Genomic DNA, 47,002 nt, shown 5'->3' with positions numbered 1-47,002 from the left:
ATGTCTTTATCTCCACATAAACTGCCTAATTATCAACAAGGCATAAGAGCTATGAGCCTTATTCTATCAGCGTTATAGGCGACTTGTCACCCCGACAGCGGATTGAGAAAGACTTTGCCTCGTCCAGAATCGTATTTTACTTCTGGCACATAGTTTTGAATAGCACCGCCTCCTACGGGTGTAATAGAGAAAGCTTCGCATTTTTGACTTGTTAGTGTCACAAGCAAAGGTGTTACAAATAAAAACAGGGAATATCTGGGTAATGACATTTTTTTATCCTCTATAAAGTAGATATCTAACATTTATCAACCTTTGTTGGAAGTATCTTATAATGGCAATCTTGCAGCAATTTATGTTCAAAGGTGGACTAAGCTGATATTCTTTGAGGGAGTAGTTCCCCGACCTACCCAGATTTTTTCTTCTGTCCTTGGTACTTGCGTTATTAGTTCGCAGAGTCGTACTATTGTGCTGCGGACATCATACTCTAAAGCAATCGAGTACACGCCAGGACTGAGAGGCTCATAAATCCAAGGGGCACCTTGAGCATTAGTACCTTCAAGCTGAAGCTGATTATTCTGCCACTGAAGTATCCAGTTCCAAACGAAAGTTTCACTTTTTCCAGGTTTGATTGACGGACAAAGGGGTTTGTTTAAGGTCGGTGGATCAGATGAAATTACCTTGTTGGCTATTTTTAATTCTTGACCATCCATTTTTATAATCTTTGGACCAAAGCTAAGCGCCAAGGGGACGCGAATAGACTCTGATGTTTTGTTGGTAATGCGGACACCAAATTGCACAGGGGTATTTGCACCGTGCAGATTGGCTGGAATTGGCCATATCGGGTTAAACACCACAGTTTCTAAATGGATACCATCTACTTCAACTACATTGCTATGTGTTGATTCAAAGGATGTCAATTCAGTTGCCCTCCCCAGTTGGGCATCAACACCCCCAGCTAACAATCTGGGTACATGGCCGAGCGCGATTACACCAGAAGTGTCAGGTTGTTTTTTGGGGAGGGTCAATACAGGCTCTGGCATTATGCTTTCAAAGCGGATGCCATCAATTTCAGCGGATTTCAACTCAGCCACCCTGGTTATTCCTATATCAGAGGGCGTTGTCCCTCCTGCGGACTTATGGCTCAGTTCGATTACACCCGAAAGGATTAAAGCCAATAAAAACAAGGCAAAATGCTTAATCACATGAATTAGCTCTGCTTTTTTAAAAGTGACTCATTACTATTTGACGATATATATTAGGACAAATCTATTAATCTTTTAAGCGTAAAAATACTGAACTTTTTTAGACCAATTTTCCCTACTACCAGCAGTAGAACGGCTCTCTCGAATGCTTAGTCCAAAAATTAGCGATCGATACAATTCACCGCAGTTTTTTACCATATTTCCCTAGAATCTGTAACGTTTTATTTAACTATTGGAAGCGCAACGAGGCTGCCGTTTTATTCGTAATCTGAAGAGCGAGTTTTACAAGAGTTGTAGCATAGGGCTTATTTGAGGGGATTGTCAAGACACGATCTGGCATGAAAATTTGAAAGTGAATGCCATCTACTTCAACTGTATTGCTGTTAATAGATACAGGTGTATAAATTTCCACGATCGACCAAATTGATTATTTAGGAGATACAGCAAACCATCTGTTTCTCTCTTCCTCCTCGTTTGACTCACTTTAAGGCGGAATCAGCCTAAACTCCACAAAAGGTGTATTCACCATTCCCATCCAGAGGTCTTCACATAAAAACTCTAATTTTTCTGTGAGGGATCTGTATGTTAAGTGAATCTGGTATGTACCGAAGGCGAGATCGTTAAACCTCGAACAGGATCTACCTCCACCTGAAACTATCAGGCTTAACAGATTATTTGCTTGCCTTGTAAGGCTAGCTTTGAGAAATAAAGTAATGCTTTCTCCTGGTTTCACAAGTTGTAAGTCGGATTCTTGAGGAATAACCCATCCCAGACTACCGCCACAGTCTAGGCGAGGTATCATACCATTTTATCCTATTAGTTGGGGAATCAATGTATCAAATAAGATAAAGCGAAAAGGAGTTGAGGTATTGTTGGTAATTTTCATCCCAATCTGTACGGGAATTTTCGCAGATGATGCGGTTAGTGGAACTCTTAAGCTTGGCTCAGGAACTAGCGTTTCAAAGCACATACTATCGACTTCTACTCGATTGTTGTGATGCGGCACAGGTTCAATAAATCGTAAATTAATCGCAGGACTTGCAAACAAACTTCTCTCACTTTCTTCTACTCTAATTATTTCCCCTGGTGAATTTTCTAATAAGAAATTATCGCCCGGAGTTAAGTAGATGAATCGAAGCTGGTAAGTTCCTAGTCGTAAAGGTTGAAACAAATAAATTTTCTCAGGCCCAATAATGGTTGTGGTAGTAGAAAAAAGACTCGTTTGGAGTTGCAGGCAGTTATTTTGCCAAAACAGCTTTGCCATAAAAGACCGCACTATAGCTCTATTTTGGGGAATTGCTATACCCTTGTAATAGTTAGTTGCTATTGGTCTATCGCTCGTTTTTTGAGGGCGTATTTCTTTACGGTCAACAGTAAAAAGTTCGGGCGTTAAAAATTTATCTATGAAAGGAAACAATCTTGGTATATTATTAGTAATTTCTATATGAATCTGTACAAATGTAGTTGCATTCGTACTGTTCTTCGGTACTGGCACGACTATAAATTCGGGTTCCCAGATTTCTATATCAATACCCTTTTGTTCCACTGTATTGTTGTCACTTCAATTAAAATCTGTCATATTTATTACCCTTTATATGCCCCAAGTTTTCATTAACAGTAACTATTTTCTGTACTTTATTTAATGCCAGGACTCTAAAAATGATGAAATTCAATATAAACTAGAAAAAATGCTTGCTCACATCAATTAGCATTGCTTGTTGAAAGTCACTTCTCAGCTATTTGAATATGTATTAGGAGGAATGCCTTCATATTGGAACCGTAAAAATACGGAATTTTTTCAACCAATTTTCTTTCCGAAGAGCAGTAAAAACACTAAATTGCACTCTCATGTTAATTTAACAACCGCAGATATATTGATAATGCGTTATGATTGATTAATTTAATAAATAGCACTTATTAAACTTGTTTATGCTTCCACCAAATATGTCGCATCATACCCAACTGCTGCAACATTACTTGTGTCCGCAGCAAAAAAAGATGGATAAACAGGCAATAAAAATATAGAGGTGCGATCGCCCGCGCCTCTATATTTTACTAAAAGTTAAAATTCCATACCAAAGTTTTGTCAAAACTTTGTCTACATTCGGAACTGTTCTACTTCAGGCGTATAGCCGATCGGCAAAATGTAATCGAGATTCTCGTGGGGACGAGCAATTATGTGATACGATAGCAACTTTCCGCCATCGACCTTTTTAACTGATTCAATTCCAGCAGCAACGGCTGCTTGCACTTCAGAGATATCTCCTCGAACTATAATTGTCCAGTAAGCACGGGTTATTTTTTCATAGCGAACTAAAGTAACTCGGGCTGCTTTCACCATTGAGTCTGCAACTTCTACGGCAGCGGGAAATCCTAAGACTTCAACCATTCCAACTGCAACACCCATTACAACATTCTCCTAAGTTTCACAAGATATCTGAGACTCATTGTATGTGAAAGTGTTGACAGAAATTGGTTCGGATGATTTTGGTCAGCTAGAAACCCGATCGCCCAAAATTAAAAAAACTCCAGAAGCTGTTGCGACATTTAAATCCCACAGCAGTCTTCGCGCCGGAAAGCCCGCCACATCAGAGTTTGAATAAAATAAACTGCAAAAATTAGCTGCGCGACAGCTTAGTTTCTCACCGCCAGCAAGTTGGCTGACAAATTTGCCTGACGATTTTTGGGACTTTCAACTTAAAAAATCCAGCCCCGCCCAGACACAAAACTTTACAAGCTGCGAAGGGGCGATCGACCGTTGTGGTTTCCCTTGCAGCGAGCAGAACGCTCGCACTCCGGTATCATTCGGATATGACTGATGACTGATGACTGATGACTATTGACTGATGACTAATGACTCAAAACTCGTCAAGCAACCACTCCGAGGCTCTTTCGCCCAAATCCAGGGGAATGCTGACAGCTTTGCCCAAGCGCGGACGATCGCGAGTAGTGACAATATATTCTCTCACCTGTTCGGTGCTGCCCCAGCCATTGAGGTAATTGGCCACCGCCTCCAAATGCTCGAAATAATCAGCCTCCGTCATCGGAAAAGACACCTGTTCCAAATATTTCCACATCACCTGCACAAAAATCTTGCCCCGCGTCCGCCGCAATCTGATATCGTAAGACTTTCCCCATTTTTGTAGGAGTAGCTGGTGTAAATCCTTGCCCGTCATGGTTGCTCCTGAGTGAATCTGTTAAACATTAAAAGACAAAGTTCAAAAAATGTAATAATACTCTAATAAAGGCTGGAAGGCGCATTCTTAAAAGGAATTTTCGCTGCCTCAAATTTGTGCGAGCAGATTAGCACCGATAGTCCGAGTTGTCTGCACGTACAAGTTGGCTCACAAACAAACGTAACTTAAAACCGTAAAGGCAGGTCATGGCTCAAACTTCTGCTGGAAATCCCGATGTTCCCGATATGGGGCGTCGCCAATTTATGAATTTGCTGACGTTCGGTACAGTCACAGGTGTGGCACTGGGCGCACTTTATCCCGTTGTCCAATATTTTGTTCCTCCGTCGAGTGGGGCTGTTGGCGGTGGCGTGACAGCTAAAGATGCCTTGGGTAACGACATCATCGTTAGCGAATATTTGACTTCGCACCCTGCGGGCGATCGCAGTTTGGCCCAAGGCCTCAAAGGCGACCCCACCTATCTCGTGGTGCAAAAAGACTTAACTCTCGCCGAATACGGCATCAACGCAGTCTGCACTCACTTAGGTTGCGTCGTGCCTTGGAATGCTAGCGAAAACAAGTTTATGTGTCCTTGTCATGGTTCTCAGTACAACAGTGAGGGCAAAGTGGTACGCGGCCCCGCACCTTTATCTCTCGCCTTGGCCCACGCCACTGTCGCAGATGACAAGGTGGCCTTTACCCCTTGGAAAGAAACAGATTTCCGCACCGGCGAAGCACCTACCTGGTCATAGTTATTAGTCATTAGTTAGCAGTTAGTAGTTAGTAGTTAGTCATTAGTCGTTAGTGGTTAGCAGTTAGTTTCAATAACCAATAACCAATAACCAATAACCAATAACCAATAACTAATAACTAATGACCAATGACCAATGACCAATGACTAATGACCAATGACTAATCACTAAATTGTCTGAACCTTTGAGATTGAATACTCTGATGCCACAAACTAACTTATCTGCGATATTTCGCCGCAGTGCCAGGACGATCGCCAAAACTGCCTTAATTGCGATCGCCGCCGCCGGATTTTTTCTCAGTAGCGACATCGCACTTCCCCAAGCAGCATTCGCTTACCCTTTCTGGGCCCAGCAAACAGCACCCGCTACTCCCCGCGAAGCAACTGGCAAAATTGTTTGCGCCAACTGTCACCTCGGTGCCAAACCGACTGAAGTAGAAGTCCCCCAATCTGTTTTACCTGACACAGTTTTTGAAGCAATTGTCAAAGTTCCCTACGATCAAAGCGTGCAGCAAGTTACCGGCGACGGTACTAAAGGCGGCTTGAACGTAGGCGCAGTTGTGATGTTACCCGAAGGTTTCAAGATTGCTCCCGCTGACAGAATTCCCGAAGAAATGAAGGAAAAAGTCGGCGATCTTTACTTCCAACCTTACAGCGAAACCCAAGAAAATATTGTGTTAGTGGGCCCGCTGCCTGGTGAACAATACAAAGAATTGGTATTCCCAGTTTTGTCGCCAAATCCCGCAACTGACAAGTCAGTTCACTACGGCAAATATCTAATTTATGTCGGTGGAAACCGCGGTCGCGGTCAGGTTTATCCTACTGGCGCCAAGAGCAACAATACTGTTTATAATGCCTCAGTAGCTGGCACTATTTCTAAAATTGCTCAACCCGAAGATGGTGGCTATGAAGTGACAATTCAACCAGCAGAAGGTGCAGCGGTTGTTGATACAATTCCCGCAGGCCCAGAACTGATTGTTACTGAAGGACAAACAGTTGCAGCCGCCGAACTTTTGACGAACAATCCTAATGTGGGTGGTTTCGGTCAAAAAGATGTAGAAATTGTGCTACAAAGTGCCAATCGAGTTACAGGATTGATGGCTTTCGTAGCTTTGACTATGTTGGCTCAAATTATGCTGGTTCTCAAGAAGAAACAGGTGGAAAAAGTTCAAGCTGCTGAAATGAATTTCTAAGCTGGACTTTCATGAGTTGGGTAAGGCGCTCAGTTATCATTGTCAACAAATACGTCTTGTGTAGTGCCAGACTGCTGCCTTACTATTAAGCCTAGATCCCCCCTAACCCCCCTTAAGAAGGGGGGAACAAGAGTATTCTTAAAGTCCCCCTTTTTAAGGGGGATTTAGGGGGATCGAGACTTAGATAGAAACCTGAGATACAAAAGGTTTTAGGCAATTGTTGAGACTAATGGTGCTTTGTGCGTACCCAACTATTAAGTAAGTAAGGCGGGGAATACCCGCCTTATTCTTTGATAAATAACAAGTAAAATAATGCCAATTGATGAGAAAACAATTCAAGTAGGGTCACTGGAATGGTTTTATCGGGAAGCAAATCCGGTAAACGAAAGTGATAAATCACCAGTGTTGCTGCTGCACGGTATACCGTCCCAAAGCTTTACCTGGACTGCGATTATGCCAGATTTGGCGACGAGTGGATTTCGATCGATCGCGCCGGATTGGGTGGGCTACGGGCGATCGACAAAACCAGACAAACGCGACTTTGCTTATACTCCCGATGCCTTTGTAGACGCCCTCACAGGCTTTATTCAAACCCTAGAAGTAGACCGAGTTTCCCTAGTCGTCCAAGGATTTTTAGCATCTGCCGGCATTCAATACGCTTTACGAAACCCCGATAAGATCGATCGTTTAGTCATTATAAATACACCAATTTCAGCAGATATCAAATTGCCTTGGAAAATGCAGCAGTTGGGGCTGCCTTTTATTGGCGATATGCTGACGCAAGACCCACTTTTGGTGGACAGAACCCTCGAAGGCGGAAGTCGCATCAGGGTATTAGACAAGGATTTAGATGTTTACCGACGCCCGTTTTTGAAGAGCTCGGATGCAGGGCGATCGCTAATGAACACCATCCGCAACATTCAACTGCCAAAGTCAATGGCAGAAATTGAATCCGGCTTACAAGGATGGACAAGCCCAACCTTATTTGTGTGGGGTTTAACCGACCCTTGGCTGAGTGTTGAACCAGCTAAAAAATTAGTCAATTCCATGAAAAATGCCGAGTTAGTCACCCTAGAAGAAGTCTCCCATTATCCTCAAGAACATTGGTCAGAAAAAGTTGGCGGTGCTCTGATAACTTTTCTGCGCCAAAAGGAGGTAAAATAATATTTTGTACCTAACTCTCGGTGCAAAGTAGGGGCGGTGTCCCGGTGCCGGCCCGCAACGAGAAATCTAAAATCTAAAGTCTAAAATCGCTATGACTCGTCCCCGTTCCTTTTTTGCCTTGATGATGGCATTTTTGATGGCATTTCTGGTTAGTTGCAGCAGTGTCGAAGCAAAAGTTCCCACGACTTACACAGCAGCCCAGATCCAACAGATTCAGCGCTATGTTCCTACTCTGACAGAGTTCCGATCGCGCATGAACAACCTAGGAACCCTAATTCAGAAAAAAAATTGGATTGATGCCAAAACTTACATTCACGGGCCTCTCGGCGAATTGCGCGGCACCATGAAAACCGTGTCGGGCAGTTTGTTGCCGAAATCTCAACAGCAAGCTATGGATTTGACCAAGAGTTTGTTTGCTGATTTGGTAGAGATTGATAACGCTGCTAAAATGGCTGACAATGCCAAAATCACCGCTAGTTATAGCAAAGCTGTGAAGGATTTCGATACTTTCTTGCAGCTACTTCCTAAAGCCTAATCGCTTTAGTTTGTCGCGCAGATCGGACGTAGGGTTGAAACCTGGTTTACACACAAAAACACGGCGGTTGAAACCGCGTCTACACAGACGAACACGGCGGTTGAAACCGCGTCTACACACACGAAGTCCGCCTCCGCGGACTGAAGAAAATAACGTAAAACGTAATTTTTACTGCCACGGCGGTTGAAACCGCGTCTACACACACGAAGTCCACCTCCGTGGACTGAAGAAAATAACGTAAAACGTAATTTTTACTGCCCGTTCTTCAACCCGCGGAGGCGGGTTTCGTTTATGTAGCCGCGGTTTCTAACCGCCCGGTATTCTTCTGTACAATCTAAAATCTAAAATCTAAAATCTAAAATTGAATGGTTCGCATTGCAATTATTGGTTGCGGTATTGTCGGGGCTTCGATCGCCTTTGAACTAAGTAAATTTCCCGAATTAAAAGTCACTGTATTCGACAAACAGCCCCCAGTACAAGGTTCTACAGGTGCAGCCCTCGGCGTTTTGATGGGAGTTATCAGCCACAAAACTAAGGGCAGAAATTGGCATTTAAGGGAAACCAGCCTTCAGCGCTACGAAACTTTGATTCCTGAATTGGAAGCAGCTACGGGGCGGAAAATTCCATTTAACAAACAGGGAATTTTGCTGCTGTGTTCGGAAGGAGAAGATTTAAGTAAGTGGGAAAAGCTAGCAGCAACTCGCAAGTCTCAAGGTTGGAAATTAGAACTTTGGGAGGTGGAACAAGTGCGCGAGTTTTGCCCTCATCTTGATTTAAATCATAACATAATTGCTGGGATTTATTCGCCTCAAGACCGGCAAGTCGATCCAACTACTTTAACTTTAGCTTTGGTTGATGCTGCTAAGCTCAATGGAGTTAATTTTCAGTTTGGGGTAGAAGTTCAAGGCATCAAGAGCGGGCAAGATGCCCACCCCACAACAAACTCCCTATCTTGTGGAACAGGCATCTTGCCTGTTACTGAAAATAGTACCAACCCCACAATAAACTTAATATCTTGTGGAACAGGCATCTTGCCTGTTACTGAAAAATTCGATCGACTAATTGTATCTGCTGGCTTAGGTACTGCTGCTGTCACTGCATCCTTAAATCAATTGGTGGACATTCGCCCGGTGTTGGGACAGGCGCTGCATTTGCGGTTGAAAAATCCCTTGGGAAACCCAGATTTTGCGCCAGTAATTACCTGCGATGACATTCACATTGTACCTTTGGCAAATCAAGAATGTTGGGTGGGGGCGACGGTAGAGTTTCCCGAAAACGGCGGGGAAGTGCAGGCGAATGCTGAGATGTTGGAGGAAGTGATGGCAAGGGCGATCGCACTTTGTCCAGCCTTAGCCGAAGCTGAAATCATCCGAAAATGGTCGGGATTGCGCCCGCGCCCCGAAGGACGCCCAGCCCCAATTATCGAAGCGCTTCCCAGTAACAGCAAGGTTTTCATCGCTAGCGGCCACTACCGCAATGGTGTTCTGCTGGCCCCTGCTACCGCGCGATCGATCCGAGAGATGATTTTGCAATAATTAACAAATGTTAATATAATCAATAAAGTGGTTGAAACCGCGTCAACACGAGACTTTACCCGAGGAGTGCGGGTTGAAGACTAGGTAATTGAAATTACGTTATCTTCTTGAGTCCGCGGAGGCGGACATTGTTTGTCTAGGCGCGGTTTCAACCGCCGTCTTATCTTACATCTAAAAATGTCCGACAAACCCTTAGGAAAGCCACGCATTTTGTGGCGAGTAATCTTGCTATCTGGAGTCAGCTTGCTGCTATATTACGGCTGGTACAAATGGATTATTCAAGAAGAATTGCGGAGTTATAACGGCAAGGGTTGGTCGGGGACACTTTGCTTATTGCCCTTTGTTTTAGGAGTAGCCATCCCCCAAGCTTTGCGGATATTCGACCCCGACGTTCCCGGATGGTTTGGTTGGTTTTCCTTCGTAGGAATTGCTTGGATTTACATCGTGCAGTTCAAACTTTATAACACAGTTAACGAATTGTACCGCCAAGAAGGAATTAAAGAACCGCTAACAGTTTGGTGGATGTTTGTACCAGGTTTAAATTTAATTGTTGGCTTGCGGCAAATTCATTTCTTAAGCCAGTTTTGGGCAAGAAAACAGGGCATTGAAGTCAAGGATAACTTGGCCGAAAGCCTTCCTTTTCTGTCAGCTAACGCTTGAGGTAAAACTTTTCACACCGATATCATAGGTTTGTAGTGAGGACTTCAGTCCTTTCCATTTACACCGGAATATTGATTTTCCGACTGTAGTGCGATAGACAAATTAGGTACGTAGTTGCGATGAAAGCGCTCTTTATAAGATTAGGAAAGAGCGCGCTAAAGCGCAACTACGTACCTTGGCCCAAATGCGAGCCGACCTTTCTCTATGTTTGAGTTAGTTAATTAGGACTAAAGTCCTCACTACGAACCTTTTAATCAGCAAAACCGATTCGGTAAATTAGCAAGAATAAGTTTAAGTTCCGGTTCATTAACCCGCTTAATTGCTTTCGGAATAGTTACCCACTGTCGCTTTCTACAGCTAGCTTCCGGCCATTTTTCCAGAACAGTTTGTACTTGCAGTAAAAATACTTCTACCTGACAAATATAGCCAGACTTTTGGTACTCATAAGTTCCCAGCAAATCAGGGAACACCTTACCCAACAAACCTGCTTCTTCCCAAGCTTCCTTAGCGGCGGAATCTTGAGGAGTCATATCAGGTTCAATTAACCCTTTAGGAATCACCCAACGCTTACCCGTTGAAGAAGTAATCACCATTACTTCAATTTGTCCGTTTTGAATGCGGTAGGGAATGACAGCCGATTGTTCTACCAATACAATAGTTCTTGTACTCATGATTTATGCAATCTTTAGGGTGCAAAGGCTGCTTCAACTTGATTGACAGTTGAAGATTCAAAACAAAAAAGTTGATACACCCCGATTATCTATTAGAACTTACCCACCGATACAGCAAAATCAGTTCCTTTTATGAAAAATAATTGCTGAAAGCTATTTTTTCATAAAAAAAGCCCGGTTTATTTATTGAGTGGGATTGCTTAAGTTCTATTTGCGCTCTCAGTCGAGACAATAACTAAGTCAGAAATAGAAATATGTAGGATTTTACCTGTGCTTAAAATACCAAACTTCAAGGCAATACAGCTAAAAAATAAGATTATTTTAATAACAGGGCGATCGCCAATCGCAAACTGCACCCAACACAACTAACGGCGTTTCGAGACTTTTGGCAAATTCATCCACAAAATAGATGGCTGCTGTTGAACTGGTAAAATGTCTTCCAGGATACCTAATGCTAGAATTATTGTAACTGTTAGCTGGTAGGGTGCGTCGCCCGAAACAATCCTCGATCGCAGAAAGAATTGGTTGAAAGCCCCAAGTCTTTGAGGGAGAAATTAAAATCAGACTATTCATTACTCCAATCCTCTTCCTTCTAGGTAGAGGTCGCTCTCAAACTGTCAACTGTCAAGCGGTCAACTGTCAACTGTTGAACTAATCTTTCTTCGCCTTAGCCTCCAGATTTTCCATCCGACTCTTCAAATCTTGATTGTCCTTTTTAACCTGATCTAACTCCTCGCGCAACTGCTTCACCGCCGCATCAGAACCAGCATTTTTCTGCACTCTTTGCACAGCTTCATCAGCCATCATGCGGACGCGGCCGTCTGGAGTTTGGTCAGCTAAAGAACGTAAAATTCTGATAGCTTTGCGAGTTTCCATCTGTCCTAAACCGACAACAACAGATACTTGAGTCAAGAAAAAAGTCTCTTTAGAAAGTTCTGCCAATCGATGCAAAATCCGTTCCAAATTGAGCTTAGTTTGACCTGTCGAAATTGTCCCCAAAGAGCGAATTGCAGCCAAGCGCAAAGCTTGCGGAGTACCGACGGCTGTGTATTTCAAAATCAGGTTGAGCGCATCTTCCGAAGTTTTCATTTGCGCCAAACCGGAAATAGCACCCGATCGCACAACCTCATTCCAGCCCTCGCGCTCTTTCAAAACCAATTTTAACTCTTTGAGTACCTGTTCGTCCGTGGGTTTTTCGTCGGGATTCGCCCCTGCGATCGAACCCATAGCACTCGCTGCGGCCGCTTCTACATAATAGCTGTCATCGCCTTTTTCAACGATCGACCTCAGCGCCTTATAAGTCTCGTGAGTCTTGATTTTACCCAGCGCATTCACCACCGCACGGCGAACCCGAGCATCTTTATCCTTCAAACCAGTTACTAAACCATCAAAAGCTTGGTCGAGTTTAATATCAACCAACTGACCGGCTACTTCCGCCCGCACAGCCCAAAACGGCTCTTTTTTGAGAACTTCTGACAGCGCTTTCACAGCTTCCAAGCCTCCCTTTTTCGCCAAAGCGTGGGCGGCGTAAATCCTAGAAACCGGGTCTGGATCGAACTGTAACTGAGCTTTAAGTTCGGCAACTCCATACTCTAGAGCAACTGTTTTTAGGTATTTATTGCCGACATCAAAACTGATATATGCGGGCTTATCTTCTAGGGAGAAATAGAAACTTTGCTCGCGTTCGTGAACTCGAACCGTGAAAGTTTTTATATTAGCAGCATTTCGCTCATCTGCATCTTTTTCTGGTTTGTAACCGAAGCCGAGCGGAATTTTTAGGTCAAAGACATCTTTACTATTACCGTTACCATTTTTGTTGTCTTTTACCTGAGTTTGGGTAATAGTAACCTTGGCTAATTTGCTGTCGCCGTCCCAGGAATAAGCAACTTTGTAATCTGGATGACCGCCACGATAAACGTACTGGTCAAACAAAAATGTCAGATTGCGACCGGTAGCTTTTTCGATCGCCCTTAGCAAATCGATCGTTTCCACAGTTTGGTGAGCGTTATCGCGCACAAAAGTGTGAATTGCTTTGTAAAATAGTTCGTCGCCCAACTCGGCGCGGATCATGTGGTAGACGCAAGCGCCTTTTTCGTACAAATGGCGATCGTACAATTCAATCGCTTCGCGGTAAACGTGAGTCACCATCGGGCGGCGGTAGCGAGAACTGTCTTCAGCTAAATAATTGCGGGCTTCACCTAACATATAATAAGCCGCATCTTCTTTGCCGTATTCTTGGTCAGTCCACAACACCTCACAATAGGAAGCCATGCCTTCTTTGATCCAAGCATGAGACCAATGTTTAATTACGACTAAATCGCCGAACCATTGGTGAGCTAATTCGTGGGCGACCAAGCTTTCTGTACCGCGATTGTCCAGGCTGGCGCGTTCATCTAACAAGCACCTATCTGTTAGCAAAGTTGTCGAAGTATTTTCCATGCCGCCGAAGATGAAATCATCGACGCAGACTTGAGCGTATTTAGGAAAAGGGTAAGGATAGCCAAATGCTTTAGAGAAAAATTCAATCATTTTCGGCGTTTTGCCCATGCTGCGCTTACCGTCAGCTTCGCGGCCTTTTTCCACGTAATAATTAACTGGTTTGCCGTTCCATTCATCTTTGATTTCAGCAAAATCTCCGACTGCTAAGGTCATTAAATATGTCGGGTGGATTTGGGTTTGCGACCAGTGATAAATCTTGTCGTCGCCATCGTTTTTTGTGCTAACTAATTCGCCGTTGGATATTGCAAAAAGTTGTCTGGGAACTTGCACGCGAATTTCGGAAGTTGCCAACTGTCCGGGATAGTCGAAACAGGGAAACCAGAAGCGAGAATCTTCGTCTTCGCCTTGAGTCCAAACTTGTGTTGGTTTGTCGGGATAGTGTTTGTCTGGCCCGACAAAATAGAGGCCGCGCTGGGGTTTTTCGACCGAGTATGCGATCGCAATTGTAATCGGTTCGTAAGCTGTTGTTGGTTCGTGCAGTTGAATTTGCAGCACTTCGCCGTCGCTGTCGAAATTCTGCTCGGTTTCCCCGACTTTGACAGATTTAATGTTCAGGTTGACAGCATCTAAGGTTAATTTGTCAATACCGCTGCGGACTGGATTTATGCGGATGCTGCAAGTGCCGCGAAAACTTTGTTTGGGAATATCGAGCACTAAATCGAGGAAAATATGCTCTACTTGTCCGGGGCGATCGGGGTTGTAGTGGGGTCTAGCACCGGGCATCTCGAAGGATTTGTGGCTGTTTTCAGAATCAAAGTAAGTGTGTGACATTGTGATGGAGGAGTTGTGAGTCGATCGGCGATCGCAGGCAGCAGCTATCGGGCGGAACTGCCAGCTTAATTACAGAGTAGCGCGTCCTAGTTGCTGTTGTCGCTAATGTTGTTAAAAATTCAGGCGATCGTTGCCAGGATGGAAAAAAAGATTTTTCAGTTACAATATCAGTAAGGCTAATGTCTGCAATCATCAGCCTGCCATTGAAATTGAGAGGGTAAATCTGCATGACAGCTACACTATCAGTTCCCAGTGCGATCGAATCTTGGCTAGGCGACGAAGCCGAAGACTTGCTCACCCATCAAGCAAAAATTTCTAAAGATTTGTTGCACCTGCCGGGCCCGGATTGGGTCGATCGCATTTTCGCTCAAACCGATCGCTCTCCTCAAGTTTTGCGATCGCTCCAGCAACTTTATTCTAGCGGACGCTTGGCAAATACCGGCTATTTATCAATCCTGCCAGTAGACCAAGGAATCGAACACTCAGCGGCCGCTTCTTTTGCACCAAATCCCATCTATTTTGACAGCGAAAACATCATCAGACTAGCAATCTCCGCAGGATGCAATGCTGTCGCGACAACTCTCGGAGTGTTAGGAAGCGTATCTCGCAAATACGCGCACAAAATCCCTTTTATTCTCAAACTCAATCACAACGAACTGCTGACTTATCCCAATCAATCCGACCAAATAATGTTTGCTTCCGTCGAACAAGCTTGGAATTTGGGAGCCGTTGCAGTCGGAGCCACAATTTATTTTGGTTCCCCGGAATCGACCAGGCAAATCCAAGAAGTGAGTCAAGCTTTTGCCCACGCTCACGAGTACGGAATGGCAACAATTCTGTGGTGCTACCTCCGCAATGATATCTTCAAACAAGACAAAGATTATCACACAGCCGCTGATTTGACCGGGCAAGCAAATCACTTGGGAGTGACAATTCAAGCTGACATTATCAAGCAAAAATTGCCGGAGTGCAACAACGGTTACGAAGCTGTTGCTAAAGCTAGCGGTCACAGTTACGGCAAAACCGACAAGCGGGTTTATACTGATTTGACGACGGATCACCCGATCGATCTAACCCGCTATCAAGTCCTCAACTGTTATGCAGGAAGGATGGGTTTAATCAACTCCGGCGGTGCTTCGGGAAAAACCGATTTTGCCGAAGCAATTCGCACGGCGGTAATCAACAAACGCGCAGGCGGCTGCGGCTTAATTTCCGGCCGCAAAACTTTTCAGCGTCCGTTTGAAGAAGGCGTAAAATTGTTTAACGCCATTCAAGACGTTTATTTGTCGCCCGAAATCACGATCGCCTAAAACTTCACAGCACACTAAAATTAGGGTGCGTGCCGCGCACCCAATGCTATAAGGTTCGTAGTGCGGACTTGAGTCAGTAGAATAAAAGCAAGGTTCGTAGTGCGGACTTTAGTCCGTCTCAATGCAAGCGAATATATCCGTAGGGGCGAAGCATGACCGCAGTCAATATGAGATGATAACTAATAACTTATATGCGGTCATGCTTCGCCCTCTTCAAAAACCAGATGCACCCAGTCCGCAGAATAAGAGCGGACTCGCATTCCGCACTACGAACCGTTTTTGTTATACTAATCTACCGGACATGATATCAGTTCTAATCTCAAGCAAAAAAGTTGAGGAAACGGTCTGATTTCCATACTGTGCAACTATCAACTGTCAACTATCAACTGTGCAACTGTCAACTGTCAACTATCAACTGTCAACTATCAACTATCAACTGTCAACTATCAACTGTCAACTGTCAACTATCAACTATCAATGAGCGGTATAACCCCCATCAATTACCAATTCAGAACCAGTAACAAACTTCGATTCATCCGATGCCAGATAAAGAATACCGTAAGCAACATCATCAGGTTCACCCACGTGTCCCACCGGATGTAAGCTATCAAGAATTTTCCGTCCTTCAGTCACATCACCTTGTTCGGCCAACAACTTCTCTACCAGCGGTGTCCAGATAAATGCCGGATGAACTGAATTAACCCGAATCTTATTTTTGGCATACAATAGCGCATCTGTTTTGCTCATCAACCGCACTGCTCCCTTTGAGGCATGATAAGGAGGCATATCCGGGCCGCCAACCAATCCGTAAACAGAAGACAAATTAATAATGCTGCCACCTCCCGTTTCTAGCATCGAAATCAAAACGTGTTTAGTACAGAGAAAAACACCATTTACATTTATTGCCATCAACGAATTCCATTCATCTTCGGCGATTTCGTGGGTGGGTTTATTGATACCAACAATCCCTGCATTGTTCACTAAAATGTCAATTTTGCCCCACTTTTCTCGAACTTCAGACACCACCTGTTTAACGCTCGCTTCTTGTGTAACATTTAGATGCCAGTATTCTGCTTTTCCGCCTTTTTCGGTAATCTCTTCTACCAAACCTCTGCCTTCCTTCTCAGCTATATCCGTTACCGCTACACAGGCTCCTTCTTTCGCCAGCAACAGACAAGTCGCCCGACCAATTCCCGAAGCGCCACCTGTGACAACCGCAACTTTCCCTTCTACTCTATTCATAAAAACCTCTTCAAGAAATGAGTTAAAACTGTGACATCGGATACACCAACTTGGCTACAAGTATGATGTAGCGAAACTAACCAATTTGCCGATCCATCCCGACACCAACCAGGCTACAGGTATAATGTGGGGATTCTGGCGAATATGCTACGCAAATAGTATAGTGTATCAGGAACCTGCTTGTACGATGTGTGGGTTGAACCAAGCCACAATTACTTGTTGTAACTCAATCAATTTTTGTCGAAGTATGGCATTCGCGCGATCGTCCACGATCGGAAGCGAGAACCAGCGAAACAGCAGAAAACAGTGATTTAACTTTCAGATTTTTATTTTAATTAAGGCTCGCGAATTAAATAACTTACAATTTTAATTGTGATGTGGGATGGGCCAGAAGAACCCGTCCAAAAAGGGCGGACTCGACATCCTACAAAATTGTGAAAGTTATTTAATTATCATTCCTAAGAGGCTGATGGACGCATTTTTGAAGGCTGGTAAACCGCAGATGTCCGGCAGGGCGGCGTAGATATTTTTTGGTGAATCTGGGTTTTGAAGAGGGCGAAGCATGACCGCATATAAATTATTAGTTATAATCTCATATTTACTGCGGTCATGCTTCGCCCCTACACATATATTTGCCTGTCTAAAAAATACACCCATAACGTTAAAAATTGTCCGGAAATTAATGTAAGTAAATTGTCAGACAAATAACTTTTAAAAGCTTTGGTTGGAATCAAAATTTCCCAATTAATGAGAATTCAATCGACCCGCAATACACAGCCTAGAAACTACCGGAGCATGACTCCACAAGTGATAACTGCGGTTGCGAGCATCAATCCACCAGCTAGACCATAAGTTGTACCTAAACCCGCCCATTGACTCAAAGGTTGACTGACAAATGGTGAAATAAATTGACCTAGGAAAAAGCTGGTGGTAAGTCCGCCCAAAATTAGCCCTCGCAGAGATGCGGGAGTTGATGAGGTCAAACATACGTTCATACATTAACTGCTGGAGATAAAACGGAATTTGCACCGGAATCATGTAAAACACGATTTGAGTAAGCAGTGCAATACCGTAGGTTGTCAGTAGCAGCGTCCGCGGGACTGGCTCAGAGGCGATCGCACCCGTTTGTTGAACAGCATCTTGATGGCGATCGGGTTCGGGAAGTACCAGCAAAATTAATGGCAGAATCAACCACGCCATCAGGTAAATTAGAAACGGTTGCCGCCAATTGCGATCGGCCAAATAGCCGCCGAGGGTGAGAAAAATCATGCCGCCGAACCCCATGAAAGCTGCTTGCAATCCCAGGAATTGCGATCGAGCCGCACCGATGTAATAATCAGCAATCAGCGTGGTTGCAGTCGTCATAATACCTGCCACGCTGAAGCCCAGGAGCATCCGTCCCAGCAAAATTAGTCCAATTTGATCCAACAGGAAGCCAGAGCTGCCTGCGAAGCCATAGAGAAACACAGATAAACCCAGCAAGCCTTTGCGCCCAAAGCGATCGATCGCAATTCCGGCAATGGGCGCACCGATCGCGATAAACAAAGCTGGGGCTGTCAACACCAATCTCACCCAATAATCGGCATTAGGAACAGCCGAAAAGTGCTGCCGCATTGCTGGGAGGGAAGGGGCGATCGTGGCTCCTGCCATCACGGTTAGGGTGCTGACTAGCAGCAGGGTTGCTTTAACGAGAAAAGTGTCAGAGCTGCGTGGTTTCATAGATTATGAGAGGAAATTATCTGCCTTTATCTGTGTGGATCTGCTTGTCATTTGCGATCGACCTATCAAATTGTTACATACCAAGATTTTTTTTCACCCATCTGCTTAGATCGACCCCAAATATCAGGCAGGTAAACACAGATGAGCGCAGATAATTTCAGGGTATTTTGGAGATAATGCAATTTCTGTCTATTCAAAATGGTTGACTAGGGTTTGAAGTCGATTATAATCTCACATCTTGTACCATTCTGAATAACAGACAAGATGCCTGTTCCACAAAGAATGGATTTCTTGTGGAATGGGCTTCTAGCCCGTTCCTAAAAAGCTAATTGGGAATGGTGCAAGACCTCAGTTATAATCCTACTTGACCAATGTATTCTGCTACAGAAGTTACTGCGAGCGGCGGATATTGAATCTTCGCAATATTTTCTAGCTTGCCCTTACCATAAACCATCGTGAATAGATACAAATCTTAAATTTAAAATCTAAAATCATAACTTATTTTTTTGAAAAAAGCTATATAATTAAAAGATGCCTCACAGCCTGATTTTAAACCTACTGCCAGTTGCACCAATCCCATCCCAATTTTTAACGGGACGGCATCTCCACGCCTTATTTCTCAACCTTGTGAGTGCTGTAGACAGCGATTTGAGCGCGTACCTGCACGACCAATCAAACGAAAAAGCTTTCACATTAAGCCCTTTCCAAGTAAGCAGAAAAGAAACTTACAAAACTAGCAACCCACAGCCACAAAAGAGAGTTTTGCCTCCGGCTGCGCGCACTATTTTGCAGGCCCTACAGTGGGAACACAAGCAAGCAATTGGGGAAAATACAGCGATTTGGTGGCGCATTTCTCTGCTGGATGACGGTTTGTTCGATCGCCTAACTCAACTGTGGCAGCAACTCAACTTCGAGCGCCCGTGGCATCTGGGCCCGACAGATTTGTACGTGACTAACATTGTCAGCCAACCCACTGCAAACCAGCCGTGGGTAAACTTTTCCAGTTACGCCGAATTGTTTGACAAAGCTTCGGAAACTGAGCGCCAAATTGCGTTTACCTTCTGCACTCCTACTAATTTTCGGCAAGGCGTGTACGATAGTGCGATGCCAAGTAGAGAAAGTGTGTTTGGCAGTTTGGCAAATCGTTGGAACAAGTATAGCGAAATTGCGATCGAATCTACTTTCACAGAAGCTATTTTTCCCAGTTTCTTCGATATCCGCACCGAAGTTTGTACGGATTCTCGCAGTAAATTTATTGGTTGCGTCGGGGAAGTTAGTTACCGAATTATGGGAGATGTCAATCCGCTTGCTGTCAAGCAAATTAATGCTTTAGCAGATTTTGCACTTTACAGCGGAGTCGGGCGCAAGACGCCGATGGGAATGGGAATGACGCGCCGATTGCCAAATTTTTAATTATTCACTTTTCTGCTTAATTTCACTGACAATTTCATAAACATCAGTGTCGGGAATTTTTGCAAACAAAGGCGTCATCTGCTTCAATATTTGCTGATAAGATTCGCTTTGATTGGCAGCCATCTCTTCTACGCTTTCCCAAAAAATGATGGCAATACCTTTGTCTGTATTGGGCAATTGCAGTAGGTATGCTCCCTTAAATCCTGTGGCATAAGTCGCAACCGCTTTGCCAAAAAGTTCTTCGGCTTCTTTGAATTTTCCTGGTTTAAATTCGCCAATGGCAACGTAGGCAAACTGATGTCTGAGAAAGTCTAAAAATTCTGACATATCCTTATTCCTCAAAAAATCGTGATATACCAAGTTATATTTTAGGCGATCGCCAGAAAATTGTAAAATTCGCCCCTTTAGTAGCTTCGCGCTCAGCACAGCCACGGATTTATGAGATATTGCAGCTAGCTGCGATCGCACTTTACCCGTAAAAACACGTAAAAAACGGTTTTTTGCAATAACCCTATTGAAATTTGTAGAACTTATCTGCAAAAATTCTAACAGAAAAATATCAATAAAGTAAATAATCGCTACAAAAAATGCCAAAAATATTAGTAATTGAAGACAATAACTTAATCCGAGAAACCGTTTTAGAAATTCTGAACTTGGGCGATTTTGAAGCTGTCGGCGCCGAAAACGGAAAACTTGGTGTCGAGTTAGCGATCGCCCAAATTCCCGATCTAATCTTGTCTGATGTCATGATGCCGGAATTCAACGGCTTTGAAGTTTTCGCGATTTTGCGATCGCACCCTGCCACCGCCAGCATTCCGTTTATTTTTCTGACAGCCTCCGAAATGGAAAAAGCCCTCGAACTCAAAGCAGACGGCTATCTCAAGAAACCTTGCAGCATGACAGAAATCCTCGGGGCGATCGCAACTCAACTAGAAAAACCGACTGTTACCAACCCAAAATATCAAAAAATACAAGACAATTCCGCCCGCTCAAATCTCAGCTCGCGCGCCAGGAATCAAAAATCTCGCTTTGAGATTGCATCGCTTTGCTCCCAATGACGCCCGCAGTAACATTACTGATACATAAATTCAGGGAATATCAAATTGGTTCCAGCCGGAGGTGACTTAGACTGGGTATGTTGATTTGGTAAAAAAGTCATGAAGGCACAACCCAAAGGCCGCCTAGTTTGGAATCACTCTACCCACCTTCCCGGTTTGATACCAATTTTAGAGCGCCTCACTCTCATAATGGGCATTCAAACCGTTACCCCAGGCGTCATTAACAAAGTTAAAGGACACATCCCCCACATGACATTAAGAGTGTCAGTACCCATTCGCGGGGGATTTAAAATCATTGCCAGACAAGGCAAAACCGTACAAGAAGTCTTTATATTAACCACTCTCACACAAAGGGACTTGGAAGAGACGATCGCCCAAACCCTAGCCAAATGACAATTTTTCCTTAGCAAGCAAAGCCCGGGCTCTAACTGCCAAAGTTTCATCGCTTTGGGCTATTTCCTCAAGTTTTGCCGAAACTTCCGCTAACCAATCCGGTTTAACAGTCGCAGCACCAGCCAAAGCTTGCAAACCTCCCGCCGCTGCGTAGCGAACCACCCATTCCGGATCTCGGGACGCTTGCAGCAGCGTTTTCACAGTGCGATTTTGAGCCTCTAAAACTTGTTCTGTCGGCATCAATTCCCAGCAAATCGTCCCCAAACCCCTAGCCGCCGCCCGCCGCACGCTCAAAGCAAAGTCATTCGCCGCCGCATCCAGCAAAATCTCTAAACCCCTAGGATCGCCAATTCCCGCCAAAGCCCGAACAGCCCAAGCTCTCGCTCCGTAATTGTAGCCGTCAAGCTGTTCTAGCAGCGGCAGCACCGCAGGTTCTCCGAGTTGAATTAGTCCGTCAACGGCGGCCACGGCGGCACCTGGGTTGTTGTAGCCGAGGACTGTAATTAAGGTAGGAATTGCTGCTTTTGAGTCAGCAGCCGCCAGTGCTTTGACTGCGTTTAACAAGCCTTCGGAAGAATCTGCTTGTTCGACGGCGCGAATTAGTTCTAATGCCATTTATTTATAGTATTTACCGTGACCATTGTAATTGTATGTTGGGTCGATCGCGCGATCGAACTTTTTGTTGCGTGGGTAAGGAGCGGTGATTAACTTGAAAAGCTTCCCCAGCTCGAAATAGGACAATCTTGGTTAAAGAGTCGAATTCGCCAAAAACTCGACTCCATACCTGCGCTAGGAATTCTTGCGCTGTGCATCCTCACCCTCTTGACGCTTCCTATAAGCCTTAGCCCAAGCATAGCGCTGCGGATCTTTTTTAAGCAGATATTCCACAACTTGCCGACGCTTATTCTCATCCTTAGTATTTTTGACAACCTGCTTGAGTTCGGAATCTATATCTTCTGATTCAGCACCGCGTTTAATTGCCTCCTTAAACCAACGCTCACCCTCTGAAAATTGACTCCGCTCAAAACAAATAGCTCCCATCAAAGTGTAAGGATGATGACTCTGAGGCTGATACTCAATAGCTTTGAGCGCGCACTTTTCAGCATCACCTAGTTTATGAATATCTCGGAAAGCACCGCCCCTCGTTGTTAGCAAAGCTGACTTGAGCTTATTTTCTTTGATTTGGTCGAAGTCCAGATTTTCTGTCACCTTCAATGCACTGTTTGGTTCATCTGCCTTGCGCCAATGACTGCTGGCGTTGGGCAAGTTCCATTTGTTTCCAGTGCGCTCATATTCCTGCTCATAGAAACACGCTTCAAGCCTGTGGTACGCTATAGCAATCCTTCCATGACTAGCTAAAAGTTTTTGTTGTATTAACTGAACAACTAACACAGGATCTAGACGCTCTTCTTTCTCCAATTTTACCATAATTGCGTAAAACGGATCGAAGGGGAAATCACGATCTATAATCCGATACTTGACCTTGAGAGCAGCAAATTTCTTTTCTTGTGCAAAAGTAATTATATCCTCACGTCCATTCTTTTGCAACCAATCAATATCAGCCTCACTTAACTGCTCTCCCGATTTGATCTTAGACTTGAGAATAGCCGCATATTTGTCAAGCGCAAGAGTAATTGTCTCAGTCAGTTTACGCTTTTTAAGAAAGTTAATATCCTGCTCACCTAGCTGATTGTCTAAATCAATTTTTTTAAGAACTTTATACAGATGGCTAGAGAGGGATGAATCCTCAGATTCATTAGCTTTATACTTAACTTTCAGTTCAGCAAAGTGTCGTGTCTGTTCTATCTCCAAAACAAGATTAAGCGTTTCGCTAAGTTGATGCTCTTCCAGCCAGTTAAGTTCTGACTCGCTCAACTGCTGATCTACCTCAAGATTTTTCAGGACTTGATAGAGCGGACTTGATGCAGATGTTTCTGGGTATTCACTAGCTTTGTACTTATCCTTGAGTTGGGCAAATTCAGCTTCCCATACAGCTTTTTGTTGCCCAAAAATTTCGAGAGTATCCACCAGTTTGTTATTGACAAGCCAGTTAGCCTCTACATCACTTAATATTTCTCCTGCATCCAGTTGCTTGAGGATTTGATACAAGGGGCTATCCAGTGAACAATCTGGATATTGAGTTGCTCGGTACTTAGCCTTTAGTGCAGCAAATCGCGCCATCTCTTCAACAATAGCAACTATTTCAGTAAGCCCCTGTTCTTGCAGGTATTTAACTTCTAAGTCAGTTAGCTTATTTTCTGAGTCAAGTTTCCAAAGGATAGGATACAAAGGACTGGATAGCCGTAAATCGCGATGTCTGGTTACTTTGAACTTAGACTTGAGTTGAGAAAATTTAGCATCTAGTTTTCTTGGTTCTTCAGCCTTACGTAGTGGCTCTTGCTCGATAGCTTCTATTGTTTCCAAAAGCTCATGCTCTAATAACCAATTCCACTCGAAGTCGGTAATTTCAAATTCTAAATCAGCTTTTCGCAGAATGAGATAGAGAAGACTAGAGGGAGATGAATCTTCATATTTTGTTGCTTGATACTTAGACTTCAGCACTGCAAAATGTTGCACCTGGACTTCAAAAGGATCGTTGCTCATGGTGAATCACCCGATTTATACTTCTAGCTGCTACACAACCATCTCCCAGCATTCCGCGATCGCCCGGAGTCAAAACCAAAACTTTTTTAACTGAGGACTTATGCAGATGGTAATATTATTTTAACACGAGCTATTTCACCAACTACAGCTATAAACCTCAGTATTTTTACTGAAATTTATAAAAATTCGTACCTAAAGCCTCGTTTTTAATTCCATCAAATCATCAGCCATCGGTTCACCCGAATAAAAGGGAGAAAATAGTAGTTCTCAACTGCCTGAAATACAGATAGGGGGTAGGGAAAGAGCACGGCGCTGTGTCCTGAAATCTGCTATGTCCTAAATATACGCCAGACAATTAAGAATCGCTAAAGCAATTCTATTGCAGTTATGAACGAATTTTTTTCAAAGTAAACTATCCATTAAGTTCATAACTTGGATAGCTTCATCTGACAAAGATAGTAATACTTGTTGATTGAGGTGATGCTCCAAAACTCCTTTTAGCGCAATCAATTTCATGCTATTTTCAGCTAAAGTTTCAGCAATAGCTGGCGCTGCGGGTAAATAGCCGATCGCCCCCAAGTCCATCAAAGCCGATCGCCTCAACTGCAAATTATCCCCATTCAAAGCAGTTACCAACCGCTCTCCGTAAATGCGATCGCCAGTCAACTGATACATCGCTCGCGCCGAAGCGTACTGCACCCGCTCCACAGAATGCTCTAAAAAAGGTGAAATTAGCGGTATTGCCTCTGTCGCTTCCAGCGTACCCAAAGCTTCAATTACCGAGTCGTAAGGCTGCACGAGGTGCGATTTTCCAGGCACTCGCAGGGCTACAGCTACGCCCCCATCTAAGAGTTTCATCAGCGGTGGAATGGAATCGCGATCGCCCAGCATTTCTAGAGCTTGAGCCGCCGCTTCCCGCACGTAATAATCCGCGCATTCCAAACAGCGAGTTAGCGCCGGCAAGGCTTGTTTATCGCCCAATTTTCCTAGAGCTCGTGCCGCATTTCGCAGTAGGGAATAGTCGCCGATTTTTGTCTGTTCTGATTCTTCTTGCAAGGCGGCAATCAAAGCTGCAATTGCTGCGGGTTCCTTGACTCGAAATCTGCCTACCCACCAAGCAGCATAATAGCGGAGACTGTAGTCTTGGGAGTGCAAATTTGCGATCGCCTGTTCTATTGTTAAAGACTCGCCCTCAGCTACACCCGCTGGTGGTGAGTCGGATTCATCATAATTCATAGTCATAATTCATAGTGATTAGGGAAATCGGCGATTGAAATCGCTGCTAGACAAACAAAACCCGCCTGCGCGGGTTGGGGAAACTCGGCGATTGAAATCGCGTCTAGACAAACGAAACCCGCCTGCGCGGGTTGGGGAAACTCGGCGATTAAAATCGCCCGTTCTAGCGGACTTTGCTATTAATTATGATCCGACGATGATGCAGGCAATGATTCTGCGATCGCACAGAACCGGACAATCATAAAAAATTGATTTCTGCATCTAGTCGGATTACACTAGCTATTAGACCTTAGCCAATGGCCATTAATCTCTAGTAAATTTACTAATGACTAACGACCGATGACTACTGTTCGCGAGCGGGGACAGCACTAATAACTGATGACTAACGACTAAATTGGAGTAATGCTGGCGATTTTCCCGCCCAAGCGTTGAAATTTCTGCATTTGCGAGGACAAATCCTCACCAGGTACGATAAACGCCTTGCTGCTGTGGCGCACCCTGGGATAGCCACCCGTCCGAATGCCCGACACTTCAACGCGGAAAAGCCGCCCTTCTTTACCGTAAGCTGCCGCACCACCAAAACCGCTGCTGGGAGTTACGTTTTGTGTCGAAGACCGGTATGCCCAACCTTCGTTGCCACCAGAAGGCCCAACTACAGCAGTAGCGCTGTTAGTGCCTAATTCGACAGCTAAGCGGGAGTTATTTCCTTCGAGTTGAGATGTATCGCTGTTGGCATAGCCGCGATATAGCCGGAACATCCGGGTAAAACCAACGGTTTTTTGACCTGTCTGAGTGTTAAAGCCCCGGTAGTAAGGGACGATATTATCACCGAAACTTTCTTGATACTCTACTGAATCGATGTAAGAATCAATATCAGCATCGTAGCCTTCTGTTTGGTACAAATCTAAGTGATAAATTACTTCAGATTCGTCGTAGGGAGCGCGACCGAGCAAGTGTTTGTAGTTTAGTTCGATCGTCCGAGTTTGGAAGCTGCTGTACAAAAACTTGGTTTTGTACAGTTCCGATTTTGCCACTGCCCGCACAAATTCTCGCACCGTTAAACTGCCGTCTCGCAGGAGAGATTCAGCACTTGTCAGGCGCTCGGATTTCATCAAATAGTCGTTGCCCAGCACCTGACGGTAAACTGCACGAATCACAGTTTCAATGTCGTCTTTGGTGTAGTTCGGGCGCAATTCTACCTTCGGCGCATCGCTCAATGCGGATGTTCCCAGTCTGGACGCTGCTGTGGAAATAGCCACCAGATTTTCTCCTAAATTAATAACAAAAATTTAAAGCTTGGTTGAACTTGAGATTTTTAGGACTAAGGCCAAGATGTGTCAAATTTGGGTGCACTCCCGGCGCAGCTTGTATGTACACATCAATTAATCCTAATTTGCTAAAGACGTTTCAAAAAACATCTTTACATACAAACTTTAAGCTGTGGTAATACTTACCACTTTGCCACCACGTTTGTTGATTTGCTGCAAGCGGGTCGAAAGTCGATCGTAAGACACGAGATATTCGGTAGTTCTACACCGCACTTGGGGTGAAAACTTAGCCGCCGAACCTTCGATTCAAAAAACTTTTTCCGTTGACACTCTCAGCGCTCTTCGCGACTGAGATTCTTAAGAAATTTCGTTCTTAATATCCCTATTGCTAGGGTTCCTGGGCGCAATCCTCTTACCAAAAAATGGTGGGCTGCTATCCTTGCCTTTGGGCAAGCTCCTCAAGCGTTTAAGGGGCTAAGCCCTTGGTAACGCGAGAGTCCCCGCGTACCTTTAATATATGGTAGGAATTTGCTTCTCAGGTTTGCACCTGTGTATCCATCCCAACAATAGAGTGTAACGGCAAAAGCCCTTTTTACACTGCTAAAAATGTGAAAAATCAAGAAAGATTCACGGCGGTTAAAACCGCCCGTGCCGCTTTCATGGAAGGTCTAAAGACTCGCTCGTTTTCCGCTTGCCGAACTTTTTTTATAAGTTTCGGACTCAGGAACTCCCGCACAAAATCTTTAACTGAAATCTGCCCTTCCAGCAGGAAAGATTTGGCACTGGTAACTCGTTCGCTCGACATTAAATACTCGTTACCGAAAACTTGGCTGTAAGCGACACAAATTACTGCTTTCGCATCGTCTTGCGTCCACCGAGGGCGCAGTTCTACTCGTCTCGCTTTTTCAAATGCTTTTATTCCTAACTTTTCTGCTTTTCATGCTTGAAAAACTAAAAAGTTCTGAAAAAAGTATTTGGAAGACTCCGCTAAGATCGCAGATGCCCGGAATCGTAAACAACAGTTAACACTCAAGCTAACAGCAGCTTACATTTCCGGGCATCACGCAAATCTAGCTTAGAGCGTTGACTGCGTAGTCGAGGTAGGAATTGGCTTCAGTTGCAGCATCGCCACTCAAACCGTGGTTGGCTTTGATGTACTTGAGAGCTTCAACATACCAGCTAGGAGACAATTCAAATGTCCGGTTGATTTCGTCAATACCTGCAATCAGGTACTCATCCATTGGACCTGTGCCGCCTGCAACTAAGCAGTAGGTTACCATCCGCAGGTAGTAGCCGATGTCGCGGGAGCACTTAGCTTTACCGGTTGAGGTAGAAGCGTAGTTTGGCCCTTGCATTTGTTGAGTGTACGGGAACTTGTTGTACACAGCTTGAGCTGCACCGTCGATCAAGCGCGCAGAGTTGGCGCTCAAAGACTTGGCTGCTTCCAAACCTGCTGCTGCTTGGCGGAAACGACCGAAGGCTACTTGCAATTCGGTGCTGCTCAGGAAGCGGCCTTGAGAATCGGCGGCGGTTACTGCTTCAGTCAAAGGGGTTTTCATTGTTCTGGTGTCTCCCTAATGTTTTGTTTTGTTTGTACCAAAATGATTGCTTGCAAATAATGCGATCGCTCGCTTCTTTACAGGAAGAAATGTTCGGGCTCGCTATTTTTAGCCGACTGCATTAGCTGCGCGGTCGAAGTAGCTGCCGATTTCGGACATCAGCGAGCTGCAATCACCACGGGTAATGCCGTTGGGGTCGTTAGCAAGCGCGATCGCTGCTTCTTTCATTTTTTGTACGCCGGTTGCAACGGATGCACCTGGAGTTCCCAGAGCTTGGTATGTTTCGCGCAGACCGTTCAAGCAACGATCGTCCAAAACGCTGGCGTCGCCTGCAAATGTGGCGTAGGTTACGTAGCGCAAGATGATTTCCATGTCGCGCAAGCAAGCTGCCATGCGGCGGCTGGTGTATGCGTTGCCACCGGGGGCGATCAACTGAGGCTGTTCAGCAAACAAAGAGCGAGCTGCATTAGCGACGATTGTGGATGCGTTACCGGTGATGCGGTTTACTGCGTCAATCCGCTTGTTGGCGTCAGAAACCATGCTGCTGAGAGCATCTAGTTGGCCAGCAGCCAAAAATTCGCCGCGAGCGTCTGCTTGGGAAACCACTTTTGTAAATGCGTCAAACATGAACGAACTCTCCTACTTTGAGTTAATTGAGTTTGGTTGCGGTATAAAACCGTTAAGTTAAATTTGTTCAGGCTGTTGGGCCTGCAAGGGTTGAAGGTTGACGCCAGCTACTGCGCTGGCCGGCTCGATCTCTCCCTTTCCGCTACCTTCACTATTGTGACATTGCAACGGACATTTAAGAAACCTTAGAAAATTTTACATCTTTTATGAGATGCGACAAACCTTGTCAATCAGTGTTTTTGTTAACTTTCGCCTGTCGTTTCAACCCTCTGATAACCTTTATACAATGCTGGTTCCTCTTTGTTTATTACAAATTATTACGAAAACTTATTTCTGTGAGAAGGTAAATCGATGTGGGGCAAGTGGTGGCAAATCTAATCCCTGGGATAGATGCCAGATTGCAGCGGTAAACTGCCGATCGAGAGATTGTCTGTGATATTCGAGGGTTCGATGGGGAGAAAATCCGATGGGATTCGGGGATTAGGGCAGACAGGGAAAGGATTTGACGAGTTTCGATCCCTTGAAATATAGAATTCAAATGCAGCACAACATAAGTCTAGAGTTGGCTTCGATCGCCCTTTTTGTCACTCTGCCATCGCCCTGAATTGTCCCGTGGGCCGATCGCCTCTGTTGGCTTTCCCAGGGCAAAGCCGAATAGTGAAGAAAAGTTAACAAAATTTAAGTTTTGCTAAAACAAGCCCGGGGGAATAGGGAAAAAAGCAAAAATTATGTCCGATGCAGGATGTCGGCAGAATGTGGTGTTGGTAAAATCCAACAGATTGGCAGGGCGATCGGCACAACCTCAGCTTTTGAACGAAATATCACCATTTAAAGACAAAACTCAGCCGCTGGGTCTTGGGTAAAAGCCGGAGAAATTGCTAATTTTTAGTTGTAAGGTGGATAAGTGCTATCAGCGGTAGGTCTACAAACGGTGCGAGAGAGCCGCCAGACGCAGTGAAGTTGACAGCTTCCTGCTCTCTCGGCATCGAACCGGGGCCCAATACGAGTCTCAAGTTCAGCAGTTTTTGATTCAGAACTCAAAACTAAAAACTCTTTTACTGCCATCAGCCACATTCATCGGCTGTAACTTGTTCGGCCGCAGTCCCCTAATTGCCCCATGCTCGATCGTAATTTATGTCTTCAAATTCTCCATCTTCTTGGCACACCGTACCAATTGATAAAACCCTCCAGCAGCTAAGCAGTAACAAAGACGGGGGCTTGAGCAGCCAACAGGTGTCCGAACGCTTGCAGCAATACGGCCCCAATGAACTCGAAGAAACAGGAGGCCGCAGTGCTTGGTCGATTTTTGTCGATCAGTTCACCAACATCATGTTGTTGATGCTGATAGGTGTGGCGGTGGTTTCTGCATTCTTAGATATCAGGTCAAATACTTTTCCGAAAGATGCGATCGCCATTTTTGCGATCGTCATACTCAACGGCATTCTCGGCTATTTCCAAGAGCAAAGTGCCGAAAAAGCCCTCGCAGCCCTCAAAAACCTCTCTTCCCCCCTAGTCCGAGTCCTGCGGGACGGCAAAACTTCGGAAATCGCAGCCAAGGAACTCGTACCCGGAGACGTGATGCTGTTGGAGGCTGGGGTAAAAATAGCAGCAGACGGGCGCTTGATCGAAGCTTCCAACCTGCAAGTCAGAGAATCTGCTTTGACGGGAGAAGCGATCGCAGCTACCAAACAAGCCGATCTCGAACTTCCCGAAGATGCTTCGTTGGGCGATCGACTCAACCTGATTTTTCAGGGGACAGAAGTTGTTCAGGGACGGGCCAAGGCGATCGTCACCAACACCGGAATGCAAACGGAATTGGGCAAAATTGCCGCCATGCTTCAGTCAGTAGAAACCGAACCAACTCCCCTACAACAGCGGATGGGACAGTTGGGAAATGTTCTAGTCTCCGGCGCCCTAGGCTTAGTGGCAATTGTCGTCATCGGTGGGATGATTACCTTCAACAACGGCAGCATTGGGTTCGATACCAGCAGATTTGAAGAATTGTTAGAAGTTTCTCTCAGCATGGCTGTGGCTGTCGTTCCCGAAGGACTTGCGGCCGTCGTCACAGTTACTTTGGCGCTGGGAACTAGGCGGATGGTGAAGCGAAACGCTCTAATTCGCAAACTGCCGGCTGTAGAAACTTTGGGTTCGGTAACAACCATTTGTTCCGACAAAACAGGTACTCTGACTCAAAATAAAATGGTAGTGCAGCTACTATCTACAGGCGACTGCACTATCAGTGTTGCAGGCGACGGCTATGCCCCGATCGGAGATTTTACCGATCGGCATACCTCGACCCAAATTAATAATTTAGAAGAATATCCAGAACTCGAATCTTTATTAATTGCTTGTGCAGTTTGCAACGACGCAGTATTGCAGCACGAACAGCAAGAATGGAAGATTTTGGGCGATCCTACGGAAGGAGCTCTGCTATCTTTAGCGGGAAAAGCAGGCATTTATAGGGAAAAACAGTCTCAATTGCTGCCGCGCACGGCGGAGTTTCCTTTTTCTTCCGAACGCAAGCGGATGAGCGTAATTTGCGAAGTACCCGGACATTCGGGACATTCGGGCTTTCCCGCACCAAACGGACAGCAGCAGAATTATTTGATGCTGACGAAAGGTTCTCCCGAGTTGACTTTGGAGCGCTGTCAAGGAATTATAGTCGGCGATCGAGTACAACCTTTAAACCAGGAAATGCGCGATCGCATCCTCGCCGAAAACAATAACATGGCAAGCGGGGGTTTGCGAGTCCTCGGGTTTGCATACAAAATCTGGGAAAACGTGCCGCCCGAAGGTTCCGAGGAAATCAGCGAACAAGAGATGATTTGGCTGGGACTCGTCAGTATGCTTGACGCGCCGCGCCCGGAAGTACGGGAAGCCGTGGTGAAGTGCCGCGATGCAGGGATTCGGGTGGTGATGATTACAGGAGATCACCAGTTGACGGCACAGGCGATCGCCTACGATTTAGGTATTGCGACAGAGGGCGATCGAGTTCTCACCGGTCAAGAATTAGAAAAGCTCAGTCAAGAACAACTAAAACAACAAGTCGAACACGTCAGCGTTTACGCCCGCGTCTCCCCCGAACACAAATTGCGGATTGTCCAAGCTTTGCAAAGTTTAGGCAAATTTGTCGCCATGACAGGCGACGGAGTTAACGACGCGCCCGCCTTGAAACAAGCCGATATCGGCATTGCAATGGGGATTACCGGCACCGATGTCAGTAAAGAAGCTAGCGATATGGTACTCCTCGACGACAACTTCGCAACTATTGTCGCCGCCGCCGAAGAAGGGCGAGTCGTTTATACCAACATTCGCCGCTTTATTAAGTACATTTTGGGCAGCAACATCGGCGAAGTTTTGACAATTGCCGCTGCACCTTTATTGGGTTTGGGAGGAGTACCGCTGACGCCCCTCCAAATTTTGTGGATGAACTTAGTAACAGATGGCGTTCCGGCTTTGGCCTTAGCCGTGGAACCAGCCGAACCAAACGTGATGAGAAAACCTCCTTTCAGTCCGCGCGAAAGTATTTTTGCCCGGGGTTTGGGTTCTTACATGATTCGGATCGGGATTATCTTTGCAATTTTGACGATCGCGATGATGTCCTGGGCTTACGGATATACTCACACTCCCGGACACGGCGATCCAGATGCTTGGAAAACCATGGTATTTACTACTCTGTGTTTAGCGCAAATGGGTCATGCGATCGCAATTCGATCTAACACTCAGCTAACGATCGAGTTAAATCCCTTCACTAATGTTTTTGTGTGGGGAGCTGTGATTGTGACTACTGCTTTGCAATTAATGTTGATTTACGTTCCACCGCTGAGAGCATTTTTCGGAACTCACTATTTAACGCCTTTTGAATTGATGATTTGCTTCGGATTCAGCGCCCTAATGTTTGTCTGGATTGAAATGGAAAAACTGTTCGTGCGCTTATACAAAGCTCGCAAATAGTGTTAACGGCTGACGGATAATGAGCGCTGTTTCATTATTCGTTAGGTCGCTGACACTTGGCAAGATTTTCAACACCATCAAGTCATAGCAAGCACAACGATCCGCAAAAAATGGAATTCCACCGATTTGCCCTTGAATTAGGTAAGGTGCCCAATGCACACCCTACGATGACTGTATTACCAATAACTAATAACGAATAACAACTAACCAATAACAATATTATGTATTTGAAAACACTGCACCTACGGCAGTTTCGCAACTACTTCGATCAAAAGGTAGCCTTTGACGCTCCCAAAACCATATTAGTAGGAAATAACGCCCAAGGAAAATCTAACCTGTTAGAAGCGGTAGAGTTGCTTTCGACATTAAAAAGCCACAGAGTATCGCGCGATCGCGACTTAATCCTCGACTCAAAGCCGATCGCCCAAATAGATGCTACACTCGAACGTCAAACCGGAGCGATCGACTTATCTTTAACACTGCGCTCCGGGGCGCGCCGCAGCCTGAAGCTCAACGGCGAACCGCTGCGCCGCCATTTAGACTTCTTGAGCGTCATCAATGTAGTACAATTTTCCTGTTTGGATTTAGACTTAGTGCGCGGCGGGCCCGAAGGAAGGCGCAACTGGATCGATCGGCTAGTCATCCAACTAGAGCCGATTTACGCTCACATTTTGCACCAGTACAACCAAATTTTGCGCCAGCGAAACGCTCTGTTAAAACGTTCTAGAGAAACCAGAAAAACAGAATTTTCCCAAAGTTTGGACAAAATGCGATTTATCGGATCTGAAACTCCCGAAGACCAAAATATCGCAGAATCCCCAATGCCCAATGCCCCATTCCCAATGCCCAATGCCCAATCCCCCATTCCCAGTTCAGAATTAGCCTTGTGGGACGCACAGTTGGCGACAGCCGGGGCTCGGGTAATCCGCAGGCGCGATCGTATTTTGGAACGTTTGATGCCTTTAGCGCGCAATTGGCACGGTTCAATTAGCGGTTCCACAGAAGTTTTAGATGTCAAATACGATGCTAATATTGAAGTCAGCTCGGAATTAATCGGTAAAGACAATCTCGAAGGAGTGCGGCAAGCATTTTTAGAGAAAATTCAAAAAAGGGCGATCGCAGAACAATTTCAAGGAACCACCTTAGTCGGCCCGCACCGCGACGACATTACATTTACAATTAACAACACCCCAGCGCGTCAGTACGCCTCCCAAGGCCAGCAGCGAACTCTCGTACTAGCATTAAAATTAGCCGAATTGCAGCTTATTGAAGAAGTCGTGGGAGAAGCACCTTTACTATTGCTCGACGACGTACTTGCAGAACTCGATCTGAGCCGCCAAAATCAACTTTTAGAAACAATTCAAGAACGATTTCAAACTCTGATTACTACCACTCACCTAGGCGCTTTTGACAGTCAGTGGCTGCGCCAGACTCAAATTCTATCCGTCGTTTCCGGACAAATCAATCAATTTTAGATTTGAGAGTTGAGATTGATAAATCATATTATGTCTGCTCACTTATCCCTAATAAAAATAGTTTGTAGTGAGGACTTTAGTCCTAGTAGTGGATGCGGACTAAAGCCCGAACGATCAAACCAATTTGATTGTGGTCGTTCGAGCGGATATGATATCAATCTATGTGAGATTGACAAATTTTACTTTTCATGGTATCCATGCAAAAATCTTGAAAAGTTGACATAATTAGGTCAATTCGAGATAGGATAAAGGTTAATTTTGATTGCCGCTTTCGCCTCCATTTTTCTAAGCCTTATGAAGCATTACATTTCCCGTCTGTTAGCTCTGGTATTAGTTGTTGTCATCGGCGTAGCAGGCTGTACCAATGTTCCTGCCACTCTGAGCGGAGACTACAGCAAAGATACATTAGCATTAGTCACCAGCTTGAGAACAGCGCTTACTTTGCCAGAAGGCACGCCGGAAAAAGCAGCCGCTCAAGCCACTGCTCGCACAAGTATCAATGATTTTTTCGCAGCATACCGCCGCGATCCCGCTCTTACAAAGCTGGCATCTTTCACCACAATGCGGACGGCATTAAACTCTTTGGCTGGACATTACAGTTCCTATCCAAACCGTCCCGTTCCTGAAAAGTTGAAAAAACGTCTTGAGTCGGAATTTCAGCAAGTAGAATCTGCTCTCAATAGAGGAGCTTAATCTCAAACATTAGGGATAAAAGATAATTTGAATAATTCATCTTTTATCCTTAATATTTGATAATCAACAATTTTTAGTAGAAATATCAACTGCTTTTAGCGCCGGCTGTACCCAGGCGCTTTTTTTGCAGGATTTTGCTGTAGGGTTAGCCGCCATTGACATTTGCATTGTGCGATCGACTTGTGCCATAACTAGGTCAGTCCATTTTAGATTTGAGATTGACTGACTCCACAGATTAGTCTGGGAAATTTAACTTTGATCTAAGATTAGGGTTCTCCACAACTCGATTGGGGGGCTTGCACCTGTTGTTGGACGGGGTAAACCTAAAAAAAAGTAGAAAATTTGTAGCTGTGCGTCTGCGCGATCGCCAAAAATGCGATCGCCACCCAATTTCAACTAAAAAACCAGATTCAATTATCCCATGAAAATTGCACCAACTCGCATCGCCAACTTTCAATCCCAGCGACGCTGTTTAAGTGCGGTAACTGCTGTTTTAACCAGTAGCTTCATCAGCCAGCTTGTTTTGCCATTTATCGAAAATCAACCAGCTTTTGCCGAAACATCAGCCTATTGTCAATTATCCAAAGAGCAAGTCAATCAAAAAGAAGACTTGCGCCGCGCCGCCCTGTCAGGAAAACCGGAATCCCAGCAAGCATATTTTGCCGTCTTGAGCAAACACGCACGGGAAATCGCAGAATGCCGCCAAAAAACTTGGCCCGAAACCCAAGCAGTTTGGTTGCGTTTATATCCCTGCGATGTCAGGCCCGGAGAGATCGATCGCGTATTAGACAAAGTTGTCAACAAAGGCTACAATCAAGTCTACGTCGAAGTGTTTTACGACGGTCAAGTGCTCCTCCCAGCCGCAGATAATCCAACTGCTTGGCCTTCGGTTTTGCGAAATCGCGGCTACGAAAAGTATGATTTGTTGGAAAAGGCGATCGCCAAAGGCAAACAGCGAGGATTAAAAGTATACGCCTGGTTATTTACCATGAACTTTGGCTATACCTATGCTCAGCGTTCCGACAGACAGCAAACCCTCGCCCTCAACGGCAAAAATCAGACAAGTTTAACAGTAATTCAAGACGCAGGTTTAGACGACCAAACCGGAGAAAGTCACGCCACCCACGCCTTTGTCGATCCCTACAATCCGCAAGCAAAGCAAGACTATAGTTTGTTAGTAAATCAAATAGTCAAGCGCAGGCCGCAAGGAATGTTATTCGACTACATTCGTTATGTGCGGGGCGTCGGGCCTGCCTCAGTTGCTACCAAAGTTCAAGACTTGTGGATTTACGGTTCAGCATCACAGCAAATGCTTTTACAGCGGGCTAACAATCAGCAAGGACGAGATTTAATTCAGCGATATTTGACTAAAGGATTTATCAATACTAATGACGTTCAAGCAGTAGTCAAACAGTATCCAACCGAGCAAGAACCTCTTTGGCAGGGGCGAATTCCGCGAGCGATACCAGTAGCAACTCCAGCTTCTAGAAGAGGGAATAGCACATCAAAAGCAGCTTCAATAACTCCCGCTACCAAATCGCAAAACCCTGCAACTCCCACACCAAAACCGACACCAACACGGCCGCTTCCCGATACCGGCATTCTGCAAAAAGACCTCTGGCAACTGAGCGTTGCTCACGCAGTCCAAGGAATTTTAGATTTTTTTGGGATGGCGACTCAACCAGCTCAAAGAATGGGGATTCCTGTAGGAGCGGTGTTTTTTCCTAATGGAAATGAAAAGATAAATCAAGGGGGATTTGATTCGAGATTGCAGCCTTGGGACAGGTTTCCGGCTGGGGTGGAATTCCACGCGATGTCTTACGGCAATTGTGGGAATGTAAGCTGCATTGTGCCGCAGGTGCAGCGGACGTTGAGTTTAGCGCCTCCGGGAGCAAAAATCATTCCTGCTATTGCCGGAGATTGGGGAAAATCTCTGAAAAATCGTCCGTCTTTGGAGATTCAAATGCGGGCAATTCGTGCTGCAACGCCGCAAATTAATGCGGTGAGCCATTTTTCTTTTGGGTGGCAAGAACCGGAGGATGAAAGGGCGCGGCAAACTTGCCGGTTGTAGTCTAATTATTTGTAGAGACGCAATTCGTAGCGTCTCTATAAGCGGCAATTTGTGCGATAATTTTTGGAAATGTTCCTTCCTGTTAGGAGCGCAGCGTCATCCAAGTTTTATTAGGACAATACGGAATTATAATAAAAGTTAACACAAAGGAGTATTTCCTATGGTAGGTCAGCCAGAACTAGAACAGCAAGTATCCAACCAAGATTCAATGATTAATGACTTAAATTTGAGTCAAGAAGAAGATAACGGTGATGAACTTTATGAAACCGACAAATTGATATACGATCCTGATGAAATTAATATTTTCACCAGAGAACCAACCATCGAGCAACTCCTAAGAAGAATCAATGAGGAAGCTCTTGACTTAGCACCCGACTTTCAGCGTCATGCAAACATCTGGAAAGATGACGCAAAAAGCAGACTGATTGAATCTATCCTGATTCGGATTCCATTACCAGCTTTTTATATAGATGCAACTGATGAAGATAAATGGTTAGTTGTGGATGGATTGCAGCGGCTATCTGCTCTGAAGCAATTTATGAGCGATAAAACACTCAAGTTATGCGGACTAGAATACCTGCTCAATTTAGAGGACAAAACTTACGATGAAATAGAACGCAGATACCAGCGAAGAATTGAAGAGACTCAGGTGACAGTTTATTTGATTGAAAAAGGTACTCCTCCTGAAGTTAAATATAATATTTTCAAACGAATTAATACAGGTGGATTGCCCATGTCTCCTCAAGAACTGCGCCATGCTCTCAACCCCGGTAAGGCAACAAAATTCTTAGCTAAACTTGCTATATCTACTGAATTCCAGCAAGTTACTAAGCTGAGTAAGTTGCGTAAAATGCGAATGGACGATCGCGAATTCATACTAGGTTTTTTAGCGTTTACGCTTACATCTTATAAAGATTATCAATCTGAAAAGAGAAATTTGTTTTTAAGTAAAGCATTATCTAAAATTAACAATATGTCGGAACCCGAATTAAAAGTAATTGAAAATAATTTCATAAAAGCTATGGTAGCAGCCTGGAAAATCTTTGGGAAAAATGCGTTTCGTAAAATCTCCCAACACCAAACAAAAATGTTTCCGATTAATAAAGCATTGTTTGAAGTTTGGTCTGTTAATCTCAGTTTGCTTAGCGACGAACAACTTGATATATTGAAGCAGCAAAAGGAGCAGTTGATTGAAAAATTTAGAAACTATGTAGATAGCGATCGAGATTTTCTGACTTCTATTTCTCAAGCAGCGGAAAAAATCGAGTACAGATTTATGATAATTGAACAAATAATTCAGGAGGTGTTGACATGATTACTTCGCTCCACTTGCTCAACTTTAAACCTTTTGCGAATCAGTTATTGCAATTCAAAAAATTAACGTTATTTTCCGGTTTGAACAGCACGGGTAAATCTTCTGTTATGCAATCGCTCCTACTGCTAAGACAATCTTACCAACAGGGTTTACTGCCAGAAAAAGGGTTGGCACTTAATGGCTATTTTGTGAATATCGGTACTGCTAGAGACGCACTTTTTGAGGGAGCAAAAGAAGACTTCATTGGTTTTGGCATTGTTTGGGAAAATAATAACAAAGCGACATGGCGTTTCAAATATGACAGAGAAGTAGATGTGTTAAACATTGACTCGGAACCAGTTAGCTCTGAAGTCTATAAATCGAATCTTTTTGGCAATGATTTTCACTATCTTCAGGCAGAAAGGCTTGGGCCGCGCCCATTTAATGAAATGTCTGATTACCAAGTACGACAGCTCGGTCAACTGGGAATTAAAGGCGAATATGCTGCACATTTTCTTGCTATTAATGCGCGTGCGACTATCCCTAATAGTAATCTCAGCCATCCCGATGTAAAGTTGAAAAGGCAAAATTTGGCACAGAATGCGAATAAATCAATGGATTTAATCGACCAAGTTGAGGCGTGGATGGGAGAAATTAGTCCAGGGACGCGCCTTAAAATTGATGCCAAATCGGATGTCGATTTGATGAGTTTTCAATATTCCTATGGAGATAGCAATCCTTACCGTGCAACTAATGTGGGATTTGGAATTAGCTACACTTTACCGATTATTGTAGCGGCACTTGCATCAACACCGGGTACAATACTTTTAATTGAAAATCCTGAAGCACATCTTCATCCCAAAGGACAAGTTAAAATGGGTGAATTGTTAGCTTTGGCAGCTAGCGGTGGCGTTCAAGTGGTGATAGAAACTCACAGCGATCATGTTTTAAATGGGATTCGCCTAGCGGTTCACGGGGGGAAACTTGATCCGAAAGATGTTCAGTTGCATTACTTCCAGCGTCAAAATCAAGAACAACAAGCTATGACTGAAGTAATATCTCCAAAGATCGATCGCAACGGACGAATCGATCGCTGGCCCGATGGTTTTTTTGATGAGTGGGACAATAGCTTGGAGATTTTGTTGGAACCTGCGGTGCAAGGAGAGTAAGTAATGGATTTGGAGATGGTGTTTAATGAACTGTCCGCGCGAAATCTTGCTCCTGATATTTCTATAGCACGACAATGGATGTCGGAATTGATTAGTACGATGCTTGAAGCTAAACGCTGTGGGCTGAAGGCAATTCGCATTCCAGCAGATTTTCATGCTATGGTTCTCGCAGAAAACTATCCTCTTGCTAGTTGGCGTAACGATAATCAAGTTAATCGAGATGAGCGGACTTTTCTGAGAACTCTGGCAACTAAGACTCCTTTATCCGTTGATATTTCCGATCTAAAGATTAAAATAAAAGTTGAAGATCCAAATTGTGAGTTAAGTTTACAGGGTAGCCAAGCCGAAGGGTTTAAAGTTGCTCACTATCTTGAAACACTGGCAATTAGTCTGAATTCTGAATTGCTGTGGAATAGCAGTCGCATCAAGTTAGAACTAACACAAATTGATGAGAGTGGGGAGCTGATAGAAGAAATTGTAGAGGTTATTCATGCTAGTCAGAAAAACCACGTTATCGAACACGATGATTGGATTCAAAAGCGCCAGCTAACAGGAGTTATTGACGGTTTAGAGCTTTGGAACCGTCGAGCTGAGTTATTCTCCAGCCTGGAATTTTGCGATCGCCTTAGCGAACAGATACAAAGCGTTGTCGATCCAACAATGTTACGACAAATTGTCAGAAAGTTATTTGAGCTTGAGGCATTATCCAAAAATTGGACAGACGGAGCGCTGGATTTAGAGAAGCTTCCTAGCAAGGTATCTCCAGAGAGCGAGTCAAGGCTTAAGCAGTTTAGAGAGCAACTAAATATTAAATGTCTTGACGGAACAAAGCGTATGTTCAGTTTGCACGTCCGCATGACACCGGGAGCTTGGCGACTTCATTTCTGCACAGAATTAGGGCCGGGAAAGATAATCATTGGGTATATTGGCCCCAAAATACAATAATTTTAAGATTCGCCAAACTTTTAGCTGAAGGTTTTGGCGTGGCGTAAATCGCTGTTTTTAAACAAAAATTAATTTAGCCAACTCTCAAGCTGGCAAAGCTGTAAGCGATAATTAGATCGTTAACAGCAAATAGTACAGTGCATGACTCGCAAATTTACTAAAAAATCTGCAATTCAAACCTTTATACTTGTCGTAGCGCTCGCCCTAATTTTGCTATTTCCCGATCGCCTAAAAACTGCGAATTCAAATTCGTTAGCCCAAATCCCCCCTTTTGGCAATCCCCCGCCAAACCTGCTGAAACCACCCAAACCCCAAATACTTCCTTCTCCCGCCGCAACTCCGTCTCCGAAACCTGTCGTAGAACCTTTAGTATTCGCACCACCGGCGCAATTTCGCGGACAAATTGTTTACCAAGCAAGTATCAGCGACTCAAAAGTTATTGCCCTGACTTTTGATGATGGCCCAACTGCGGAAACTTTGAAAATATTAAAAATATTGCAGAAACATAATGCGGTTGCTACATTTTTCTGCTTGGGTGCAAATTTGCGAGAGTATCCCGAAATTGCCAAACAAGTAGTAAAGGCCGGAAATGCGATCGGCAATCATACTTGGCATCACTTTTATCACAATGTCACGGAAAAAATAGCATCGGATGAAATAGATAATACTGGCGTTCATATTTATCGATCGACTGGCGCGAAGAGTTTGTTGTTTCGTCCTCCCGGTGGGCGCTTAAATAACGGTTTTGCGGATTACGCCAAAAAGAAAAATTATGTGGTGGTGATGTGGTCGATCGATCCTAAGGACTTTTCGCAACCTCCGGCGGCTGCTATAGCCCGTACTGTGCTGTCTCAAGCGACATCAGGGGCGATCGTATTGTTGCATGACGGTGGTGGCGATCGCCAGCAAACAGTCGAGGCCGTATCTGCAATTATTCCCAAACTCAAACAGCAGGGATACCGTTTTGTCACCGTACCGCAATTACTGGAAATGCAAGCAGCCCAAAAACAGGAAAAGGGCGATCGCAAATCCCAATAAACACACCTTGTATCTCATCTGCGTACCCTTCGGGAAGGCTTCGCCTACATCCGCGTTAATCTGCCTTTATCTGCGGTTCAAAATCCCGATCGTGCTAAACTTATGAATAACCATAAAAACTTTTATCAATCATCATGCAAAAACTACAAGCAAGAGATATCAACCTCCGCTATTTAATCGACAACTTCGGTTTACAGCGAGTGCGGAATCAAGAGTTTTTCCGAGAATGGCAAGAAAACTTGCCCGAAGTAACAGACTCGGAGAAACAATTGCTCGATCGCGTTCAAGACATATACTTTAACTTAGTAGACACCCCGCCTGTGTTGGAGAATGCAGTCAAGCTAACAATCATCAGCCCGATTTTGTTTATTGCCGGTCTCTTTGAGTCTCCTTTTCAAGTCAAAGCCGAAAAGTCGATCGCCATTCAAGAAGAAGACGAAGGCAGAATCATCGAAGGTAGAATAGATATCTTAATTATGAAAGCAAACCTATGGGTGACAGTAATTGAATCCAAACAACTTGCTTTCTCAACAGACGAAGCACTTTCCCAACTCCTGACATATATGCTGGCAGATCCGAATCCAGAAACTCCTACTTTTGGGATGATTTCCACAGGTGCTAACTTCTCTTTTGTCAAGTTAGTCAGAGGCGAAACTTTGCAGTATGCCCGATCGCCTGAATTTGTTGTTTCCAATCCCGGCAATGAATTGTACCGCGTTTTGCAGATTTTAAAACGCCTGAGTCAATTGCCAGACTAGCGAGAAAAGCCATTTTGAGCTATCTTTCAAAGCAGACAATCATCTAATATCTCAAATTTCAAACTGGTGCGAGCATGGTAAATTACTGGATAGTCGGCGCTGTAGCAATAGCTTCTGTCTTTTGGGCAGAAATCATCCGAGACTTTTATCACGTCGCGTCTCATTATGTGCCGCCACTGCAAAAGCTGCACAATTGGCATCACCGGGTTTTTCGCCCGAATTTGACGCCCGTCAGCGAGACAATTTACAAGCAAGCGCACTGGCGTCACGATGTGCCCGAAGCTGCGGCGATGATGGTTTTGGGCTTGTTGCTGTGGGTTTTAGCTTATTTTGCGTTGCCGCAATATCACTGGGGCGCAGCAGCGGGTTGTATTTATACTTTAAGCTTTTTGTTGAGTGCGATCGCCCGCGCGATCGGAATCAAAGGCGCAGACGAGTTAACCGACATCACCCACCAACCGGGAAACTTCCAAACTATCCCCGGTAAATGGTTTGTGAATAAACCTTACCACTGGAAGCATCATTTCGACAATCAAAATGCTTACTATTGCGGTACTTTCACCTTAATAGATAAACTTATGGGTACAGCACTTTCTCTCAAAGGCAAAACTGTCGCCGTCACCGGCGCATCAGGAACATTGGGGCGTTTGCTTCTGAAACACCTGCACAAAGCTGGTGCAAAAGTTATCGCCCTCTCCTCTGGAAATGAGGAAATTACTGTGAATGTAGACGGCGAGATTTTGCCTGTAAAAACCGTAACTTGGCAGGCTGGCGAAGAGGCTGATTTAGCTAAATTGTTAGAAAAAATTGATATTCTCGTCATCAATCACGGGATTAATTTACAGAAAGAAAGAACCGGAGAGGCGATCGCAAATTCCTACGAAATTAACACTTTTTCGGCATGGCGGCTGATGGAACTGTTTTTCTTAACAGTTCGCACTAATGAAAATATAGCTTGCAAAGAAGTTTGGATCAACACTTCCGAAGCCGAAGTGATTCCCGCTGTCAGTCCCCTGTACGAACTCAGCAAGCGTGCCCTGGGAGATTTAGTCACTCTGCGACGGCTGGATGCGCCCTGTATCGTCCGCAAACTGATTTTAGGGCCGTTCAAAAGCAACTTAAACCCGATCGGCATTATGTCTCCTGACTGGGTAGCGCAGCAAATTGTCAAACAAGCTAAAGCCGATGTCCGTAACATCATCGTGACGATTAATCCTTTGACTTTGATCGTTTTCCCAGTTAAAGAATTCTTTGTTTCTTCGTATTTCCAACTCTTCAGCCGCAAGACAGTTGCAGAGATTAAAGCAGCGGCGACAGCGGAAAAATCCAATGTTGAAGCTAAGATTAATTGACAAAGCATAAACGCAGAAAACCGGGCGGTTGGAAACCGCGGCTACACAGACACTCACGCGCCTCCGCGGGTTGAAGACAGGCCGTTTAATTTACGTTATTATCTTCAGTCCGCGGAGGCGGACATCGTTTGTATAGACGCGGTTTCAACCGCCGAGTTTCAACCGCCGAGTTTCAACCGCCTACTCCGATCTAATTACTAACCTCAGCCATTTCAATCACGCGCCCATCATAATCCTTAACCAAAAAATTAAGCGGCTTTTCCCGGCGAATTTTATAACTAATCCCGCGAGTTTGTACTCTCATTAATAGCTGATCCAAACAATCGCGATCGAAACAAACATGACGTTCGCGATTTTTTTCGCCTGCGCCAGCCCCGCTAATAATGTGCAGTTGCGTATTTTTCATCAACTGATACCACAAACCCTCGGGACTCCCCATCGTTTGAGAGCTCGTTCCCCTCCCGACATTGGGCGACAAATACAGGGGGTCGATACCCGTTGTCCCCAAGGTTTGTTCGTAATTGTAGTAGTAATGCAGCGGCACTTCTGCTACAGGAAGGCTTAGCATACCTTCATAGAACTCCCTCGCCTGTGCGAGATCCGATACCATCACCGTGTGTACCTTGGGAGCACTGGTGAGAAACATCCACATCGCCCCCGCATAGGCGGCTAGCAGCATCACCATGATCCCTTGAGTGGAAAACAAGCCGTCTAGGGGTAAGTCGGGCAAAAAAGAGCTCAGGTACAAGGGCCGAAGTCCAAAAGCAATAAAACTAACTGCTAGAGTCATGAATTATAAGAAAGGGTAAACAACGAAATTTATCAAGATTGCGGTCGCGATCGCCCGCGAGACTTAAACTATTAGCTTAGGCATCTAATATAGCAAAAACTAGCGATTAGGCCCTACCCGATGAAAGTCTTTGTCTACGGCACTCTCAAACCGGGGGAGTGCAACTATCTGCGCTACTGCGAGGGAAAGGTTGTGGATGCTTTGCCCGCGATCGCCCGCGGCCAACTTTTTGCACTGCCGATCGGCTATCCTGCAATGGTGGTCGGAGAGGGCACTGTCTATGGTTTTCTGCTTTGTTTCGCAAATTCCGCTATTTTGGACGATTTAGACAGACTGGAAGACTATCATCCGCTGCGGGAATCGACGGAAAACGAATATCAGCGGCAGGAAATCGAAATTTGCGATCGACACCTCAAACCCTTAGGCACAGCTTGGACATACTGCATGGTACCCGATCGCGTTCGTACCCTAGGAGGCATCTGGCTGCCCGATGGGACGTGGGAAAATCGGTTTTTGACAAAATAAGATCGGACGGCGGTTTTCTTCAACTTCAACCCGCTTGCAGTGGGTTTTGTTTGTATCGACGCGGTTTCAACCGCCGGGTTTTCTTCAACTTCAACCCGCTTGGAATGGGTTTTGTTTGTATCGACGCGGTTTCAACCGCCCAGTTTTCCGATCGCGAATTGCGATCGAACCTGTAACCATAATCCCGAACACATCGCTCGATCGCTTCTAACGACCAGCTTGAGTGCTATGTTGAGGTAGTACAGGCTGGAAATATTTAACGATCGACAGATAATTGCGGCGCTCAGAATTGTATGTATATAGCCTTTCTCAGAAAGATGAGGTATGCCAAGATATGCTGGAACTCCTACAGTGTAAAGCTTTTCATTTCAAGACACGATCGTCCTTATCAAAACAGTATTGATTTATTGGTCAATACCAATGAGGATTACCAAGCTCGAATGCTGCGCGGGGGTTCGTGGTTTCTCAGTCCGTGGCTCTGCCGCTCTGCTTTTCGCTACTACGATGCGCCGGACATCGACTTTAACGTCCTCGGTTTTCGGGTTGTGTATATAGCTGCGTGGACTTAAATAAAAATGTACCGCTAATTCGTAGTAGGATGTTGATGTAAATCATGGCAAAGAGAGGGCGAGTTTATGAGATTGTTTGTGGGTTTGATGGATGTCTGCGAACCCATCTCTGCAATTTAGTAATTGCGAATTTAATCAAATTTGTACCGACATATATTTATAAGACAATGTTTATTCACAGATACACTAATACGCTTGATTTAAGACTATTTTGGACATAAAAAGCTGTGAAAAATAAATACTGCGACTGCTTCGTCCCTCGGACTAAAAATGTCAACTCAACTGTATCGAGCTAGAATTATTCAAACAATGCTGAAGCAGTCTCCCCATTTGCATTAGCAGTCATGACAAAAAACTTTTTTCATGGTAAATTTAGGACTTAGGAATAGACCAAAGAAACCGCGTTTTTTCCTTAATATGCAGGTTAAAAGGCATCTTTTCGTAAAAAACCCGGTTTGTGGTCACCCGTGCGTACAGTCATGTTAGCGAAGGGTAAATCCCAGCTCGTTCCAGGTAAACGGACTTGTTTCTGCCAATTCTCCTTGCAGTTTTGCTTCCAAGTCAAAGGGCTTCCCACAATCCCAAATTTTGATTTCTAGGCGTTCTGGAAATACTGTTATTTCCAACTCGATTGGAGTTGCTAATGGCAGGTCTTTATGAGCATGGCGAACAGCATTTGTAAATCCTTCGATTGTTGCAAGTTTCCATTGGTGAAAAACTGCTTCTGGAATCTGTAGATGCTCTAATTGATCGACCCAAGATAAAACTTTAGCAACCGCCTTGATATCAGAATTACTTGTAAGGCTGATTTTTTGAAGTGGCTGGTTTGAACTGACCTCGGATTCGGTATCTCGTTGTTTTTGAAACCATTTATTTAAAACATCGATCGGTCGCTTAACACCACTAGCTTGAGTGCTGTCTTGGGGCTGATAATGTTTCATCAGGAACAAACAGTTTCGACTGTCATAAGTACGGGTATAGCTTAGCTGATCGGCTATTTTGCCAAGGACTTTTATGCCTATCCCACCCGACGGAATGTCATCCATGTTATCTCTCATTTGGTTGCTATCCTTTGTCATTATTTAATGGGTAATTTTTTAGTTAAAAAAGGAGTGGCTTTCTTTGACTGGAGTGCGAACATCTCGATCCCTGGAAATATAGAGCCAATTTGGCATATACAGGCTTAGCTGTGGGGGACGATCGCACTCAAGCACAAAAAACGAACGGTTTTTACGAAATAGGGATGCTCCCGTTGTAGTCCTTATCATTGTCTCTTGGTTGCTCGCGTCTTGACAAACTCAGTTGGCGATCGCTAAACCGATCGAAAACTGACATTGACAAATAAATAAGTAAATTATACAGTGACGACCCTCAAAGCCTCGACGACCCTCAAAGCCTCTGAGGAGGGACGAGAAAGGATTAAGCAAGCTAGAAGTGAGAGGGGATGCACTATAGAAGAGCCCTGATGGCTGGTAGAAGCGAGTCAAGAGTTAGAGCGCGATCGCCCTTGGACAGAGGTCGGGCCCTATGCCGATGGCCTCTGGCTCCCTACTTAGGGGCGTTGGCGATCGAGTTTAATTGCGATCGATCGCCCTCCCGTTCACCTTTACACTTGAGACCCAGTAGAAATGATATAATAGCCAAAAGTTTTTATAACAGTTCGCTATCCGCTAAACACTGGACAAAGGTGGACGAGATAGCCAGTCTAAGTCTTTAACTAGGCTACGTTAGTAAGGTCACGACACCTACGAGTGCTTTCCAGCTTGTAGCTATGTCGCCGGAGATT

48 protein-coding genes are annotated in these 47,002 nt (G+C 44.7%); 24 read left to right on the top strand and 24 right to left on the bottom strand.

Going from position 1 to position 47,002, the window contains the following annotated elements:
- Window positions 1-86: 86 nt before the first annotated feature.
- The 5 genes from JGK14_RS20190 to JGK14_RS20170 form a co-directional block, all read right to left on the bottom strand.
- Entirely contained in the window at window positions 87-269 is a 183-nt protein-coding gene (locus JGK14_RS20190) for a hypothetical protein (protein WP_293214390.1), read from the bottom strand.
- Between the two features lie 87 nt (window positions 270-356).
- Window positions 357-1,091, bottom strand: coding sequence for a hypothetical protein (locus tag JGK14_RS20185; protein ID WP_293214392.1), 735 nt, complete (start codon window positions 1,089-1,091; stop codon window positions 357-359).
- Window positions 1,092-1,686: 595 nt separating this feature from the next.
- The gene (locus JGK14_RS20180) at window positions 1,687-2,004 is read right to left on the bottom strand and encodes a hypothetical protein (protein ID WP_293228906.1); all 318 of its coding nucleotides are present in this window, start codon (window positions 2,002-2,004) and stop codon (window positions 1,687-1,689) included.
- A 6-nt stretch (window positions 2,005-2,010) separates the two neighbouring features.
- The gene (locus JGK14_RS20175) at window positions 2,011-2,748 is read right to left on the bottom strand and encodes a hypothetical protein (protein WP_293228908.1); all 738 of its coding nucleotides are present in this window, start codon (window positions 2,746-2,748) and stop codon (window positions 2,011-2,013) included.
- A gap of 552 nt (window positions 2,749-3,300) precedes the next feature.
- On the bottom strand, window positions 3,301-3,609 hold the full coding sequence (locus JGK14_RS20170; RefSeq protein WP_106149684.1) for a carbon dioxide-concentrating mechanism protein CcmK: 309 nt from the start codon (window positions 3,607-3,609) through the stop codon (window positions 3,301-3,303).
- 46 nt (window positions 3,610-3,655) lie between these two features.
- Between JGK14_RS20170 and JGK14_RS20165 the strand changes: the two genes are divergently transcribed.
- Complete coding sequence (locus JGK14_RS20165) at window positions 3,656-3,805, top strand: hypothetical protein (protein WP_293197480.1); 150 nt, start codon at window positions 3,656-3,658, stop codon at window positions 3,803-3,805.
- Between the two features lie 255 nt (window positions 3,806-4,060).
- Here the strand turns inward: JGK14_RS20165 and JGK14_RS20160 are convergent, their stop codons facing one another.
- On the bottom strand, window positions 4,061-4,378 hold the full coding sequence (locus JGK14_RS20160) for a DUF3067 family protein (protein WP_293214398.1): 318 nt from the start codon (window positions 4,376-4,378) through the stop codon (window positions 4,061-4,063).
- A 206-nt stretch (window positions 4,379-4,584) separates the two neighbouring features.
- Here JGK14_RS20160 and petC point away from each other — a divergent pair, with 206 nt between their 5' ends.
- The 6 genes from petC to JGK14_RS20130 all read left to right on the top strand — a co-directional run bounded on the left by petC (window position 4,585) and on the right by JGK14_RS20130 (window position 10,213).
- Window positions 4,585-5,127, top strand: coding sequence for a cytochrome b6-f complex iron-sulfur subunit (gene petC / locus JGK14_RS20155; protein WP_293184104.1), 543 nt, complete (start codon window positions 4,585-4,587; stop codon window positions 5,125-5,127).
- 202 nt (window positions 5,128-5,329) lie between these two features.
- On the top strand, window positions 5,330-6,319 hold the full coding sequence (gene petA, locus JGK14_RS20150; protein WP_293184106.1) for a cytochrome f: 990 nt from the start codon (window positions 5,330-5,332) through the stop codon (window positions 6,317-6,319).
- A gap of 312 nt (window positions 6,320-6,631) precedes the next feature.
- Window positions 6,632-7,483: an alpha/beta fold hydrolase gene (locus JGK14_RS20145; protein ID WP_293189855.1), complete on the top strand. Its 852-nt coding sequence runs from the start codon at window positions 6,632-6,634 to the stop codon at window positions 7,481-7,483.
- 91 nt (window positions 7,484-7,574) lie between these two features.
- The gene (psbQ, locus tag JGK14_RS20140) at window positions 7,575-8,018 is read left to right on the top strand and encodes a photosystem II protein PsbQ (protein ID WP_293184111.1); all 444 of its coding nucleotides are present in this window, start codon (window positions 7,575-7,577) and stop codon (window positions 8,016-8,018) included.
- Between the two features lie 365 nt (window positions 8,019-8,383).
- A complete protein-coding gene (locus JGK14_RS20135) occupies window positions 8,384-9,553 on the top strand; it encodes an NAD(P)/FAD-dependent oxidoreductase (RefSeq protein WP_325315413.1) in 1,170 nt (389 codons plus the stop codon).
- Between the two features lie 177 nt (window positions 9,554-9,730).
- Window positions 9,731-10,213: a hypothetical protein gene (locus tag JGK14_RS20130; protein WP_293189851.1), complete on the top strand. Its 483-nt coding sequence runs from the start codon at window positions 9,731-9,733 to the stop codon at window positions 10,211-10,213.
- A gap of 254 nt (window positions 10,214-10,467) precedes the next feature.
- Here the strand turns inward: JGK14_RS20130 and JGK14_RS20125 are convergent, their stop codons facing one another.
- The 4 genes from JGK14_RS20125 to JGK14_RS20110 form a co-directional block, all read right to left on the bottom strand.
- Window positions 10,468-10,884 carry an NUDIX hydrolase gene (locus tag JGK14_RS20125; RefSeq protein ID WP_293184117.1) on the bottom strand — a complete coding sequence of 139 codons (417 nt, stop codon included), beginning with the start codon at window positions 10,882-10,884 and terminating at the stop codon, window positions 10,468-10,470.
- Between the two features lie 321 nt (window positions 10,885-11,205).
- Window positions 11,206-11,457 (bottom strand): hypothetical protein, encoded by a 252-nt coding sequence (locus tag JGK14_RS20120; protein WP_293189850.1) that lies wholly within the window; start codon window positions 11,455-11,457, stop codon window positions 11,206-11,208.
- Between the two features lie 78 nt (window positions 11,458-11,535).
- Complete coding sequence (locus JGK14_RS20115; protein WP_293224983.1) at window positions 11,536-14,154, bottom strand: M1 family metallopeptidase; 2,619 nt, start codon at window positions 14,152-14,154, stop codon at window positions 11,536-11,538.
- Window positions 14,135-14,383: a hypothetical protein gene (locus JGK14_RS20110; RefSeq protein ID WP_293202859.1), complete on the bottom strand. Its 249-nt coding sequence runs from the start codon at window positions 14,381-14,383 to the stop codon at window positions 14,135-14,137. The genes JGK14_RS20115 and JGK14_RS20110 overlap by 20 nt, the downstream gene beginning before the upstream one ends.
- On the opposite strand from JGK14_RS20110, the gene JGK14_RS20105 reads away from it, so the two are divergent.
- Window positions 14,382-15,464, top strand: a complete 1,083-nt coding sequence (locus JGK14_RS20105; protein ID WP_293184119.1) for a class I fructose-bisphosphate aldolase — start codon at window positions 14,382-14,384, stop codon at window positions 15,462-15,464. The genes JGK14_RS20110 and JGK14_RS20105 overlap by 2 nt on opposite strands.
- Window positions 15,465-15,938: 474 nt before the next feature.
- On the opposite strand, the gene JGK14_RS20100 is transcribed toward JGK14_RS20105, so the two are convergent.
- Window positions 15,939-16,706 carry an SDR family NAD(P)-dependent oxidoreductase gene (locus tag JGK14_RS20100; RefSeq protein WP_293189848.1) on the bottom strand — a complete coding sequence of 256 codons (768 nt, stop codon included), beginning with the start codon at window positions 16,704-16,706 and terminating at the stop codon, window positions 15,939-15,941.
- A 744-nt stretch (window positions 16,707-17,450) separates the two neighbouring features.
- Window positions 17,451-18,425: an MFS transporter gene (locus tag JGK14_RS20095; RefSeq protein WP_293228920.1), complete on the bottom strand. Its 975-nt coding sequence runs from the start codon at window positions 18,423-18,425 to the stop codon at window positions 17,451-17,453.
- A gap of 531 nt (window positions 18,426-18,956) precedes the next feature.
- Here JGK14_RS20095 and cas6 point away from each other — a divergent pair.
- Window positions 18,957-19,838: a CRISPR-associated endoribonuclease Cas6 gene (gene cas6, locus JGK14_RS20090; RefSeq protein ID WP_293197493.1), complete on the top strand. Its 882-nt coding sequence runs from the start codon at window positions 18,957-18,959 to the stop codon at window positions 19,836-19,838.
- On the opposite strand, the gene JGK14_RS20085 is transcribed toward cas6, so the two are convergent.
- Window positions 19,839-20,165: an antibiotic biosynthesis monooxygenase gene (locus JGK14_RS20085; RefSeq protein ID WP_293184132.1), complete on the bottom strand. Its 327-nt coding sequence runs from the start codon at window positions 20,163-20,165 to the stop codon at window positions 19,839-19,841. It lies immediately after the preceding gene.
- Window positions 20,166-20,425: 260 nt separating this feature from the next.
- On the opposite strand from JGK14_RS20085, the gene JGK14_RS20080 reads away from it, so the two are divergent.
- Entirely contained in the window at window positions 20,426-20,896 is a 471-nt protein-coding gene (locus JGK14_RS20080; RefSeq protein WP_293184134.1) for a response regulator transcription factor, read from the top strand.
- 99 nt (window positions 20,897-20,995) lie between these two features.
- A complete protein-coding gene (locus JGK14_RS20075; protein ID WP_293184136.1) occupies window positions 20,996-21,289 on the top strand; it encodes a DUF2103 domain-containing protein in 294 nt (97 codons plus the stop codon).
- On the opposite strand, the gene JGK14_RS20070 is transcribed toward JGK14_RS20075, so the two are convergent.
- The 9 genes from JGK14_RS20070 to JGK14_RS20030 form a co-directional block, all read right to left on the bottom strand.
- A complete protein-coding gene (locus JGK14_RS20070; protein WP_293197502.1) occupies window positions 21,278-21,904 on the bottom strand; it encodes a HEAT repeat domain-containing protein in 627 nt (208 codons plus the stop codon). The genes JGK14_RS20075 and JGK14_RS20070 overlap by 12 nt on opposite strands.
- Before the next feature lie 174 nt (window positions 21,905-22,078).
- Window positions 22,079-23,893 (bottom strand): hypothetical protein, encoded by a 1,815-nt coding sequence (locus tag JGK14_RS20065; protein WP_293197504.1) that lies wholly within the window; start codon window positions 23,891-23,893, stop codon window positions 22,079-22,081.
- Window positions 23,894-24,295: 402 nt separating this feature from the next.
- Window positions 24,296-25,135 (bottom strand): HEAT repeat domain-containing protein, encoded by an 840-nt coding sequence (locus JGK14_RS20060; RefSeq protein ID WP_293189842.1) that lies wholly within the window; start codon window positions 25,133-25,135, stop codon window positions 24,296-24,298.
- Window positions 25,136-25,518: 383 nt separating this feature from the next.
- Window positions 25,519-26,388 (bottom strand): phycobilisome linker polypeptide, encoded by an 870-nt coding sequence (locus JGK14_RS20055; RefSeq protein WP_293184144.1) that lies wholly within the window; start codon window positions 26,386-26,388, stop codon window positions 25,519-25,521.
- Between the two features lie 174 nt (window positions 26,389-26,562).
- Complete coding sequence (locus JGK14_RS20050) at window positions 26,563-26,643, bottom strand: phycobilisome linker polypeptide (RefSeq protein ID WP_442921467.1); 81 nt, start codon at window positions 26,641-26,643, stop codon at window positions 26,563-26,565.
- A gap of 370 nt (window positions 26,644-27,013) precedes the next feature.
- Window positions 27,014-27,244, bottom strand: coding sequence for a phycobilisome rod-core linker polypeptide (locus tag JGK14_RS20045; protein WP_293184180.1), 231 nt, complete (start codon window positions 27,242-27,244; stop codon window positions 27,014-27,016).
- 223 nt (window positions 27,245-27,467) lie between these two features.
- Window positions 27,468-27,956, bottom strand: a complete 489-nt coding sequence (cpcA, locus tag JGK14_RS20040) for a phycocyanin subunit alpha (RefSeq protein ID WP_293184148.1) — start codon at window positions 27,954-27,956, stop codon at window positions 27,468-27,470.
- A gap of 108 nt (window positions 27,957-28,064) precedes the next feature.
- The gene (locus JGK14_RS20035) at window positions 28,065-28,583 is read right to left on the bottom strand and encodes a phycocyanin subunit beta (protein WP_293184150.1); all 519 of its coding nucleotides are present in this window, start codon (window positions 28,581-28,583) and stop codon (window positions 28,065-28,067) included.
- Window positions 28,584-29,117: 534 nt separating this feature from the next.
- The gene (locus tag JGK14_RS20030) at window positions 29,118-29,258 is read right to left on the bottom strand and encodes a hypothetical protein (RefSeq protein WP_293184152.1); all 141 of its coding nucleotides are present in this window, start codon (window positions 29,256-29,258) and stop codon (window positions 29,118-29,120) included.
- A 53-nt stretch (window positions 29,259-29,311) separates the two neighbouring features.
- On the opposite strand from JGK14_RS20030, the gene JGK14_RS20025 reads away from it, so the two are divergent.
- The 11 genes from JGK14_RS20025 (at window position 29,312) to JGK14_RS19975 (ending at window position 43,332) form a co-directional block, all read left to right on the top strand.
- Window positions 29,312-29,446: a hypothetical protein gene (locus tag JGK14_RS20025; protein ID WP_293184154.1), complete on the top strand. Its 135-nt coding sequence runs from the start codon at window positions 29,312-29,314 to the stop codon at window positions 29,444-29,446.
- Window positions 29,447-29,717: 271 nt separating this feature from the next.
- Window positions 29,718-32,537: a cation-translocating P-type ATPase gene (locus JGK14_RS20020; RefSeq protein ID WP_293184156.1), complete on the top strand. Its 2,820-nt coding sequence runs from the start codon at window positions 29,718-29,720 to the stop codon at window positions 32,535-32,537.
- Between the two features lie 221 nt (window positions 32,538-32,758).
- Window positions 32,759-34,012, top strand: coding sequence for a DNA replication/repair protein RecF (locus tag JGK14_RS20015; RefSeq protein WP_293184158.1), 1,254 nt, complete (start codon window positions 32,759-32,761; stop codon window positions 34,010-34,012).
- 294 nt (window positions 34,013-34,306) lie between these two features.
- Window positions 34,307-34,705, top strand: coding sequence for a photosystem II protein Psb27 (gene psb27, locus JGK14_RS20010; RefSeq protein WP_293184160.1), 399 nt, complete (start codon window positions 34,307-34,309; stop codon window positions 34,703-34,705).
- A gap of 421 nt (window positions 34,706-35,126) precedes the next feature.
- A complete protein-coding gene (locus JGK14_RS20005; RefSeq protein WP_293189841.1) occupies window positions 35,127-36,776 on the top strand; it encodes a family 10 glycosylhydrolase in 1,650 nt (549 codons plus the stop codon).
- A 160-nt stretch (window positions 36,777-36,936) separates the two neighbouring features.
- The gene (locus JGK14_RS20000) at window positions 36,937-38,091 is read left to right on the top strand and encodes a DUF262 domain-containing protein (protein ID WP_293189840.1); all 1,155 of its coding nucleotides are present in this window, start codon (window positions 36,937-36,939) and stop codon (window positions 38,089-38,091) included.
- Window positions 38,088-39,239, top strand: a complete 1,152-nt coding sequence (locus JGK14_RS19995; protein WP_293189839.1) for an AAA family ATPase — start codon at window positions 38,088-38,090, stop codon at window positions 39,237-39,239. The genes JGK14_RS20000 and JGK14_RS19995 overlap by 4 nt, the downstream gene beginning before the upstream one ends.
- Before the next feature lie 3 nt (window positions 39,240-39,242).
- The gene (locus JGK14_RS19990) at window positions 39,243-40,184 is read left to right on the top strand and encodes a hypothetical protein (RefSeq protein ID WP_293189838.1); all 942 of its coding nucleotides are present in this window, start codon (window positions 39,243-39,245) and stop codon (window positions 40,182-40,184) included.
- 141 nt (window positions 40,185-40,325) lie between these two features.
- Window positions 40,326-41,222, top strand: coding sequence for a polysaccharide deacetylase family protein (locus JGK14_RS19985; protein WP_293189837.1), 897 nt, complete (start codon window positions 40,326-40,328; stop codon window positions 41,220-41,222).
- Between the two features lie 134 nt (window positions 41,223-41,356).
- Window positions 41,357-41,980: a restriction endonuclease subunit R gene (locus JGK14_RS19980; RefSeq protein WP_293184168.1), complete on the top strand. Its 624-nt coding sequence runs from the start codon at window positions 41,357-41,359 to the stop codon at window positions 41,978-41,980.
- A 74-nt stretch (window positions 41,981-42,054) separates the two neighbouring features.
- On the top strand, window positions 42,055-43,332 hold the full coding sequence (locus tag JGK14_RS19975) for a bifunctional sterol desaturase/short chain dehydrogenase (protein ID WP_293189835.1): 1,278 nt from the start codon (window positions 42,055-42,057) through the stop codon (window positions 43,330-43,332).
- Window positions 43,333-43,522: 190 nt separating this feature from the next.
- On the opposite strand, the gene JGK14_RS19970 is transcribed toward JGK14_RS19975, so the two are convergent.
- Window positions 43,523-44,122, bottom strand: coding sequence for a glyoxalase-like domain protein (locus JGK14_RS19970; protein ID WP_293144617.1), 600 nt, complete (start codon window positions 44,120-44,122; stop codon window positions 43,523-43,525).
- 120 nt (window positions 44,123-44,242) lie between these two features.
- Between JGK14_RS19970 and JGK14_RS19965 the strand changes: the two genes are divergently transcribed.
- Entirely contained in the window at window positions 44,243-44,647 is a 405-nt protein-coding gene (locus JGK14_RS19965) for a gamma-glutamylcyclotransferase family protein (protein WP_293206923.1), read from the top strand.
- A gap of 293 nt (window positions 44,648-44,940) precedes the next feature.
- Window positions 44,941-45,216, top strand: a complete 276-nt coding sequence (locus JGK14_RS19960; RefSeq protein ID WP_293187195.1) for an SUMF1/EgtB/PvdO family nonheme iron enzyme — start codon at window positions 44,941-44,943, stop codon at window positions 45,214-45,216.
- 482 nt (window positions 45,217-45,698) lie between these two features.
- Here the strand turns inward: JGK14_RS19960 and JGK14_RS19955 are convergent, their stop codons facing one another.
- Complete coding sequence (locus tag JGK14_RS19955) at window positions 45,699-46,262, bottom strand: ATP-binding protein (protein ID WP_293189833.1); 564 nt, start codon at window positions 46,260-46,262, stop codon at window positions 45,699-45,701.
- Window positions 46,263-47,002: the final 740 nt, after the last annotated feature.

It is taken from the genome of Microcoleus sp. PH2017_28_MFU_U_A, assembly GCF_020738035.1.
Taxonomy (GTDB): Bacteria; Cyanobacteriota; Cyanobacteriia; order Cyanobacteriales; family Microcoleaceae; genus Microcoleus.
This window is presented reverse-complemented; position numbering and strand designations above follow the sequence as displayed.

Coding starts and splice junctions, on each gene's coding strand:
- JGK14_RS20070 (WP_293197502.1), bottom strand. CDS start 21,904: ATGGCATTAGAACTAATTCGCGCCGTCGAACAAGCAGATTCTTCCGAA.
- JGK14_RS20180 (WP_293228906.1), bottom strand. CDS start 2,004: ATGATACCTCGCCTAGACTGTGGCGGTAGTCTGGGATGGGTTATTCCT.
- JGK14_RS20170 (WP_106149684.1), bottom strand. CDS start 3,609: ATGGGTGTTGCAGTTGGAATGGTTGAAGTCTTAGGATTTCCCGCTGCC.
- JGK14_RS20105 (WP_293184119.1), top strand. CDS start 14,382: ATGACAGCTACACTATCAGTTCCCAGTGCGATCGAATCTTGGCTAGGC.
- JGK14_RS20110 (WP_293202859.1), bottom strand. CDS start 14,383: ATGCAGATTTACCCTCTCAATTTCAATGGCAGGCTGATGATTGCAGAC.
- JGK14_RS20120 (WP_293189850.1), bottom strand. CDS start 11,457: ATGAATAGTCTGATTTTAATTTCTCCCTCAAAGACTTGGGGCTTTCAA.
- JGK14_RS19960 (WP_293187195.1), top strand. CDS start 44,941: ATGTATATAGCCTTTCTCAGAAAGATGAGGTATGCCAAGATATGCTGG.
- JGK14_RS20005 (WP_293189841.1), top strand. CDS start 35,127: ATGAAAATTGCACCAACTCGCATCGCCAACTTTCAATCCCAGCGACGC.
- JGK14_RS20145 (WP_293189855.1), top strand. CDS start 6,632: ATGCCAATTGATGAGAAAACAATTCAAGTAGGGTCACTGGAATGGTTT.
- JGK14_RS19955 (WP_293189833.1), bottom strand. CDS start 46,262: ATGGATGACATTCCGTCGGGTGGGATAGGCATAAAAGTCCTTGGCAAA.
- psbQ (WP_293184111.1), top strand. CDS start 7,575: ATGACTCGTCCCCGTTCCTTTTTTGCCTTGATGATGGCATTTTTGATG.
- petA (WP_293184106.1), top strand. CDS start 5,330: ATGCCACAAACTAACTTATCTGCGATATTTCGCCGCAGTGCCAGGACG.
- cpcA (WP_293184148.1), bottom strand. CDS start 27,956: ATGAAAACCCCTTTGACTGAAGCAGTAACCGCCGCCGATTCTCAAGGC.
- JGK14_RS19965 (WP_293206923.1), top strand. CDS start 44,243: ATGAAAGTCTTTGTCTACGGCACTCTCAAACCGGGGGAGTGCAACTAT.
- JGK14_RS20065 (WP_293197504.1), bottom strand. CDS start 23,893: ATGAGCAACGATCCTTTTGAAGTCCAGGTGCAACATTTTGCAGTGCTG.
- JGK14_RS20000 (WP_293189840.1), top strand. CDS start 36,937: ATGGTAGGTCAGCCAGAACTAGAACAGCAAGTATCCAACCAAGATTCA.
- psb27 (WP_293184160.1), top strand. CDS start 34,307: ATGAAGCATTACATTTCCCGTCTGTTAGCTCTGGTATTAGTTGTTGTC.
- JGK14_RS20015 (WP_293184158.1), top strand. CDS start 32,759: ATGTATTTGAAAACACTGCACCTACGGCAGTTTCGCAACTACTTCGAT.
- cas6 (WP_293197493.1), top strand. CDS start 18,957: ATGCCTCACAGCCTGATTTTAAACCTACTGCCAGTTGCACCAATCCCA.
- JGK14_RS20035 (WP_293184150.1), bottom strand. CDS start 28,583: ATGTTTGACGCATTTACAAAAGTGGTTTCCCAAGCAGACGCTCGCGGC.
- JGK14_RS19995 (WP_293189839.1), top strand. CDS start 38,088: ATGATTACTTCGCTCCACTTGCTCAACTTTAAACCTTTTGCGAATCAG.
- JGK14_RS19985 (WP_293189837.1), top strand. CDS start 40,326: ATGACTCGCAAATTTACTAAAAAATCTGCAATTCAAACCTTTATACTT.
- JGK14_RS20085 (WP_293184132.1), bottom strand. CDS start 20,165: ATGTCAGAATTTTTAGACTTTCTCAGACATCAGTTTGCCTACGTTGCC.
- JGK14_RS20115 (WP_293224983.1), bottom strand. CDS start 14,154: ATGTCACACACTTACTTTGATTCTGAAAACAGCCACAAATCCTTCGAG.
- JGK14_RS20160 (WP_293214398.1), bottom strand. CDS start 4,378: ATGACGGGCAAGGATTTACACCAGCTACTCCTACAAAAATGGGGAAAG.
- JGK14_RS20190 (WP_293214390.1), bottom strand. CDS start 269: ATGTCATTACCCAGATATTCCCTGTTTTTATTTGTAACACCTTTGCTT.
- petC (WP_293184104.1), top strand. CDS start 4,585: ATGGCTCAAACTTCTGCTGGAAATCCCGATGTTCCCGATATGGGGCGT.
- JGK14_RS20060 (WP_293189842.1), bottom strand. CDS start 25,135: ATGACTATGAATTATGATGAATCCGACTCACCACCAGCGGGTGTAGCT.
- JGK14_RS20135 (WP_325315413.1), top strand. CDS start 8,384: ATGGTTCGCATTGCAATTATTGGTTGCGGTATTGTCGGGGCTTCGATC.
- JGK14_RS19980 (WP_293184168.1), top strand. CDS start 41,357: ATGCAAAAACTACAAGCAAGAGATATCAACCTCCGCTATTTAATCGAC.
- JGK14_RS20125 (WP_293184117.1), bottom strand. CDS start 10,884: ATGAGTACAAGAACTATTGTATTGGTAGAACAATCGGCTGTCATTCCC.
- JGK14_RS20130 (WP_293189851.1), top strand. CDS start 9,731: ATGTCCGACAAACCCTTAGGAAAGCCACGCATTTTGTGGCGAGTAATC.
- JGK14_RS19990 (WP_293189838.1), top strand. CDS start 39,243: ATGGATTTGGAGATGGTGTTTAATGAACTGTCCGCGCGAAATCTTGCT.
- JGK14_RS20080 (WP_293184134.1), top strand. CDS start 20,426: ATGCCAAAAATATTAGTAATTGAAGACAATAACTTAATCCGAGAAACC.
- JGK14_RS19970 (WP_293144617.1), bottom strand. CDS start 44,122: ATGACTCTAGCAGTTAGTTTTATTGCTTTTGGACTTCGGCCCTTGTAC.
- JGK14_RS20025 (WP_293184154.1), top strand. CDS start 29,312: ATGTCCGATGCAGGATGTCGGCAGAATGTGGTGTTGGTAAAATCCAAC.
- JGK14_RS20095 (WP_293228920.1), bottom strand. CDS start 18,425: ATGAAACCACGCAGCTCTGACACTTTTCTCGTTAAAGCAACCCTGCTG.
- JGK14_RS19975 (WP_293189835.1), top strand. CDS start 42,055: ATGGTAAATTACTGGATAGTCGGCGCTGTAGCAATAGCTTCTGTCTTT.
- JGK14_RS20020 (WP_293184156.1), top strand. CDS start 29,718: ATGTCTTCAAATTCTCCATCTTCTTGGCACACCGTACCAATTGATAAA.
- JGK14_RS20075 (WP_293184136.1), top strand. CDS start 20,996: ATGAAGGCACAACCCAAAGGCCGCCTAGTTTGGAATCACTCTACCCAC.
- JGK14_RS20100 (WP_293189848.1), bottom strand. CDS start 16,706: ATGAATAGAGTAGAAGGGAAAGTTGCGGTTGTCACAGGTGGCGCTTCG.